Source organism: uncultured Draconibacterium sp. (assembly GCF_913060805.1).
In the GTDB taxonomy this organism is placed as follows: domain Bacteria; phylum Bacteroidota; class Bacteroidia; order Bacteroidales; family Prolixibacteraceae; genus Draconibacterium.
Genome location: NZ_CAJXTC010000029.1, coordinates 1 through 57,671 on the forward strand (window position 1 = coordinate 1; position 57,671 = coordinate 57,671).

At 38.8% G+C, this 57,671-nt stretch carries 61 protein-coding genes; 7 read left to right on the forward strand and 54 right to left on the reverse strand.

Annotated features, from left to right (window positions below; all coding sequences use genetic code 11):
- Positions 1–424: 424 nt before the first annotated feature.
- From QZ576_RS16170 to QZ576_RS16215, 10 genes are all read right to left on the reverse strand, one after another.
- Positions 425–1,801, reverse strand: a complete 1,377-nt coding sequence (locus tag QZ576_RS16170) for a PQQ-binding-like beta-propeller repeat protein (protein ID WP_297098846.1) — start codon at positions 1,799–1,801, stop codon at positions 425–427.
- Positions 1,802–1,923: 122 nt separating this feature from the next.
- The gene (locus QZ576_RS16175; protein WP_297098848.1) at positions 1,924–2,412 is read right to left on the reverse strand and encodes a cupin domain-containing protein; all 489 of its coding nucleotides are present in this window, start codon (positions 2,410–2,412) and stop codon (positions 1,924–1,926) included.
- Positions 2,413–2,439: 27 nt separating this feature from the next.
- Positions 2,440–3,171, reverse strand: coding sequence for a carboxymuconolactone decarboxylase family protein (locus tag QZ576_RS16180; RefSeq protein WP_297098850.1), 732 nt, complete (start codon positions 3,169–3,171; stop codon positions 2,440–2,442).
- A gap of 28 nt (positions 3,172–3,199) precedes the next feature.
- Complete coding sequence (locus QZ576_RS16185; protein ID WP_297098852.1) at positions 3,200–3,967, reverse strand: hypothetical protein; 768 nt, start codon at positions 3,965–3,967, stop codon at positions 3,200–3,202.
- Between the two features lie 58 nt (positions 3,968–4,025).
- Positions 4,026–5,663, reverse strand: coding sequence for a carboxylesterase family protein (locus QZ576_RS16190; protein ID WP_297098854.1), 1,638 nt, complete (start codon positions 5,661–5,663; stop codon positions 4,026–4,028).
- 44 nt (positions 5,664–5,707) lie between these two features.
- Complete coding sequence (locus QZ576_RS16195; RefSeq protein ID WP_297098856.1) at positions 5,708–6,181, reverse strand: nuclear transport factor 2 family protein; 474 nt, start codon at positions 6,179–6,181, stop codon at positions 5,708–5,710.
- Positions 6,182–6,224: 43 nt separating this feature from the next.
- Complete coding sequence (locus QZ576_RS16200) at positions 6,225–6,677, reverse strand: nuclear transport factor 2 family protein (RefSeq protein ID WP_297098858.1); 453 nt, start codon at positions 6,675–6,677, stop codon at positions 6,225–6,227.
- Positions 6,678–6,705: 28 nt separating this feature from the next.
- Positions 6,706–7,758, reverse strand: a complete 1,053-nt coding sequence (locus QZ576_RS16205) for an alpha/beta hydrolase (RefSeq protein ID WP_297098860.1) — start codon at positions 7,756–7,758, stop codon at positions 6,706–6,708.
- A 13-nt stretch (positions 7,759–7,771) separates the two neighbouring features.
- Positions 7,772–8,623, reverse strand: coding sequence for an aldo/keto reductase (locus QZ576_RS16210; protein WP_297098863.1), 852 nt, complete (start codon positions 8,621–8,623; stop codon positions 7,772–7,774).
- Positions 8,624–8,640: 17 nt separating this feature from the next.
- Positions 8,641–9,768, reverse strand: a complete 1,128-nt coding sequence (locus QZ576_RS16215) for an alpha/beta fold hydrolase (protein WP_297098865.1) — start codon at positions 9,766–9,768, stop codon at positions 8,641–8,643.
- A gap of 167 nt (positions 9,769–9,935) precedes the next feature.
- On the opposite strand from QZ576_RS16215, the gene QZ576_RS16220 reads away from it, so the two are divergent.
- Entirely contained in the window at positions 9,936–10,823 is an 888-nt protein-coding gene (locus QZ576_RS16220) for an AraC family transcriptional regulator (protein WP_297098867.1), read from the forward strand.
- 103 nt (positions 10,824–10,926) lie between these two features.
- Here the strand turns inward: QZ576_RS16220 and QZ576_RS16225 are convergent, their stop codons facing one another.
- The 4 genes from QZ576_RS16225 to QZ576_RS16240 all read right to left on the reverse strand — a co-directional run bounded on the left by QZ576_RS16225 (position 10,927) and on the right by QZ576_RS16240 (position 13,325).
- The gene (locus QZ576_RS16225) at positions 10,927–11,355 is read right to left on the reverse strand and encodes a DsrE family protein (protein WP_297098869.1); all 429 of its coding nucleotides are present in this window, start codon (positions 11,353–11,355) and stop codon (positions 10,927–10,929) included.
- Between the two features lie 51 nt (positions 11,356–11,406).
- The gene (locus tag QZ576_RS16230; RefSeq protein WP_297098871.1) at positions 11,407–12,228 is read right to left on the reverse strand and encodes an alpha/beta hydrolase; all 822 of its coding nucleotides are present in this window, start codon (positions 12,226–12,228) and stop codon (positions 11,407–11,409) included.
- 42 nt (positions 12,229–12,270) lie between these two features.
- Positions 12,271–12,774: a nuclear transport factor 2 family protein gene (locus tag QZ576_RS16235; RefSeq protein WP_297098873.1), complete on the reverse strand. Its 504-nt coding sequence runs from the start codon at positions 12,772–12,774 to the stop codon at positions 12,271–12,273.
- Positions 12,775–12,890: 116 nt separating this feature from the next.
- Entirely contained in the window at positions 12,891–13,325 is a 435-nt protein-coding gene (locus QZ576_RS16240; RefSeq protein ID WP_297098875.1) for a cupin domain-containing protein, read from the reverse strand.
- Between the two features lie 232 nt (positions 13,326–13,557).
- On the opposite strand from QZ576_RS16240, the gene QZ576_RS16245 reads away from it, so the two are divergent.
- Together QZ576_RS16245 and QZ576_RS16250 are read left to right on the forward strand one after the other, a co-directional pair.
- The gene (locus QZ576_RS16245; protein WP_297098877.1) at positions 13,558–13,893 is read left to right on the forward strand and encodes a helix-turn-helix domain-containing protein; all 336 of its coding nucleotides are present in this window, start codon (positions 13,558–13,560) and stop codon (positions 13,891–13,893) included.
- A gap of 99 nt (positions 13,894–13,992) precedes the next feature.
- Positions 13,993–14,418 (forward strand): hypothetical protein, encoded by a 426-nt coding sequence (locus QZ576_RS16250; protein ID WP_297098879.1) that lies wholly within the window; start codon positions 13,993–13,995, stop codon positions 14,416–14,418.
- 75 nt (positions 14,419–14,493) lie between these two features.
- On the opposite strand, the gene QZ576_RS16255 is transcribed toward QZ576_RS16250, so the two are convergent.
- From QZ576_RS16255 to QZ576_RS16295, 9 genes are all read right to left on the reverse strand, one after another.
- Positions 14,494–15,978: a VWA domain-containing protein gene (locus tag QZ576_RS16255; RefSeq protein ID WP_297098881.1), complete on the reverse strand. Its 1,485-nt coding sequence runs from the start codon at positions 15,976–15,978 to the stop codon at positions 14,494–14,496.
- Positions 15,979–16,025: 47 nt separating this feature from the next.
- The gene (locus tag QZ576_RS16260) at positions 16,026–16,775 is read right to left on the reverse strand and encodes a hypothetical protein (RefSeq protein WP_297098882.1); all 750 of its coding nucleotides are present in this window, start codon (positions 16,773–16,775) and stop codon (positions 16,026–16,028) included.
- Between the two features lie 10 nt (positions 16,776–16,785).
- The gene (locus QZ576_RS16265) at positions 16,786–18,069 is read right to left on the reverse strand and encodes a hypothetical protein (protein ID WP_297098884.1); all 1,284 of its coding nucleotides are present in this window, start codon (positions 18,067–18,069) and stop codon (positions 16,786–16,788) included.
- A 123-nt stretch (positions 18,070–18,192) separates the two neighbouring features.
- Positions 18,193–18,594, reverse strand: coding sequence for a GFA family protein (locus QZ576_RS16270; RefSeq protein WP_297098886.1), 402 nt, complete (start codon positions 18,592–18,594; stop codon positions 18,193–18,195).
- 162 nt (positions 18,595–18,756) lie between these two features.
- Complete coding sequence (locus QZ576_RS16275; protein ID WP_297098888.1) at positions 18,757–19,455, reverse strand: phospholipase D family protein; 699 nt, start codon at positions 19,453–19,455, stop codon at positions 18,757–18,759.
- Between the two features lie 75 nt (positions 19,456–19,530).
- Positions 19,531–22,725: a type ISP restriction/modification enzyme gene (locus tag QZ576_RS16280; RefSeq protein WP_297098890.1), complete on the reverse strand. Its 3,195-nt coding sequence runs from the start codon at positions 22,723–22,725 to the stop codon at positions 19,531–19,533.
- Between the two features lie 213 nt (positions 22,726–22,938).
- Positions 22,939–23,370, reverse strand: a complete 432-nt coding sequence (locus QZ576_RS16285; RefSeq protein WP_297098892.1) for a hypothetical protein — start codon at positions 23,368–23,370, stop codon at positions 22,939–22,941.
- Positions 23,371–23,383: 13 nt separating this feature from the next.
- Positions 23,384–23,848: a hypothetical protein gene (locus QZ576_RS16290; RefSeq protein ID WP_297098894.1), complete on the reverse strand. Its 465-nt coding sequence runs from the start codon at positions 23,846–23,848 to the stop codon at positions 23,384–23,386.
- A 237-nt stretch (positions 23,849–24,085) separates the two neighbouring features.
- Positions 24,086–24,619, reverse strand: coding sequence for a GNAT family N-acetyltransferase (locus tag QZ576_RS16295; RefSeq protein WP_297098896.1), 534 nt, complete (start codon positions 24,617–24,619; stop codon positions 24,086–24,088).
- A 322-nt stretch (positions 24,620–24,941) separates the two neighbouring features.
- Between QZ576_RS16295 and QZ576_RS16300 the strand changes: the two genes are divergently transcribed.
- Together QZ576_RS16300 and QZ576_RS16305 are read left to right on the forward strand one after the other, a co-directional pair.
- The gene (locus QZ576_RS16300) at positions 24,942–25,469 is read left to right on the forward strand and encodes a DUF3124 domain-containing protein (protein WP_297098898.1); all 528 of its coding nucleotides are present in this window, start codon (positions 24,942–24,944) and stop codon (positions 25,467–25,469) included.
- 20 nt (positions 25,470–25,489) lie between these two features.
- Positions 25,490–27,469, forward strand: coding sequence for a cation:proton antiporter (locus tag QZ576_RS16305; RefSeq protein ID WP_297098900.1), 1,980 nt, complete (start codon positions 25,490–25,492; stop codon positions 27,467–27,469).
- A 294-nt stretch (positions 27,470–27,763) separates the two neighbouring features.
- Here QZ576_RS16305 and QZ576_RS16310 read toward each other — a convergent pair whose 3' ends face one another.
- The 25 genes from QZ576_RS16310 to QZ576_RS16430 all read right to left on the reverse strand — a co-directional run bounded on the left by QZ576_RS16310 (position 27,764) and on the right by QZ576_RS16430 (position 47,682).
- Positions 27,764–27,985 (reverse strand): hypothetical protein, encoded by a 222-nt coding sequence (locus QZ576_RS16310; protein ID WP_297098902.1) that lies wholly within the window; start codon positions 27,983–27,985, stop codon positions 27,764–27,766.
- Positions 27,986–28,018: 33 nt separating this feature from the next.
- Positions 28,019–28,402: a hypothetical protein gene (locus QZ576_RS16315; protein WP_297098904.1), complete on the reverse strand. Its 384-nt coding sequence runs from the start codon at positions 28,400–28,402 to the stop codon at positions 28,019–28,021.
- Between the two features lie 82 nt (positions 28,403–28,484).
- Positions 28,485–29,423, reverse strand: coding sequence for a relaxase/mobilization nuclease domain-containing protein (locus QZ576_RS16320; RefSeq protein WP_297098906.1), 939 nt, complete (start codon positions 29,421–29,423; stop codon positions 28,485–28,487).
- A gap of 22 nt (positions 29,424–29,445) precedes the next feature.
- Positions 29,446–29,823, reverse strand: coding sequence for a plasmid mobilization relaxosome protein MobC (locus QZ576_RS16325; protein ID WP_297098908.1), 378 nt, complete (start codon positions 29,821–29,823; stop codon positions 29,446–29,448).
- 225 nt (positions 29,824–30,048) lie between these two features.
- The gene (locus QZ576_RS16330; RefSeq protein ID WP_297098910.1) at positions 30,049–30,729 is read right to left on the reverse strand and encodes a DUF3945 domain-containing protein; all 681 of its coding nucleotides are present in this window, start codon (positions 30,727–30,729) and stop codon (positions 30,049–30,051) included.
- Between the two features lie 36 nt (positions 30,730–30,765).
- Positions 30,766–32,697, reverse strand: a complete 1,932-nt coding sequence (locus tag QZ576_RS16335) for a type IV secretory system conjugative DNA transfer family protein (protein WP_297098912.1) — start codon at positions 32,695–32,697, stop codon at positions 30,766–30,768.
- Between the two features lie 44 nt (positions 32,698–32,741).
- Positions 32,742–33,542 (reverse strand): DUF4138 domain-containing protein, encoded by an 801-nt coding sequence (locus tag QZ576_RS16340; RefSeq protein ID WP_297098914.1) that lies wholly within the window; start codon positions 33,540–33,542, stop codon positions 32,742–32,744.
- A 5-nt stretch (positions 33,543–33,547) separates the two neighbouring features.
- Positions 33,548–34,705, reverse strand: coding sequence for a conjugative transposon protein TraM (gene traM / locus QZ576_RS16345; RefSeq protein WP_297098916.1), 1,158 nt, complete (start codon positions 34,703–34,705; stop codon positions 33,548–33,550).
- Positions 34,680–35,000, reverse strand: coding sequence for a hypothetical protein (locus tag QZ576_RS16350; protein ID WP_163321763.1), 321 nt, complete (start codon positions 34,998–35,000; stop codon positions 34,680–34,682). Before QZ576_RS16350 ends, traM begins: the two co-directional genes overlap by 26 nt.
- Positions 35,001–35,045: 45 nt before the next feature.
- A complete protein-coding gene (gene traK / locus QZ576_RS16355) occupies positions 35,046–35,672 on the reverse strand; it encodes a conjugative transposon protein TraK (RefSeq protein ID WP_163321764.1) in 627 nt (208 codons plus the stop codon).
- Positions 35,673–35,709: 37 nt separating this feature from the next.
- Positions 35,710–36,660, reverse strand: a complete 951-nt coding sequence (locus QZ576_RS16360) for a hypothetical protein (RefSeq protein ID WP_297098920.1) — start codon at positions 36,658–36,660, stop codon at positions 35,710–35,712.
- 27 nt (positions 36,661–36,687) lie between these two features.
- Positions 36,688–37,398 (reverse strand): hypothetical protein, encoded by a 711-nt coding sequence (locus QZ576_RS16365; protein ID WP_297098922.1) that lies wholly within the window; start codon positions 37,396–37,398, stop codon positions 36,688–36,690.
- 14 nt (positions 37,399–37,412) lie between these two features.
- The gene (locus QZ576_RS16370) at positions 37,413–38,057 is read right to left on the reverse strand and encodes a hypothetical protein (protein WP_163321767.1); all 645 of its coding nucleotides are present in this window, start codon (positions 38,055–38,057) and stop codon (positions 37,413–37,415) included.
- Between the two features lie 20 nt (positions 38,058–38,077).
- Positions 38,078–40,489, reverse strand: a complete 2,412-nt coding sequence (locus QZ576_RS16375; protein ID WP_297098925.1) for a TraG family conjugative transposon ATPase — start codon at positions 40,487–40,489, stop codon at positions 38,078–38,080.
- Between the two features lie 4 nt (positions 40,490–40,493).
- Complete coding sequence (locus QZ576_RS16380; protein WP_167619117.1) at positions 40,494–40,787, reverse strand: DUF4133 domain-containing protein; 294 nt, start codon at positions 40,785–40,787, stop codon at positions 40,494–40,496.
- Between the two features lie 104 nt (positions 40,788–40,891).
- Positions 40,892–41,170, reverse strand: a complete 279-nt coding sequence (locus tag QZ576_RS16385) for a DUF4134 domain-containing protein (RefSeq protein WP_297098982.1) — start codon at positions 41,168–41,170, stop codon at positions 40,892–40,894.
- Between the two features lie 58 nt (positions 41,171–41,228).
- Positions 41,229–41,588 carry a hypothetical protein gene (locus QZ576_RS16390; protein WP_297098928.1) on the reverse strand — a complete coding sequence of 120 codons (360 nt, stop codon included), beginning with the start codon at positions 41,586–41,588 and terminating at the stop codon, positions 41,229–41,231.
- 995 nt (positions 41,589–42,583) lie between these two features.
- The gene (locus QZ576_RS16395; protein WP_297098930.1) at positions 42,584–43,834 is read right to left on the reverse strand and encodes a type II toxin-antitoxin system HipA family toxin; all 1,251 of its coding nucleotides are present in this window, start codon (positions 43,832–43,834) and stop codon (positions 42,584–42,586) included.
- A gap of 45 nt (positions 43,835–43,879) precedes the next feature.
- Complete coding sequence (locus QZ576_RS16400) at positions 43,880–44,167, reverse strand: helix-turn-helix transcriptional regulator (RefSeq protein WP_297098932.1); 288 nt, start codon at positions 44,165–44,167, stop codon at positions 43,880–43,882.
- Between the two features lie 53 nt (positions 44,168–44,220).
- Complete coding sequence (locus tag QZ576_RS16405) at positions 44,221–44,937, reverse strand: ATPase (protein ID WP_297098934.1); 717 nt, start codon at positions 44,935–44,937, stop codon at positions 44,221–44,223.
- Positions 44,867–45,382, reverse strand: coding sequence for a hypothetical protein (locus tag QZ576_RS16410; RefSeq protein ID WP_297098936.1), 516 nt, complete (start codon positions 45,380–45,382; stop codon positions 44,867–44,869). The genes QZ576_RS16405 and QZ576_RS16410 overlap by 71 nt, the downstream gene beginning before the upstream one ends.
- Positions 45,379–45,675, reverse strand: coding sequence for a helix-turn-helix domain-containing protein (locus QZ576_RS16415; protein ID WP_297098938.1), 297 nt, complete (start codon positions 45,673–45,675; stop codon positions 45,379–45,381). Before QZ576_RS16415 ends, QZ576_RS16410 begins: the two co-directional genes overlap by 4 nt.
- Positions 45,676–45,785: 110 nt before the next feature.
- A complete protein-coding gene (locus QZ576_RS16420) occupies positions 45,786–46,022 on the reverse strand; it encodes a hypothetical protein (protein ID WP_297098940.1) in 237 nt (78 codons plus the stop codon).
- A gap of 294 nt (positions 46,023–46,316) precedes the next feature.
- Positions 46,317–47,153, reverse strand: a complete 837-nt coding sequence (locus QZ576_RS16425) for an RteC domain-containing protein (RefSeq protein WP_297098943.1) — start codon at positions 47,151–47,153, stop codon at positions 46,317–46,319.
- A gap of 355 nt (positions 47,154–47,508) precedes the next feature.
- Positions 47,509–47,682 (reverse strand): hypothetical protein, encoded by a 174-nt coding sequence (locus QZ576_RS16430; RefSeq protein WP_297098944.1) that lies wholly within the window; start codon positions 47,680–47,682, stop codon positions 47,509–47,511.
- Positions 47,683–48,857: 1,175 nt separating this feature from the next.
- Between QZ576_RS16430 and QZ576_RS16435 the strand changes: the two genes are divergently transcribed.
- Both QZ576_RS16435 and QZ576_RS16440 read left to right on the forward strand, forming a co-directional pair.
- Positions 48,858–49,439, forward strand: coding sequence for an AraC family transcriptional regulator (locus QZ576_RS16435; RefSeq protein ID WP_297098946.1), 582 nt, complete (start codon positions 48,858–48,860; stop codon positions 49,437–49,439).
- A 476-nt stretch (positions 49,440–49,915) separates the two neighbouring features.
- Complete coding sequence (locus QZ576_RS16440) at positions 49,916–50,557, forward strand: DUF6448 family protein (RefSeq protein ID WP_297098948.1); 642 nt, start codon at positions 49,916–49,918, stop codon at positions 50,555–50,557.
- Between the two features lie 128 nt (positions 50,558–50,685).
- Here QZ576_RS16440 and QZ576_RS16445 read toward each other — a convergent pair whose 3' ends face one another.
- From QZ576_RS16445 to QZ576_RS16470, 6 genes are read right to left on the reverse strand one after another with little or no spacing between them, the layout of a single operon-like run.
- Entirely contained in the window at positions 50,686–51,075 is a 390-nt protein-coding gene (locus QZ576_RS16445) for a TetR/AcrR family transcriptional regulator (protein ID WP_297098951.1), read from the reverse strand.
- 36 nt (positions 51,076–51,111) lie between these two features.
- Entirely contained in the window at positions 51,112–51,558 is a 447-nt protein-coding gene (locus QZ576_RS16450; protein WP_082063586.1) for a DUF2141 domain-containing protein, read from the reverse strand.
- The gene (locus QZ576_RS16455) at positions 51,555–54,650 is read right to left on the reverse strand and encodes an efflux RND transporter permease subunit (protein WP_297098953.1); all 3,096 of its coding nucleotides are present in this window, start codon (positions 54,648–54,650) and stop codon (positions 51,555–51,557) included. Before QZ576_RS16455 ends, QZ576_RS16450 begins: the two co-directional genes overlap by 4 nt.
- 7 nt (positions 54,651–54,657) lie before the next feature.
- A complete protein-coding gene (locus QZ576_RS16460; RefSeq protein ID WP_297098955.1) occupies positions 54,658–55,710 on the reverse strand; it encodes an efflux RND transporter periplasmic adaptor subunit in 1,053 nt (350 codons plus the stop codon).
- 6 nt (positions 55,711–55,716) lie between these two features.
- Entirely contained in the window at positions 55,717–57,075 is a 1,359-nt protein-coding gene (locus tag QZ576_RS16465) for a TolC family protein (RefSeq protein ID WP_297098957.1), read from the reverse strand.
- Entirely contained in the window at positions 57,065–57,631 is a 567-nt protein-coding gene (locus tag QZ576_RS16470; RefSeq protein WP_297098958.1) for a TetR/AcrR family transcriptional regulator C-terminal domain-containing protein, read from the reverse strand. Before QZ576_RS16470 ends, QZ576_RS16465 begins: the two co-directional genes overlap by 11 nt.
- Positions 57,632–57,671 lie beyond the last annotated feature (40 nt).

Consider the following 57,671-nt stretch of genomic DNA (forward strand, 5'->3'; position numbering starts at 1 on the left):
ACTGGCACGCCATTAAATTTTGGCGCATGCCATTTAGCCGGATGGATTCTAGTCAAGGGGCTATGTCAGTTTTTATGAAGTGAACGAAATAAAAACTGAACAGCTCCAAAGGACGGCTGGCAAATATGGGCAATTTCAGCCGCCATTGACTTTTCCGGACGGCGAAGTAACTTTGTCGGAATTTAAGGGATGACTTCCTTCCTTTAATTCCATCTGTCAACCAGATAAGATTTCAAACATAATGAATACAAATGTAGTCTTGAAAGATTTCGGGATTAATGAACGACATGAACCTAATGCAGGCATATAAGTTTTACGTTAAACGCAAAATAATTAATCAAATAGGTAGCCCCCACCCAATTTGAAGTAGTCATTGGGAATTAAAACAGAACTATATATGTCTGGCAAAATCTTTAAGTCTATTTTATTCAATTAACTTCAAACAAACCATCTGGCGCTGTCCCTTTATCAGCAGTTTTCCATCAGCAAGTGCAAGCGGTGCCCAGTTTTGGTTGGTACCGACAATTCCAATTACGCGTTCATTTCCAGTCATACCACTTTCTTTTAAAATGGTTGCAGATGCCAAAGGTTTGAAACCGCTTGGATCAGGCTCAATCAAATAAAGCATGGTTTCACCATCAGTTGCCAGAATAAGACCGTCTGCCACTATCATACTACCTTTATTAAAAGCAGGGTCTCTTTTTGTTTTCCACATAATGTTCCCCTCACCATCCATACAAACCAGTCCGTCTCGTGTTTCGTTGTTCGAAAATTGAGCATAGTAGTAGCCATTAACCGACAACGGAGGTTTGGTGTGTTCGCCAAATTCTGCTGTTTTAAACAGTTCATTAACCTTGTATTCGTCCCCATTTTTTTCAATCTGGATCATAGATGCACCTGCGCGGTATCCTCCGACAATCAGTATTTTGTTATCTCCTGCATCGTAAGCACTTGATGAAGGAATCCAGCAACTCCAGTTAGAATAGGTCCAAAGTGTATCGCCATTTTGCGGATTAATACCAACCACATTACTTGGCTTAGCTTCACCACCACCAAAACCACCACTGGATGCAGTAATCATCACTACCTGATCTTCGCCATCTATTTTTGCAATAGCGGGGCTGACATAGCCTAAAGTACCCAGCGAAGGCGTTTTCCATACTACATTGCCGTTTTCTTTATTATATGCAACAACTCCAACCTCTGGAGTTTGCGAAGCTACAATCAATAAATCACCAAAGATTAAGGGACATTGGGCAATTCCCCACATTGGGAAATGCGTGCCACCCGCTAAACCAGCAAAATGATCCTCCCCTACTTTTGCGGGTTCACCTCCAAAGTCGGTCCAAACATTCTTTTTCCAAACTGGCTGTTGTGTATTTACATCGATGCAATATAATTCGCCGTTTTGACCACAGGAATATACATAATTACCGTCGAGAGCCGGAACACTTCTTGAACCCGGAAATTCAACCTCTCCCGGAGATTCGTAGCTAAATTTCCACAACTCTTCACCGGTTTCCAGATCGAAACATCTGAGATGATCGCCAAATTTATCTTCACGGTCGAGCAAATAGACTTTCCCGTCCTTTACCACCGGTCCTCCATATCCGACGTTAACATCAGTCGTCCATAACACTTCAGGACCATTTTCAGGCCACTCACGAAGAAGATTTTTCTGTGGTGAAGTACTGTTCCCTTCAGGACCAAGAAACTGTGGCCAGTCCTGGGCTTGAATACTTGTAGTTCCGGCAAGCACAAAACAAAACACTTTCAATAGGTTAATCGGATTGATTTTCATAATATTTTAATTTAAAGGATTGATTTTGGTTTAATAAATTTAGAACAGATGGTTAATCAGAACAATTACGTGCGACGAATAGTCAGCTGATGCGGATGTTAAGGCATATATTCGGGAATCAATTAGTTGGTAGCCTGATCGTATTCCTCGTTTGTAACAGGTCTGATCCAAACCGCTCCCCCTTCATCAGAATTCAGACTAATGGCAATATGCGCAAATTTGCTGTCGGCAGCAGCTCCATGCCAATGAACAACATTTCTGGGAATCTCAACTACGTCTCCTTTATTCAATAGACGTGCAGGCTGACCTAAAGACTGGTAATACCCCTTTCCTTCAGTTATAAAAAGCACCTGACCTCCAGGGTGCGAGTGCCAGTTGGTTCTTGCTTTTGGTTCAAAAGTTACATTACCAAATCGTGCATGCAATGTACTATCGTTGGCACCCATCATCTGCAACCACACTGTTCCGGCAAAATTCTGACTGTCGATTTTCTCTCCTTTTGGAAAAACGGAAGCACTTTGACTCATCATATCTTTAGCACTTTTCTCCATATTACAACTTGACATTACTATTACAAGAAAAAGCAAACTGATTTTTACACTGTATTTCATAATTGAAGATTTAAATTTTCATTGTTACTACCTATTTTCAAGCACTTCATTCAAAACTGCCTGTGCAGCTTTGGCTTCTTTTTTACCGGCTGTAGTTTTTACAATACCTACAAATTCATATAACTGCTCGGGTGTATAACCCACGTTCAGACAAATAGTTAAATGACTGCGTAGCATTGGTTCCGCTTTGCCAATTGCACTAATCACCGAAACCGTTACCAGTTCTCGTTCTGCATAGGTTAAAACATCGCGGTCGAAAATATCGGCAAACAGATGTTCCTTCAGAAATATTTCGATAACCGGAGCAAAGGCAGCATAACCGGTTTGTGGTCCATCTAAAGACCTCCCGATAAGTGTTTCCAGATTTGCTTTTCCTCGGTCATATTTGCTACGATCATCGTTTAAGTCTGAAGCCTCAACTCCTTCGATATCACTTATTCCTTTAGCCTCCCTCTCCTCCATAACCTCAATAAAAGTTTGCAACCCACGGATACTCCTTGGGAATCCGCAATAGGCGTAGGTGTGAACCATAATCTCTTTGATTTGATTAACGGTAAGACCAGCATCCAATCCTTCATATAATGCGGATTTTAATTGTTCTAACTCGCCCTGGGCTGTTAGAGCAGCAATTGGAACTATGCTCTGCTGTTTTGCTGTCAATGTCATATTCGAACCTTCTTTGTTTTGTGCAAGCACACTTTCATAAAAGCACGTTACAACTATCAGAATCAGAAACATTCGTAAATTTATTTTCTTCATGTCTTCGTATTTTTTTATGAAACACAAGCTAATGAGCTTTGTTGTATTTCTGATTAAAAGCATAGCTAACGCCAACATTCCACAGGAATTCATAGTCTGAAGGAATGTTCGAGTCTATTGGTTGAGTAATTAATCCTGAAAGTGAAAACGGACTATTCTTATTACTAATTAAGAATCGGGTGCTAAAGAAAACTCCGTCTTCACCCATTTTCAGCAAGTAAATTTCCGGTCTTACCTTTGCGACAAAACTTTTAAAAAGTGGGATGTTTGAAATCGTAGGTTGGAACGAAGCCAGATAGGTATTTTTTATCATATATGGATCCATTCCACGTGCATAAAAAAGGTATGCGCCTAAACCAATGTATTTATTTAGCTGATAATTGGGTGTCAAGGCTCCTACCAAATATCTATTTGTTCGGTTCACCTCACGATCAGAACCGTCGGCATTGTATAAACCTATTGTTTTAAAAGAAAGCGAATAATTAGCATGGTAGGTAATCTTAAATCTTTCGCTAACAGATCCATAATATCTCCACCAAAGAACCATTGCCCATGGTTTGCCATCTTCCAATGAAAAACGGAATTGTGGTTCAAAGCTCAATTTTCGCCCCAACTTCATATCAAATATAACAGCAGGTTTTCCTAAAGTAAGGTTTGGAATAGTGGATATACCTTTGTTCTGAACAGTTACAACAGCAGTAAAATTATTTACTTTTGAGATGCTATCCTTCTCTGTTTGGGCAAATAGAAAACTTGAAAGAAAAAATACAAATGAGAAGATCATTAGTTTTTTCAATATGTAATCTTTGAAATATGCCATCCTTAAATTTTGCGAATTCTCTTGTTACACAATTTTAGATACCTCCTCTGGTTTGAATAACAGCTCTCTTTTTCATTGCCTTTTCAACAACATCCAGTCGTGCTTTTGTAGGGTCAGTTTTACCAACTGGTAAACCATCACGCTGGAATTCGAGGATCTGGTTTGTTTTGGAATTATTTAAAGGCCAGTTTGGCAAATCCTTTCCATTCGGATTACCTGTTTTTGCAAAGTTAACCCAGTAGGCATTCATTACCCTTGCGACCTCTTTGTCCGCTGCTGTAGGAGTAGGTGGTGGCCCAAAACCGCCTCCTTCCCCAAGAATATCGAATGCAAAAGAAATATCTGTTCCATGTCCGGGACCGTAAGGTGCTCTTTGTGCCATGTAAGATGGCACATAATCAAACAGGAAAATGTAGGCCGATTCGCCAATTGCTGTAAATTCACGTGCTGTAAAACGAGCAGGTTCTCCCCATACCCAGTCAGTATTAAACCGTGCCTGTACTTCTGCGAATTCTTTGTTTCCATCCGGATCATAGGCTGCTTTTGCCTCAGCCTCGAAATCACCGAACAGAGAGAAAAGTTCTTCTTTTGTTGTGCTTGAATTAACGAAACCTCCGCCGATTTCGGCACTGTTATTCCCCATCATAACCGGAACTTTTGCCTGTCTGCCTGCATTGTATGCACTTTCTGCTGTTTCAACTACAAATTTATAATCGAGAATCGGGCCTGGATAAATGCGTGGTCCACCCTGTCCGTCTGTTTCACCACCGCCTACAATATCAACAACAGGGAGGGCACGTAACTTAGCAAGCGCAGCTGCATCTGTGCCATCAATTCCACGCATTTTGGCAAAATTTATTCCGATCGTTTCAGCTGAAACCGGGTAAAGCGGATCAGCATTTTCTTTATTGATAGGTCTTCCGGTGAGAACTCCATCACGTCCACCGCTTGAATGACCGATTGCTTTGTGGAAAAGACCTTTAGCATTTGGGATAGTAAGAAGTGAGTGTACGGATACACCACCGGCAGAAAAACCGAAAATGGTTACATTATCCGGATCGCCACCAAAAGCTTCAATATTTTTCTGAACCCACTTTAATGCGGCTATCTGATCCATGAAGGCATAACTACCTTTTCCTTCCTCCGGATGCTCGGCACTCAATGCAGGGAAGGCAAAATGTCCCAAACGCCCCAAACGATAATTCATTGAAACAAGGATCACGCCTTGTTTGGCAAATCCAGCTCCGTTTGTATTACCACTACCCCCTGTAAAACCACCTCCATGAATCCATACCATAACAGGTAATTTTGCTCCTTGTTTGAAACTGGAAGGTGTCCACACATTCAGGTACAGACAATCTTCCGATGATCCCTGCTGGATGGTTCCAGGAGCAGCACCCCAACCTACTGCTGCGCAAGTAGGGCCAAATTCAGTAGCATCACGAACTCCATCCCAGGATTTTACCGGCTGTGGAGGACGCCAGCGAAACTCATCAACAGGCGGGGCAGCAAAGGGTATCCCCTTAAAACTGGAAACATCACCTTCGGTAACACCTCTTACAATGCCTGATTTGGTTTTAACCTCAGGGCCTGAATTCTGTTGAGCGTTTATTGAAAGTGTTATACCAAAGATTAACAATCCCGTAAACAATGATTTCATTATATTTTTCATTTTAGTTGTAAATTTATGTTTGTAGCTGTTGGTTTATGAAATAACTAACGATCTCCAGGAGTCATCAGACGAGTAAAAGAGAGTACACCTAATTTCCAGATTCCATCTTGCTTTATATACACTTCGGTAACTTCAAACGGATTGCTAACTTCATTCCCGCCAACCTCAGCCAGCAGATCAATTCGGTTTAAAAGGATAGCAGTATTATCAATGATATTCACCGACACTTCGTGTATGTCGGCCTTTTTGTACCAGATTCCACCACTTTTAATAATGCCAAGTCCCTGTTCGGTTCCCCAGTGCCCACCCATGTGAACAAATTCAGCTTTTTGGTGAAAGAGTTTACTTAACTCATCGACATTCTTATCCGACATCCACTGCCATTTCTCTTTCGATAGGTGAACTATTTCTTGTTCCTTATCCGTAAAGTTTTGAGGTGTACGGTTTGCACCCGGTTGGCTTTGAGAAAATTGTGTACTCATAATAATCAGAATTAAACCAATAATTATTGTTTTCATCTCTTTTATTTTTATTTGTTTACTACTCGTAATTTCCTTTTTATTAATGTTCCAATGTATGTGTATCGCGCACACTGCTGAATGTCAGATCCAACAATTTCCAGTTGTTATCTCGTTTTTGATAGACTTCAGTAACTGTAAATTCATTCGATACATCATTACCGCGAACATGTGCGACAAGAGTAATGCGGTTCCAAACAATAGCAGTGTTGTCAAATGTCTTTACCACCACATCGTGTACATCAGCCTGTTTATACCAGATGCTTCCGCTTTTAATAATTTCAAGTTCCCGTGTCTTTCCCCATGTACCACTCATGTGGATAAACCTTGAATCGTTATGGAAAAGTTCAGCAAGCTTGTCCACGTTTTTGTCGGCCATCCATTGCCACTTGTCTTTAGACAGCTGAATGATTTCCTTCTCTGTTGCAGTATTTTGTGCGAAAGACCATTGCGCACAAAGAAGAATTACAAATAGTCCGATAATGTTTGTTTTCATAATGTTTGTTGTTACTGATTAAATTTTTTTACAAATGTTTTCTATAAAACGCCTTGAGTTTACTTATTGCCTGTTCTACATATTCAGGAACATAGTAGGTTTGAATATGCGTTGCTCCCGGAATAAGGTATAGTTCCTTTTCTGCAGTCCCGGTAGCTTTTTCAAAAGCATCCTCGGTCATATAATAGGTATCCGCTTTGCTTCCGGCCATCATCAACAATGGCTGATTTATTAAGTCCATATTTGATGTCGCATCAAATTCCATCAAATCGAGTAAACTGCTCATTGTGTATCGAAAAGTAGAGTTTGGATGAACATGTGTTCTGTGGTAGTAATAATGTCCTTCACGATAAAGATCAAAGGGCATTTTATCAGCCACTTCATCGGTTGCAACAGTGTTGGCAGCATAGAGTACTTCACCTCCTGCTGCTTCCTGTGCACGGGCATCAGAGGCTTGTTTTAACCGTTCCTGAATCGTTTCTAACTGAGAGTCCCTGAAACCATTTTTTCTTACAACACCTGAATTAAACATGCTTAGTGTTGCCACTGCTTTAAACCGCTTATCAGTTTGTGCAGCAGCCAACGTATAACCACCGCCACCACATACTCCCAGAACACCCAGCTGCTCAGCATCTACTCCGTTGTATTGTGTAATATAATCTGCCATTCCGCGAATGTCATTAATCCGGTTAGCGGGTTTATCCACGTTACGCGGTTCACCACCACTTGCTCCCTGGTACGATGCATCAGCAGCAATGGTAATGTAACCCGATTCTGCCAAACGCTGTGCATACAATCCGGCAACCTGCTCCTTTACACCTCCGTTAGGGTGCGCAACAACTATAGCAGGGTAACTTTTTGAAGGATCATAGTTCGCGGGTGTGTAAACATTGGCAGCGATTTCAAGACCGTTTAGGTCATAGCTAACAGGATGTATATTTACTTCTCCTGATTTATTCTCAGTTATTGCATCTTGATATACAAGATCGAAAGGATTTTCAATCTCGTTTTGTCCGAAGGAAATGATGCTTGCAGTTACTAACATTATTGTCAGGATTTTATTTATGATTATTCGTTTCATCGTTTAAACTTAATTATAAATCAAGTTTTCTTTCTCCCATCCATGTTACCATTGCTGGATCTCGATGATCAAAAAAGCTGCTGGCTTTCATGTCCAGCGCTGCGATACGTTCAAAGTCTTCAGCACTTAATTCAAAATCAAAAATGTTGAAGTTCTCTTCCATTCTTTCTTTACGTACTGATTTTGGAATTGCAACTACACCTCTTTGAATCAACCAACGAAGCACTACCTGGGCAACAGATTTATTATACGTTGCACCAATTTCAGCTAATAATTCATTAGTAAAAAGATTGTTCCTTCCTTCGGCGAAAGGCCCCCACGATTGCATTTGAACACCGTTCTCAGTGAGGAACTTCTGTGTTTCAACTTGCTGATTGAAAGGATGTGTTTCAATCTGATTCACCATCGGAGCAATTTCATTGAATGTAATCATATCCATAACTCGGTCTGGTTGAAAATTGCTCACGCCAATGGCTCTAATTTTTCCTTCTTTATAGAGTTCCTGCATGGCTCTCCACGATCCATGAACATCGCCATAAGGTTGATGAATCAGGTAGAGATCGAGATAATCAAGTTGCAGTTTTTTCAATGAACTCTCGAAAGATATTTTTGTGTTTTCGTAACCGGTATGCTGAACCCATAATTTTGATGTGACAAACATATCTTCCCTTAAAACTCCACTTTCTTTTATCGCATTTCCTACTGCAATTTCATTCATATATGAAGAGGCTGTATCAATCAGGCGGTAACCTGTTTCGATAGCATTAAGAACACTATTTTCACATTCTTCCTGATTTGCAATTTGAAATACGCCAAATCCAAGGATTGGCATTTCGACTCCGTTGTTTAATGTTACTGTTTTCATTTTCTTTTTAACCAGTATTATTTATCAAGTCCCTTTTCGATCAACCAATCTTCCATCAGATCAGCTATTTCCACATTATTTAAATCCGAAAAGGGGAAGTGTGTGTTACCTTTAATTCCTATTTCCGGCAGATGAATAACTGTCACATCACCTCCATGTTTGTTTACCGTATCTCTCCAAATTCTGGCCATTTCAAGCCGTACACGCCAACCATCTGTTCCTGGGTTTGGGTCAGGACTTTCAGGAATAAAATCTCCATAGTAGATGATGATGGGTATCTCTGTGAGCTTCATAAAATCTTCCATAGAAATACTTACCGGTTCAAGCGATCCCGAAGAACTTTCAAGTGCAGTAGGAACCTCTCCTTCAGGAAAAACAAAACCGCTACCGGGTTCGTAGGAGACAACTGCTTTTATATTCTGATTTTTAATGGCAGTCAACCATCCCATACCACCTGAATGCGAGTGAGTAAGCAAAATACCATCACCAATCTTATCAAACAGTGCAGAAACAGCACTTACATTCACATCATAATCGATTGGTCCGATATTGGGAACCATTTGTCTGAAATACTGATTGAGTGTTTCTTCATCCTGAGCGAACTGAACTCCGGGGAAAAAGTTGGGCCACTCTCCTACACGAAAAGTATTAAACCAAAACTGTTCATCCGGAGTTGGAGTGATTGTACCTTCAGCCATACTTCGGGCTGCATTTCCCCTACGTGGCTGATCTAATAAATACACGCTATACTTTTTGCGCAAAAACAGGTTCTGAAATCCTTCTCTGCCATCTGGTGTAGTTTCAAAGGTTTTTGAGAACTGACCAATGCCATGCCACATTACCAACGGGTATTCGTGTGCTTCTGCCGGTATCTGATAAAATACATAAGCATGATCGCCATGAAAAGTTTGTCCTTCAGGTGTACGTGTAATGGTATTAAACGTACCGGGATTCTCTTTTACTGTTCCTCCAACGGCAAAACTTCCCTGATCCTTAATCAGCAACAAATCGTTATTTGTTGTTGTACAAGAAGAGAAGCTTATTACAACTATAAACAGGAAATATAAATTCCATTTTTTTGCACGCTCAACAAAGGCGGCTGATGACTTCCAAACTGAATCTAAGTTGTTATAAGAATTTTCCATTTTCATTTTGTTAAAATTTCACATTACAAATGTAAGGCGTTGTAGTATAGCAATTTGTATAGAAATTACGGTATTGTGTACCATTTTTACTGAATTAGCGTTAACGAGTTTCATTGCATGATGAGAATGCTTAAATTTGATTTATTAAATAAGATGAAATGGAAAAGATGAACAGATTTGAGACGGTAACTGAATACAATATTTTTAATAATCATGAGACCTTACATCCACTGGTAAGTGTAATTGATTTCTCGAAAGCTGATCCACGGAGATTAATACGAACTTATTTTGGATTTTACTTAGTATTACTCAAAGACGTGCATTGCGGAGATTTGAGGTATGGAAAAAATACTTACGACTACCAGGAAGGTACCTTAATATTTATTGCTCCGGGACAAATTCTGGATATGGAGCCAAGTGTAGAGTTATATCAACCCAAAGGACATGGTGTAATTTTTCACCCGGATTTAATAATGGGAACTGATTTAGGACGGCATATCGAGAAATATTCCTTCTTCGATTACAATACAAATGAAGCTCTACATATTTCAGAACGTGAGCGTCAGATGATAATGGACAGTTTTGGAAAGATTAAATATGAACTGGAACATGCGGTGGATAAACACAGTAAAGAAATTATATCGGCAAATATTGAGCTACTATTGAAGTACTGTGAACGTTTCTATGATCGACAGTTTATCACCAGGGATAATGAAAACAAAGGTATTCTTGAAAAGTTTGAGCTGTTACTGAATGACTATTATTCATCGGACAAACCACAGACGCTGGGATTGCCTTCGGTAGCCTACTTTGCTGATGAACTTAATTTGTCATCCAATTATTTTGGTGATTTAATGAAGAGAGAAACCGGGAAATCCGCAAAGGAATATGTACAGATCAAAATCATCGAAATTGCCAAGAAGAAGATTTTCGAATCAGACAAAACAGCACGTGAAGTTGCCTATGAATTAGGATTTAAATATTCACAGCATTTTAGCAGAATGTTTAAAAACGAAACTGGTTATACTCCTAATGAGTATAGGAACTTGAATTGATACAACAATGAATGAAATCCATTATTGCACCAATTCACTGTACTTAACTTAAATACAAATCTGCCCCAAGTTCATCAATTTGGGTTAAAAACAAGACTTGCAATTAAAATGTTAACACACTGGTATCCGTCGCCTTTATAGCATTGGTAAGCGGTGCCCCCATAATATCTACATTTATACCAAGCCCTTTTAGCTGGTCGGTTACCCCGTACATATTGGCACAGGTAACACAGGCATTCAACTCAACTCCTTTTTCCATCATGTCTTTCAGTTTAGCCTGAACATCTTTGTTTTCGGCAACCAGTTTTGCTGATGGCCCCCAGATTATCACAGAAACTTCTTCGAAAAGTCCGAATTGTTTGGCAACTCCGGTGTACATCAGAGCTACACGTTCAGCAACCATTGGGTCGTCGCTGGTCCAAAGCACCATTAGTTTGTTTACTTCGGTTGCGGGTTTTTCCTGTGCAATGCTTGCGTTGTTTGCAACAACCATAACTGTTATTGCGAGAAAGAATACTTTTACAAATTTCATAGTTTAAAATTTTAATAATTAATGATTTTTTATTTGATCTTCAATATTTTACTAGTCGTTTAAAAACGGAGCAATACTTTCCCATACCGCAGGGAAGTTTTGCATAAACACCACATGTCCGGTGTTCGGAATAATACTCAGTTGACTGTTGGGAATCATGTTATAAGCATTAATAACGTTTGGCAACGGAGCATTCAGGTCGCGTTCGCCTGCCATTACCAGAACAGGACATTCTATGGACATAAACAACTCTTTACTTGCCTCCATGGTATTGTAAAAGCTCTCCATGTCTTTCCAGAAATCTTCGATTCGGTCTGGTTCGGGCATCAATGCCAGTTTTTCCTTCCACATATCACCTTCCGGCTTCATATCAAAAACTACTTTTCGTAATCCGGGTATTTGTTCGCCTGCACCAATGGCAATTAGCTTTTTTACCCGGTCGGGGTACATGCTTGCAACCTTATAGCCAGTGTATGCACCATCACTAAAACCGAGCAGAGTAACACTGCCGCCGGTAACTGCATTAACCACTGCCATTACATCGTTGGCTTTTAACTCGTAGGTTATTTTAGCAGTACCTATTTCTGATTTGGTATGACCACGCGTAGCCATGGCAATTACCTGGTAATTCTGATTTAGTTTTTCAATAAAACCAGCCATTTCATCAATCGATCCCATTATTCCACCATGCAACAAAATAATAGGTTCGCCACTGCCATAAACTTCGTAATACAGTTTTGCATCGCCTGCCTGCACATAATGTCCGGCATCGGGATTGTTACCGTATGATGTTCTTTGGATTTGTTGTGCCTTACCAGATAAGGAAAGCATAACAACCAGATTTATAAGAAAGATTAATTTTTTAATTCTCATAGCTATATATTTTTTACTGATTTGAGATTGCGTAATCGAATTTTAAAATCCTTCCCTTTCTCCGTTTTTTGGCATGCCGGAATAATGTACATGGACAATTCTCCATTCTTCTCCAATCTTTTTCAATACCTGTGTTTCCCGACCTTTGCTTTGCATTGATTCCGGATTCTCTCCACTAAAGACAGCATCATAAATCCAGTAAAACTCAACTACTGCCATGTCGCCGTAAAGCTGAATAGTTTCATTATAACTTTTTAAATCGCGTTTGGAAAAACGGCTTCCAAACATTCCATAGATACCGGATTTGATTTCTTCCCAGCCTTTTTCATGCCCTTTTGGGTGTATAAAACTAACTTCCGTAGTTGTTAACCAAAAAGTTGCTGCCAGTGTTGTATCGGCCAGGTTAATGGACTTTTTGTACGCTTCAATTATGCTTTTTATGGCCGCTGTATCTTTTTGTTGTTTATCAATGGCACTTGCTTTATGCACATTAAAAACAGTAGCCACTAATATTGATACTACGAAAACAAACAATCCTTTTTTCATATTTATAAGTTTATGAGATTTTAAAACAGCTTTTACAGAAATCAGAAGAAGAACTTTTCCAAAGTTTGAAACTTTGGAAAAGTTCTTCTGTCGTTTTTAAAATGGTGTTCCTTCTACTACTTATCGTAAACACCATTCACTTCCCCACTAATCACCATTATTTTATTGAAATCGGGAAGATGAACTACTTCCGGAAGACTGGTTGTTCCAAAATCGATATAAACGAGTTTCTCGTTTTCCGATTTATTCAACACTACATGCGCTCCTTTTTCACCGGTTGGGAATCCAATAACATCGCCAGCTTTTACAGTTATTTCTCCATCGATTGTACGAACCACACCGGTTCCACTGATGAAGTAAAAAACTTCTTCGTTGCTTTCATGGTAATGATAACCGTAAGCGTAATTTCCGGGATCTACCTCCACAAAATTGGCTCTGCACTTTGAAGTCTCTTCGTCAGGAATAATGTTTTTCTGGGTAAACTGATTTCCGTCACGGTCGATAAGCTGACCTTCCAAAGTTTCTACATTTTTAACTATCAAATTTTTCATAACATCATTATTTTTTATTGTTTGAATACTTCAAAATTCGGCATCCGGCTACACATGTGCAAACAGGTTCGTTACCTAACCTAGAGGTTAGAATTGCAGATTATCAGACATTTACAACCTGAAAATATTTTTAAAAAAGTTAATCTTTTCACAAATGGTAACATTCATTTAGTCCTTTTACTCTCCAAAAGAGATTATTGGTTAGTTTTGTGATGAATTAAAAACAGTAATTATGCGTAAATTAGATCCGCTTTACCCAACCTGCCCCATCCGAAATGTTATAAACCGAATGAGTGATAAATGGTCGCTATTAATTTTAGGTACGCTTAATCAGAATGGTATTATGCGGTATAAGGAATTAAACAAATCCATTCCGGATATTTCTCAGAAAATGCTTTCGAGTACACTGAAACGTCTGGAGGAGGATAAATTAATCAACAGGAAAATGTATGCAGAAATTCCTCCACGTGTTGAATATTCGCTTACTAAAACCGGCAAGGAATTTATGCCAGCTGTTGATATGATGGTGAGCTGGGCGTTGAAGAATTTTGACGTGATTGTTAGTTGATAAGCTAATTAAATAACAATTTTCAGGAATATAATTGCTGTTATCTCAGATATAAAAAAATTAGCTTACTTTAATCCCAGTATTACCAATTAAGAAATAATGTTGTCTTCAAGTGAGAATCTTCATATCATTGAAAGTTTAGGATTAATAATTGTTTCCCACAATAATTTACTCGATCAGCAAAGTGTTGAAAGAGTAATTACTGATTTAAAAAGCAATCCACTTTTCCGAAAGGAATATTCCATCTTAATTGATATCAGAAAAGCAAATACAGGGTTAAACTTTGCAGAAATTGAAGATCTTAGCCACTTTGTATTTGATAAAATTGATGATACGGGATTAAATAAATTTGCCATCCTTACTTCCGAATCATTGCTCAATAAAGCGGTACAGTATGTTCGAAGCTATAAACATTCTTCAAAATACCAGGTCTTTTCCGCACTGGAACCAGCACTGCACTGGCTAAAGGTTCCGCAGGACAGAAAGTCACAAATTGATTTGAAATTAAGCTATTTAAATCAATAAAATGAGCAGAATTATAAAGAGAAATATATAGGATCAATTCACAAATTCGGACTAACCTCGTATAGGTGGACAATACTATTCCTGCCAGTCAGATACCAACCCTATAAACTCCTGTCGATATCCGAATGGATCGAAAGAAACCGAATTTTCGAGCAGGTCAAGAACCAATTTTTTCGAGGCGGTTCCTTTGTATTCTGATTGTTTCATTACAAGTCCCAATCCACCAACAGCAGCAGCAAATTTCATGTTCTCTGATGATGCAGCGATATCTTGTGCGGTGCCATTTACTTCGTGCATTATCAATTGGCTTTCGCTTGCGTTTGGCTTTTTATACCTAAAATCGAATTGTGCAAATTTTTCATTCATTGTTCCATCAGTAAGCACCAGTTCGTAAAGCGCTGTAATGGTTTGCGAAGAACCTATTTCTCCGGCATCGGTTGAATCGTTTTCAAAATCTTCATTTTCCAGACTTCGGTTCTCGTAACCAATAAGGCGGTAAGAGTCAACCCTGTTTTCATTAAATGTCAACTGTATTTTTGAATCTTTTGCGACCGTGAAGAATTTACCAAATTCGTGTGTAAACACTTTTTGTATCTGATTGGCATTGTCGATGTATTCGTAATTACCATTTCCTTTATTGGCAATTTGCTCCATCATATGGTCGTTCAGGTTTCCACTTCCAACACCCAGTACAGTTAAATAAATTCCCGATTCGCGTTTTTCTTCAATCAATTCAACCAACTCATCGGTTGACGACGGACCAACATTAAAATCTCCGTCAGAACCTAAAATCACCCGGTTGTTGCCATCCTGAATAAAGTTTTCTTCTGCAATATCGTAAGCCGTTAATATTCCGGCTGCACCTGCAGTAGAACCACCGGCACCAAGTTTATTTATTGCTTCTTTAATTTTATCCTTCTCATCTCCATATGTCGAAGGGAGTAATACACCGGCCTCTCCGGCATAGGTAACAATTGCAATTTTATCCTGGTCCTTTAAGTTATCTGTCATGGTTTTAAATCCCGACTTAAGAATACCTAGTTTCTCCGGGGAATTCATCGAGCCGGAGACATCGATTAAAAAAACATAGTTCGAATTTGGCAGTTCATTCTCAGGAATGGTTTTTCCCTTCATTCCTAAACGCATAAGATAATGATCCGTATTCCAAGGGCAACTTGCTATTTCAGAATTCAACGATACATTTTCACCACTTGTCGGTTCAGCGTAATCGAAAGTAAAATAATTGAGGTATTCTTCAATTCGTACCGAAGCTTTAGGTGGCGTTTGACCTAAATAGAAGAAGCGTCTCATATTCGCATACGATCCGCCATCGGCATCAACCGAGAATGTAGAAATCGGTTGATCACTAACTTTTATGAAAGGATTTTCTTCATAGTCATTGTAGTTTTCGCGATAGCTGTCCTCATAGTTGTCCTGACCTGAATCCATTAAAGCGGCAAGGTACATTTCATTGTATTTGACATCACTAGTTTCATCTTCAGTGCAAGCATTAAATAGGAACAAAAGTAAAACTGCGGCGGAGAATAGCTTTGTTTTCATAGTGTTTGTGTTTATTTATAATTGTTAATATAAATTCGAACAATATCTTACCGAAACATAATGGCGACACCAAACGAAAGCCGGTTGAGATCCTCTTTGTGCTCCCACTCATCAAACTGATTATTGCCGTAATCCTTTCGTGCTGTGGATTTTGTTTTCTGATGCCGGTATGCCGCCGTAAATAATAAATCGCTGTTTTCGTTTAACGGCACTTTTACTCCTACTTCGGGATTAAACATTAAGCCTCCATAATTCCGAAGTTCGCAATCGGTAATACTATAAGGAGACCAATCCAAATAGAGTTCATCGTAGTGTTTGGCTTTAAAACTCCCAAATGAATGTCCTCCTTTGAGTACGATAAACGGAGAAATTTTATCATCCCAGAATGTGTAACGTAATTCTGCAAAAAGCGGATAGAGATTGTGATCAAAAATTTCAAATCCAACTCCAACTCCGGCCGCCCAATGTTCGTTGAACATATAGCCATTGGTAATGGTGAATGAAGGAATAGCCGTAAGTTCGCTGTGGGTATTTGCCTGAGTAGATATATTGGCATAATCGATCAGCGGATACGCATCATAATCATAGGGTTGGTAATAAATTACCTGATCGGTTACCTGCTTGTTACCAAATAAAAGGCTGAATTGCATTAAATTATAATATCCTTTTGCTTTTCTGTTAGTAAGAATGCTTTGACTTGCATCATTTTTTAGATTGGTATTCAGCTCATTTACAGGTTGAGCAAAACTACTGAGTGCGAACATAAACGATAAAGTGATCAGACAAATCTTTTTCATAAGCAGTATTTTATGGGATTAGTTTTATATTTTCAAGATTACTAATATCATACAGAAATAATCCTTGTGCATTTGCTACGGCCAGCACATTTCCGTCCTTCGACCAACAGGTTCCGGAAATATCAGAGTAGTTGGTAACAAGCTGAAGTTCGTCTTCTGCTGGAATGTATACCGCTAGTTCGTTGCCAAGAGTAATTAAATGGTTTTCAACTCTGAATATTGATGTGGCATTTGTTGGTATTTCATAATCTACATATCTTTCCATGTAGGCTGATTCATTGCTTTTATATCCACCCCATATTGATTGACCTGACAAAACGTAGAAAACCTGCATACCAGGTAAATAAGTAATATCTATTGGTCTGAACGTGGGAAAATACAGATGATAACTTACCGGGTATCTTTCATCATAAACCATACAATCCGAATAACCTCTGGCGCCATTAGTTTCAACACCCAAAATAAAAACCAGACTGTCCTGAAAGAACATTCGTACCGGGTAAGCATTTGAATAGTAGTAAGGAGGAGCATAATTTCCCCATGGCTCGGTCCATAAATCTTCTTCCCTTGAACTAAAAGCTCCCGACCGATATGCACAGATAGCCCAACTATTGTAACTGCCGTAACTGCGTATTTCTTCCAAGCCCAGCTGTATCATTCCAATATATGGCTTGTCAAAAACAGGTTGTTCTGTAAACCAGAAATCAGGAATTTCTTTAGTTGTCAAACTATCGTAGAGCTTATCGTATTCTCCAAAATCAAGATTGGGATCCTTTTCTGTTACCACTCCAGTAAGTTCATGCCTCTCTGATCCAACAATAAGTCCTTTCCCCTCTTCATAGGGAATATTCCATCCAGTTTTATAGCTTGTGAAGTGGTTAAAATAATTCTCTTCCCGATGTAAAAGAGTTGCCTGAAGCGGTTCGCTTACATCAAGAATTACCAAGTCTACAAGATTGTTACAATAAAAAAGGTTCCCGGCAATTTCAAAGTCTTTTATATACTTGCACTCAATAAAACACTGATAACTTAAACTCTCCCCATTCTTTTCATAAACGTGAACTCCTTTGAGTAACTCACCTACGAAATAGTAGTTATCATTTGAAACAATTTTAAAAGGAGATTCCTGAGGTGATTCAGCTTTTACCTGTATTTTTCCAACTTCACCCATATCCAGATAAACCGGATAATCTTTCGATTGAGTAATTATTTTCGAGTATCGATAAATATCTTCATACTCATCCTCACATCCAACTAAAAAAACAATTAAGAACAAATACAAGAGCTGTTTCATAAGGTTACGTTATTAGTTGAGTTCTGATATTTAAAGAGATAGATGAATTTTAGTTCGAAAAGGTTGCGTACATAATGTTATTTTTTGAAAACAGGCCGACGAGATGCGGTATTTATTGCTGAATTAGTCGGGCAAACGTTCAAACCTTTTTATTTCCTCCAGCGCCTCATCCCAAGCCGCTTTACTGGAAATAAACAGATGGGCATCGGGTCGTTTATTCAATGCACTATCCAAACATCCGGCCGGAACCACCAAAAGTTTACCATTCATTTGTAGGTTGGGTAATGCCGAACCGCATGTTGCACAAAAAGCTTTGGCATGATTGGTTTCGGGCAGCTGAAAAACCCGGATTTTGGTTTCCGTTTTTATCCATTCCAACCTAGCACTTGTTGAAAATAAATTGGCGGCATGCGCCGATCCGGTATCTTTCCGGCAATAGCTGCAATGACACAAATAAAAACTTTCGAAATCGCCAACAACTTTAAATTGAACTGCTTTGCACAAACAAGATCCGTAGTATTCCATATTGTTATTAATCTTTGTTCCGATTTAGTTGTTCTTCCAATCTTACTATTTTCTTCCTATTTGTTTTCAACAGGACACGAAAGGATTCGCGCGACAGCGAGGATGATGGCGCCGCTGCTTTTTTAATCCGGGCTGGCACTATTCTTTTACTGATACCGCCCTCTATTTCTCAAATTTTCTGTAGCAATTATAACAAACTGGTTTTAGCATTGAGGTATTCTCAAATTCGCCGCAACTGTGGCAAACATTCTCTTCATACTCGGGATTCTCAAATTGAGCCCACGTTGAAAAACATTCCCAACAATATGGTCTTTCAATGTCGTAAGGGATTCGTGTCTCACAACGGATGCAATAACCTCTTTTGTTCTTTTTGTTTTCAGATTTATTCTCTGTTGAGTTTTTCTCATTAAAAAACTGGCGGTTTGTGCGAGCAAGTTGAATTACCTCTGATGACTGGATTATTGATTTGGTTTCGTTAACAGCCTTTTCATAAAGGTTTGAATCATCTTCTTTTGTAATGCGAACTCCCATCTCACGGTTATTCTTCTCCGAAAATTCATACATATTCATGGAAGTTATTACCATATCACTTTCGTTGTAATAACATTTTGCGTGCAAGTTCTCAAAGAAATATAACTCAACATTTAATTCGGCAAGCGAGTTGCGCTCATTTGGCTTTAAATCGTCTTTGCCATAAATTATTACAATTTTTACTTTTCTATTCGAAGCGTCTTTTAATCTTTCAAAAAAGGTTTTAGATAGTTGAAGGTAAGGAGAAACCAATGTAAGCTCCCTTTTCGACTCTATGATAATATTTTCTATCCAGTAAGAAATTCCGTTGGTTGTTAAAAATTCTGCCATGGTTAATTATTAGAAATTAGGTTTGAGTTTTAATCGTATGTATTTGTTTTCAGTTCTTAAATCTTTGGGAATTATTTATTCCACTCCAACCAAATCAATCTCTTTCATCAACCGGCCGGTTTCGGTGAGGGCTACTATTATTTTTTGGTAGTGTTCAATATCGTGGAATGTTAGTGTGCGGCCTTTGCGGTCTTTTAGCCATTTTTGTGCAGGCTGGTAGCCGCCAATATAAAATTCCCAGGCACTTTGCGGCACATTGGCAAAATATTGGGTGCTGTTAATGTATACATCGCCTAAATAATCGGGGTGTTCTTCGCCCGGAGGCGTGCAGTCATAATCATACATTTTAAACACGGGTTTATCTACCTCGTTGGTACCGGCCTCGGGGTAAGTGGTTATGGCTTGCTCTACCGTTGGGCTTTCGAGCAAATGGATTTGCCTTAATTCTCCACCCAGTTTTACCAATTGCCAAAAGGTTTCGGTGTTTTTGGGGTATGGTACGCGCGGAAAATCAATTTTTAAAAACTCTTTGTATTTGGCGCGGTAGGCAGGCGAATGCAGCACCGCATAAATATAATCGAGGATATCGATGGGCGCAAAAGTAAACTCGCCGTCTTCTACCTCGGGTGTAAACGTTAAGCCGGTGGCTTTGGCTATTTGCTGTACTATTTTGGCATTTAGGTTGGGGATGCGCTCTTGTTGCTGATCAAATATCTCTTGTTCACCATGTCTATTAAAATATCTATACAAAGGAGCAGTATAACCATTAGCAAATGCAGTGCCTAGTAAGTGTAAGTCAATCATTTTGTTTGAAATGAAAATAGTATTAAAACTATTACCAGGAAAAGACCTCTCAAATACTATTGCATAATTATCTTTGTTCACTATGTGTTCTGAAACCTTTTCTCTAGGATATGCATGAAATCCCTTAGACTTACCAGTATAATATGTGTATCTTTTGTCAAAGGGTCGATATGCAATCTCAATTAACTCAGGTGAATTATTTTTTAAATCATTTTGAGCATTAATAATTTTCCAATCCCTTCCATCTTTCTTTTCAGCGTACACCTTTCTAAAATTATCAGGCTCAAGATTTATTAAATCATCTTTAGTCCGTTGTATTATCTCTTTGTCAAAGCTTATTACTAAAGAATCCCTTTCGGTTTTAATACCAGTAGCGTAAGTTTCAAAAAGTTCATTAATCTTTATCCCCTTTGAATATTTTTTTTCGAGAGAAAAATCTTTAGGAGAAAAGAAATAGTTAGGTTTAATTGGATTCAGTTTTGTAAAATCAACTTGCGCTAAACTATGTGAATTAAGGAAATCATACTTAATTGATCTATCTCCCCATACGTCGTAATGATATACTTCACAATTATTTTTATTATTTGTTTTTTTGATCAGAAGGATAATAGCCACCCCCTGCTGAATATCAAATACGTTTTTATCTGGGTTCCCTTCTGGTGTAAGTTCTTTCCTTAGAGCACTACCGTGTAGATCCAATATATATATTAAATCAAAAGATTCCATTATTTGCTTTCTGAACTGACGATGAATTAAACCATCTATATATCCATTGTTAGAAATAAATGCCAAGACTCCTTCATTATTCTTTTGTAGCAAAAATTGGCTAAAACGGAAGAATTTTAGATAATCATCAGACAACGGATTTATATTCTTTTCATTTAGGTCCCTTTTATAGTCTACCATTAACTTTTCAATCCATTCTGACTTATTAGAACTACTGACACTGTATGGTGGATTACCAATAATGCACATTACTGGTGTATCGCGTTTAATGTGGTTGGCTTCGTTGGCTTCGTTGCTTAGCCAGTTGGCCCACAGGGTTCCGGTGTCGGGGTGGTGTTTTTCGAGGCTGTTGGTAAGGTAAATGTTAAAACGTTTGGTACCACCCCGCCCTGCCTGAGGGGAAATTTTGTAGCCGGTATCGTGCAACAACATATCGAGTTTTAGGTGTGCCATGGCGTAGGATGCCATTAGCAGCTCGAAACCATTAAGGCGCGGAATAAGGTGCTCGTCGACGTAAGCACTCCAGGCTCCCTGCATGCTTTTAAATTTGGTGTGGTAAATGTGTTTTACTACTTCGGCCAAAAAGGTTCCGGTTCCGGTGGCGGGGTCGAGCACCTGTACTTTGTGCACCTCCAACTCCTGCATTTTTTTACTGCCCTGCACGGGCACTTTTATTTTTGTTTTTGCGGTGTCGGCCAAACCCTGTGGCAGGTCGAACTCGGTTTTTAGTATATCGTCTACGGCGCGTACAATAAAATTCACCACCGGCTCGGGGGTGTACCACACACCGCGCGCTTTACGCAGTTTGGCATCGTACTCGGCCAAAAAGGTTTCGTAAAAATGAATAATGGGATCTTGTGTTTGTGTGCTTCGGCCAAAGTTATGCAGCAGGGCATCAAGGTTTACCGCCCTAAAAACCAGTGCCAGGTTATCAACCGTGCGTTTTATCCGTTCGTCGATATCGGGACCGGCAATGTAGGTAAACAGTTTTTTCAGAAAAGGATTGGTTTTGGGTATCAACTCGGCAGCCTCGTAGCGGCTAAAGTCTTCGGGTGTTTGGTCGTGGTAACGCGCGGCAAACATTCCGTAGGCCAGCGTTTGTGCATAAATGTCGGCAAATCCTTTTGGTGTGAGGTCGTGTATCAGTATGTTTTTAAACGATTCGTACTGATCGTTTAGCGTTGAGTTTTCGTCGTTTTCGTTGTCGGCAGTAAGTGCGCGTTCAACAATATTTTGCAGCAGGCGTGCTTTGGCCGCCATCATACCGGCCAGTTTTTTCCCCGAGCGTATGGTCTGCCCTACGTAGGTACAAAAATCGCGCACCAGGTTTTCGAAGTTCGTAAAGTTATCAGGTAGGGGCTTAATGCTGTCTCCGTCAATTTCGCCAATGCGTATTTCGTGTACAAGCTCGCCCTCTTTAAAAAACTGAAACCAGAGGTAATCGGTAATTATCAGGTTGTCGAGTGCGTTTTTATAGCGGGTAAACTGCTCCGTGTATTGTTTGCCGTTCAGGTCTTTGCCAATGTCTTTGGCCTCGATGTAGCCAACGGGTATTTTCCCCTTTGTAATTACATAATCGGGGTTTCCGCAATCGGTAACTTTCGATGGTTCGTTGGTAATTTCCACTTCGGTAACCAATGTGCGGATAAGGCTTTCCAAATCGCCACGATAGGTATGTTCGCTTGATATGCCCGATTGATAACGATTATTAAGAACAGCTAAATATTCGGAGACAGTCATAATTATGGGTTCTGATTTTTTACGAATGCCCAATTTAGCAATTATTTCGTGATTATGGATTTATGTAAAGTGGAATATTAAGGGGTATTCTTTTTAACCTTTCTTATCAGATCCGGATATGCAACAAAAAGCTACCGGTCACAAATTGCCATCTATATGGAGAAAACAATTTTATTCCTTTTTAAGGATGGGAATATGTTAACAGGACTGCTATTATTGTTTTTTAAATTGATACCTATAAAATCCAATTCCCTTATGGGCAGAAATTATGATTTCGGAATTAGCTGCTTTGATATCATATTCTCCGTCTAAAACTAAGTTACTGTCAAAGTCAGCATACCATCCATTCTCATCAATAAAAATGATTTTATTTCCCTTTATCTCAAAATTTCCAGTACCTCCTGCAGGTAGGTGGTTATCGCCACTTGAACACGAATAATTTCCATTTTCAAATTCGATGGTTACTTCATTCGAAAGCTCCATTTCGTCATAGAAAATAGGATCTTCGGAATACTCAACAGTAAAGGTGCCTATATAAACACCTTGTAAGTTTGAAATGGAAAGTTCTTCGTCTTTGCTGCAGCTTACAAAACACATAATAATAAGTGCTAAGGTGATATTCTTTATTTTTAAACGGTATCTCATTCTTGTCTGGTTTTTATTCAACCAATATTTGATATACTCCACTGTGTTCATTCTGTTCAAAATCCAAACCGTCTATTCCTATTTCATTGTACCTTGTATAAGCACAGCAATTTTCATTGATTACTTCGGCATCGACATACAATGTAAAGAGATGTTCCGTTGAACTTTCAATAGAATAATTAGCGATCTGGGTTTCCCAACCGATGGTATGAATTCGAATAATATTCGCATCGTTTTCATCAATAAAATCAAAATCAACATTGCTTTGGTCATCAAGATTTATAACCTTAATGTCATCAGCGTTTAAAACCCCTGTAGTAAAAAGATTTTCTCCTGATGTTTTATCAACCAATTCAAAATAAAATGGCGACGGAGGAGTAAAACAATCGATACCATCACAATTGTTGTTATCATTGTTTTCGCACGACCAAGCTGTAATTGCAAAAATGAAAACTAGATAGATTAGTGGTATTCTCATAATTATTTTTTTGGGTAAGGTTTTATATTATGATTGTTTTGTTGAGATTAAGGTTGCGTGGCTTTTACAATTAAATAAAGCTTTCTTAACTATTACACCGCTACCGTACGATTGTTTCGTATGGTTTTTGGATTAAAGCGGAACGCGATGGAATCGCGCACCAGCGAGGGGAAGAAAGGAGCAGAGAAAATGCACACCACTGCACCCGCAATGCAATTTGCAAATTGTTATCACACCTTATTTTTCAATTTCATATAGCACACACTTTTCCAATGCTTTAAATTCAGAAAGTAAAGGATGAATAAAACTTTTAGTTTTTTTCATTCCAATTTTTATCATCACTTTTTCTGATTTATTATTTATCTCTGGACAGAATGATTTAATGTTTTTCAATCCAATTTCGTTAAATGCAAATTCTAGGCATTTTTTCGCTCCTTCTGTTGCAAATCCATTTCCCCATTCAGCTTGAGCTAATCTCCATCCAATATCTACGCAGGGAGTAAAATCAGATTCAAAAGTTTGTTCGGCAATTCCTATAAAACCTATAAATTCATTATTATCCAATTTGTCAACGGCAAAGTAGCAGAATCCATTTTTAGAAAATTGTTTTATCATTCTTTCAACGAATTCATCGGTTTGTTCCTGTGTTGGAATAGTCGGGAAATGTTCCATCACTTTAACATCCGAGTTAATCAATCCCATTTTAGATTTGTCCTTCTCAGTCCAAGTTCTAAATCCTAGTCTATCAGATTTGAAAATATAATTATTCATTCGGTCTCTTCTAACTGTATGGTAACGGTTGGTGTGTGTGTGTGGCGTTGGGCATTTCAGCGCACTTCACTGCCAAACTACTAATGTGTTGATTAAGTGAACTCATGTTTTTATTTGCCACCTGCTGCCCAATGACATATGACACATTGTTTGTGCTGGGCTTTTTTATTCCGGATATTAAATGTCATTTATTAATAATAAATTTATTGCTTTTTATTTCGATTCTAAGTATTTCTTTAGAGTAAGCAGGACTGATTAATAAACTCATTGATAAATTAAAAAAAGTTCTTCATATTTCGTTATTTTGTAAAAAAGAATAAACATGAAATATATTTCAATTCTGTTGATGTCTTTACTTTTTGTTTGTTGTAAGAACGAAAGCAAACAGGGTGAAATTGCAAAAAAAAGAATTTTCCCAAGTCATAACTACAACTATGTTAGTATCGACAATAACAAAGTGAAATATTCTGAAACCATTTATCTTCCGGTTTATTCTGATATTTACCAACAAGATGGAACAAAACGATACCCGATAACAATAACCGTAAGTATAAGAAACACATCACTCACAGATTCAGCTTATATACAGTCAACTTCTTACTATGATTCATATGGAAAGATACTCCAATCTTATGTAGATTCCACTATTTTAATTTCACCGCTGGAATCAATTGAATTTGTTGTAGAAGAAAAAGAAGACTTAGGAGGCGCTGGTGCAAATTTTATTATAGAATGGGCTGCTACTAAATATGCTGACCAAATATTAATTCAAGCTGTTATGGTTAATGCTTTTAATGGTTTTTCTTTTCAAACAAATTCTAAAATTATAAAGAAAGAAATTAGAGAGTAGTTATTACTTAATAACCCTTTATGGAATTTTCAATACTAACTGATATTGTTATAATATTTGCATTATCAACTTTAGTAAATTTAATTTTTACAAGATTAAAAATACCAACAGTTGTAGGGTATTTACTCACCGGTATCCTTGCCGGTCCTCATTTGCTATCATTGGTACATGGAAAACATGAAATTGAGGTTTTAGCCGAAATTGGTGTTATTTTATTGCTTTTTACTATAGGCCTGGAATTTTCTTTAAAACATCTGCTAAAAATCAGAAAAATTGTATTTTTTGGTGGCTTGCTGCAAGTCTCAATAACCGCCGGAATATTTTATATCACATCGGGTTTTTATGGGCTAAGTTGGCAAACAAGTATATTTATTGGTTTTCTTGCAGCTCTAAGTAGTTCAGCACTTGTGCTGAAACTATTGCAAGAACGTTCTGAACTTTCTTCTAACTATGGTCGAACCGTTTTGGGTATTCTTATATTTCAAGATTTATTATTAGTTCCATTATTATTGTTGGTAAATCTACTTGGGAAAAATGATGTTGATATTGCCAATGAATTATTATTTCTTACCCTAAAAGCATTTTTCATTATAGGATTGGTTTATGCGGGGAATAAGTGGCTTTTACCAAAGCTTTTACAATTGATAGCCATGACAAAAAACCAGGAGCTATTTATGATGAGTATTTTTCTCATTTGCCTTGCAATAGCACTTTTAACATCTCAGTTGGGGATGTCTCTGGCATTTGGTGCTTTTTTAGCGGGACTAATGATTTCTGAATCACAATACAGCCACAACGCATTTTCAAATCTAATTCCATTTAAAGATACATTTACAAGCTTCTTTTTTGTATCCATTGGTATGCTATTGGACATGAATTTTGTGATAGATAATTATCAACTGGTTATTTTTAGCGTAGTTCTGGTCATTATAATAAAAACAATAATTGCAGGTGGTACAGGATTTATTTTAGGTCATACCTTGCGCGGTACTATATTAGTTGGACTTGCACTAAGCCAAGTCGGAGAATTCTCATTTATCCTGGCCAAAATTGGACTAGACAACGCCATAATTAATTATTATTATTATCAGTTGTTTTTAGCTGTTGCAGTAATTACAATGGCTTTAACTCCCTTTTTAATGAGAATTTCAAAGCCACTGGCAAATGTTTTCTTGAAATTACCACTGCCAAAATTTTTGATAAATGGAATATTTCCGTTAAAAGAAATCGAAATACCGGATTTTAAAAATCATCTTGTAATTATTGGAACAGACACAAGCGCCCTAAAACTTTCTTTAATGGCCAAATTAAATAATATACACCATGTGTCAATTATTTTTGACCCACTAATTGCAAAAGAAAAAATTCAAAAAGGAGATTTCGTTATATATGGTGATGCTGTTAATGAACCAATATTATTAAAAGCTCATGCAGATACCGCAGAGATTATTTTAATTTCTGTTGGAAGATTAATCCCTTCCATGGCAATAATAGAAAAAGTTAGAAATCTAAATAAACAAGCATATATTATAGCTCGGGCAAAACATATTCAAAATGTGGAACAATTATACAGACTAGGGGCAGACCAGGTTTTACCTGAAAAACTTGAAATTGCAATAGATTTATTTAATAGAATTCTGGTTAGGAAATTATATCCACAAAAGGAGGTTAATCGCATTTTAACTCATATAAGAAATTTGAATTTGGGGAAATTCTCAGAGAAAGATATTATTAACCAACCAACAATATTTGATGACTTGTGGAATATGAATATTTCTGCAATTAATATAGAACCAAATTCTCTTGCTGATATGAAATCTCTTTCTGAGATTCAGTTGAGAAGTAAAACGGGAGTTACTCTTTTGGCAGTAAAAAGGGGTGCATCAATAATTGAACATCCAAATCCGAGTATCATTTTTCAGCCTAATGATATTGTTTATCTACTTGGTAATCCGGAACAAATTAATTTGGCTATTGAATTGTTTAACAAAGAATTTTAAACAGACTATGATTATTTACTTTAGCCCCTGCCTTACCACACGCGGCTTCCCGAAAACAGCACAATATGCAGATCGCTGTAACTCACTGATTACAGGCTTCCTGCAGCCGCATAATCGGCCAGCAAAAATCTTAAAAAGCGTGATTCGAATCGAAAATTACATTCGATAGATTTCTTAGATTGTATTTACACCTAAAAATAATTATACTTATAATAGATGATCGTTCTGATCATCTGTGTGTTTGGGGGTTAACATTGAAAGAGCCATTATTGAATGGCTCTTTTTAATTTATACTTAAACATCCATCCAGTCAATAATAGTACCATCGCACGCGGGAGCATTCGGGCAATAAATATATTCATCACCCTTCTCGTCTGCATATACTTTATAGTTCCCCACTACGATTATTTCACCGCAATGAAGACACCTTTTTCTGTCCGACACCTCTGGGATATCCTCAAAAATGTAATTCTCGTTCAGGTATTTTTGTTTGTCTTTAATTTCTATTTTTTTCATTGGTTTAGCACTTATTAATTTATCATCTATTCATTACATATATTTCCAGATATTATTTCGTTTTAATTCCGAAAGCCGTTGCAGCTTATTAAAATACTTTTGCCACAAATCCTCTCTTCGTTCCGCATGGTTAACCGGATTTGTTCCATCGTCATACAGAAACAAGCGGATTATTTCACCGTTTTTATCACGCTGAACAGCATGGTCTTCGTCAGCTAATTCCAATAATAAATGATCCGGCACATTTTCATATCCGGTATAAACAGGAAGATCAAGATAGCTTAATCCCGGAAGACCTTTAATATCCTCACTATTATAACCTAGTGGCAAATATTCCCGGTTAAAGGCCATCCACTCGTTGTTTTTGTTTTTTGCAATACCGTAAGGTAAGTTAATTCTAAAAAAATCTGATAACATAATCTGTCGTTTTTAATATTAGATATTCAGTTGTTCGTATCGTAAAAATCGAGAATAGCCTTCGGGCATCCCGAAATTTCTGTCAGAAGCGTTTTCCTCTTTTCTTTTTTCGGGTCTTATATTTTGTCTTCGGATTTTCCTTCTGCCATTTACTGCGTTCCACCAAGCGGTTCAGATCTCTGGCCACTACTCCAACTGATCTTAAATCAACTTCCGAGATGTCTGGCTTCTTCTGCTGTTGTGATTGTTGTTTTTCAACCGTTTCTTGTTCGGCCAACCTGTTTTCTTTGGAATAAAACTTCGGTTTATTTTTAAACTTCGACAGGCGAATCGGATAGCGAGCCGGTTTGCCATCGTCGTCCAGAACCACAACAATATGGCCTCTTCCCGATTTTTGAACCTCTACTTTAAAAGATAACAAAGCCTGATCATACAATTCTTTCGTAGTGAGTTCATCCTTTTCATTCAGGTGCTTAAACAAGTTCTCCAGGTTCTCTTTTATGTTTCTGCTGCGAGCTGAAAAACGAAAGTTGATCTCCTGTGGTTTTTCTTTCAATGGCAACTGGTATTTCTCTTCCAGTTGATGTAAAAAACGTTGCATCTTCAGCCGCTCAAAATTGTCTTTGATCTTTTGATGTGTTACACAATCAATCCGCGTTGATACCACATGAAAATGCACTCGCTCCAGATCTTCATGGCGGTACACAAAATAAGGCTGATGTCCATAGCCCATATGGTCCATCATATTTTCAATTTCCTGTTTAATCGTGGCATCGTCAAGAATCTTATAATCTTCGGTTGACGGATTAACCGAAACATGAAAACACTTATTCCACGCCCGGGGATTTTCATCTTCAATATCCAGCAAGATCTTCATGCGATGATGCTCATCGTAGTTAAACGGATTGGCCGACTTCGTATTTCTAAAATGAAAAAACGTGGCAACTCCTTCGTTTACCTTCTTTTCGTTATACACCATTACATTATCGGTATAAGCACTCTTATGCATCACAATTACCATAGGCTAAGATTTGAATAATAAATTATCGGATCAGGTCCATGTATTTTTGGAGGGAGGAAAAACACTTTTTAAGTTCTAGTTGCACCCTGTCCAGTGTATGGCGATCGGTAGATGTGAGCTCATTGTTCTTTTTCGCATTTATCTGTTTTGCCACCTGGTTCAGATTCACCCCAATTTTGTTCAGGTTAAAATCCAGGCTTTTGATAAGAGTAGTAAATTCGGGGGAGACTTCTATCTTTTTAATTTCACGATGACGCATAACCTTTGCCCGAAAAAAATTACTCAGGTTTTGATATCCTTCCTTTTCACAGCGGTCGCGGAGTAATTTCTTTTCCAGGGGAGTAAATCGAACACGAACAGCTTCTGTCTTTTTTACTCTGGGATTTCGGTATCGTGACATGGCTTATAAATTTTAATTGTTAAGACCTTAATTCGAAGAATTAATCAAGCTTTTAATCGTCAGATTAAAAGTCCCTGCCGGACAGGCGCAAGCGATTTTGTGAAACAAAATCACATCTTGCCAACCCCTCCCCCACCAGCTACAGCAAGGGTTTCGGGCTTGAGAAAAGAAAGAGAAACAGGCTTGGCTGTTTCCCTTTCAAAATTCAAATCAACCGGATTGAGGCTAACCAACTTTTTGTTTAGCCCCTTTTGTTTTTGTCTGTTTTTCGTTTTGTTCTTCGGTGAGTTTTTTCTCCTGTTTAAAACCGGAGAAATTGATACTTCGGTTGGCCGCATCGACCTGAAGAGTAGCACCAAATTTTTGTCCGTTTCGGCCGGTCATCTTATCCAAGAATACTTTTTTCCCGGCAGCCAGTTTTTGCTTTTGCTCTTCCGATAAAGTAGCTCCTTTTATTTTCCCGGGCACTTTAATATTGCTGGACCGAAGCGGAATCAGTTCATTGGTTTTAGGATCAACGGCCATATAGTACTTGTCTTTCTTTCCATCAATTCCTTTTAGTTCAATGGTTTTTCCCAGATTCTTATCCTTGAGCAAAGCATTGCGTTCTTCTTCGGTAAATTTGTGCCCCATAAACTTTTCAGGGATGTGCAGGCGCTGAATCGGATGTACTTTAACATTTACCGATCCATCTTCGCCTTTCTGCAGTCTTAGTTTTGCCGGAATCCGAAACTCCTGATCGTTGATTTTTGCATTTACCGTGTACAGTTTTTCCGAGCGGTAACCATTTAAAAAGGAATTTAGTTCCTGCGGTTCCATACGGTTTACAAACTCTTTGTCTACGCCCACTTTTTCCAGTTTGTCAAATGGGATCTCTTCTTTTTTAATTCTTGTACTTTGTTCCATACTTTTTAATTTTTATAAATGAATAAATGGTGATGACTATTTTGAGTCCTTATTGATTTCCAGGAGGATTTTTGTGATATCGTTACATATCCGGGTGCGATTGTTTTCCAATAGTTCCTGTAGATTATCGATGTGGTACACAGCGGGGATTTGCTTATAATTCTTTTCCTCCTTTTCAATCCGGTCTGTATCCACATCAATCAGGCAGTTAAAATTGCGCTGACCAACCTGCTGACCAAAATTATCAGCCACCTGCCCCACCATATAACCTTGTGGCAGTGTTGCTATCTTTCCTTCCGGTACCAGAAAATCCATTTGAGTTGAGAAGGTAGATGATTGGGTATTTCGGTTAATATTAATGGATTGGCGCTCCTGCAGGATCTTCCCCATACGGCTCTGAATAAACCGGGCTGTTTCTCCCACCGATTGTCCGGCAAAAGCATTTCCAATGTTGGTCAAAATAGCATTGGCCTGTTCCTTCCCATAATCACGGATCAACTGATCAATGGTTTGTATTCCCAGCAGCGTTGAAATTTTATTGCTTCGTGCTGTGGCAATCAGGGTATCCAGTCCCCGAAAATAAATGGTTGGCAGCTCATCAAAAATCAATGAAGTTTTTTGCTGGTCTTTTCGGTTGATCACTTTCAGCATCCGGGTAATAAACAGCGATAACACTGCCCCGTACATTTCTATGCGCAATGGATTATTGGCCAGACAGACCACCTTCGGATGTTCGGGATTATTAATATCCAGTGAAAAATCATTACCCGAACATATCCAGTAGATTTCTTTGCTAATGATTTTGGAGATGGCGATTTTTAAACTCCCAAGCTGTCCTTCCAGTTGTTCATTGGCTCCTCGCTTATGTGCATTGATAAAAGGATTGATAATATTCACCACATCCTTTTCCTGAGATAGCACTTCAAATAAATCATCGTATTCCAGCTGCAGTAATTCTATTGCATGAGGAAGTGTACAATACTCCCCGTCTTTATACTTTTTCAAAAACCAGATCACTGCAGCAAAAAAGGTAACTGCCGATTCCGAAAAGAATTCTCCTTGCTTGCGTATCCACTCCCGGTTCAGGTTATAAAGCACCGTTCGGGAAGATTCAAAAGCATCGATGGGACTTTCCATCAGTTCCGGTGCCAGCGGATTACATCGGTACGATCTTCTGATATCATCAAAATTGATGACATAAAAGCGGGATTGTTTTGGTAGCTTGTTTTGCTTTCTGGCCTTCAGAAAATGATTGTAAGCGACTCCGGACAGATCTGGAAACTTAAAATCATACACACACATACAGAATCCCTTTTCCAGGTGCTGTTTGATAAAAGGAAGGACTACGGAATAAGATTTCCCCGATCCCGGTGTTCCTATTACAATGGTTCCCCGAAAAGGATTGATCACATTGATCCAGCCTTCATGTTGTTTGTTCCGGTATTGATAAATGGTTTCCAGGTTGATGGAATACTCATTTTCTTCATAGGCCTGTTCCTGCGGAAAACTTTCATTTTCGAGGTTAAAACGATCTTTCATCAGGTTCACATTAATCAGCTTGGAGATATTGTCAAATCCGATATTCAGTAACACAAATCCAAAGAAGGACAACAGCAGATAGGCTAAGGGAACAGTAACGATAATCAGCAGACTTCCCCAATACATCAGCAGTCCGGTAAGTACCTGCAATACGATGGCTGAAACTTTCAGGTCCCGGTCTTTTTTGGCTTTGGTACCAATACATGTAATGGCCAGAAAAGCAATGCAGACTGTCTTTGCCCAAAGCGTGTTGGCCAGAAACTCAATCTGTAGTATCTTTTCCAAAACCATTGAAAATTCGGGGATATATAGTCCCTGTTCCATGAACCAGACCAATTGGTCGATGTACAAGGTCAGGAAAAGGATCAGGTAAGAAAAGAACCTGAACCCCTCGTGCAGGCGTTGTAATTCCCTGGATTCGTTTAACATTCTTCTGGAAGATTAGAGTATTAGAATTTTGGAATACCTGAATATTAGAATGATTGGGCTTTTAGGATGGCTTTGTTTTTCACTTCAAGCGTTAGTTTGCGTCCGGTGTTTCCCAATGCTTTTTCCAGCAGTTCGATTTTTAGGATGCGTTTATCGGGAACGATAAACTTGGGTAATACTACAACCTCCCGGAGCGTAGTTTTTGCGGGGATGCGCTCCCAATTGTAATGCCTGTAGAGTTCTTCCACCTGGTATTCCTGAACATTGATGGCTTTTACCCGCTTTTTGTCATCTATCCACCAGTGAATGGCTTCCATATCCAATACAATATTTGTGGAGTTAGTAATTTCGAGTTCAAAGAACAGCAGGTCCTGTTTCAGGTAAAGATTCTTCAGACGAAAAATAATACCGTCCTTTTTAGTTCTTAAGCGAACCGGTTTTTGGGTGCCGTCATTCAGAATCTGGATGCAAAATTCTTTTAACAGGTATTCCGGGACCGGACCAATATTTAGATCCCCGGCCTTCTCTCCATGAAATTCTTCCAGCTTATAAGAGATCTTATTGCCATCAGAATACCTTACAAACAGGGAATAGGAACGGTTGGCACTGACCACTGTCAGGGACGATTCGCCTTCAAAATCATCCACAGCTTTTACCCGCACCATATTGGGTTGCTCAGGTACCACTTCAGCAATCAACTTGTCCGGATCCCCCACCTGCAGATAGGTAATTTTTTCTTCGGCGATCAGGTGAGTGGTTTTGTTTTGGCAGATCTCTATTTGATTTTGAGCATTTAATGCCAGTGAAAAAAGAAAGAATGCGATAATAAATATTGTTTGTTTCATGACGTTTATTTTTGATTAATGATATAAACCAGTGTGTTCTTTTTGACGGTTACTTTTTTGAGACGTACCCGTTTAAGCATGGTCTGAGCAGCTCTGTCGGCAGCGCGAATACCGGTATAGGTCAGCGGATTGTTGGTGACACCCATCAGAGAAGAAGTATTGGTAGAAGCCCCCACCTCCTGGTAGACTTTGCGTGCGGCATTATCCGGCACATACAAACCTTCCAGTCCATCCAGATCACAGATCGTGAGTTTTACCGGGACAAAAGAATTTTCAACGGGTAATTGGGTGATCTCAATCAGCATCCGTTCATTTTTGATCTGGCAAACTCCGTAGATAAAGCTGTTTTTAGGTATCGACTGTCCATTGATCCGGGTGTCTTCCAGCAAGCGTAGTTTTACCCGGTTGCCGTTGAGCACCGTTGTTGTTTCGTAGATCTCAGCTTTTATATGCGGAGTATTTATTGGCTCTTCCCTTTTGAATCCTGATGATTGTTTTTTCTCCAGGGTAAAGGACAGGTTTTGAATGGCCTCAATCTGTTGCAATCTCTCCTGTGCCTGTTGCAGATAAAAATTTAGAGAATCGTTTTTACGACTGAGCAGGACGTTTTTATCGATGATTTCATCCAGTTCTTCAATACCCGTTGTTGGCGAGGTCGTCGTTACTGCTTTCTTTGTTTCCGCCTGCTTTTTCACTACCGTTTCCTTTGGATTACTTTGGGATTGCGGAGATGCAGTTTTTCCACTGTTTCGAACTATTGGCTCCCCTTTTAATTCCTGCTGCACCTGCTTTTCTTTATTTCGGATATGGGCAAGAATTTGTCCCTGATCAGCATTTGGATCAAGTAGCGTATTCTCACGAGCTATTGTATCCTGAACGCTCAGCTCATCTAACTGAGTTGTATCATTTACATCAACCTCAGCGATTTCCGCCACCTGCTGATCATCTTTCTGATAGGCTTCCATCTTGTCATAGATCTTAATGGACTTTTCCGCTTCCGGGAGATCATAGTTAGCACCAATACCAGATGTATTTGGTTGCGTTTCTTTTACCGTTTCGGCCTCCGTGCCGCCACCCAACACCCAAAAGATCAGAATTACAAAAGGAATCAGAACCAGCGGAAGTAAAAACAGGGCCTTATTTTTTATCAGAAGTTCCTTCATTGATATATGTTTTTAATTGGTTTTCAAATGAATCCACAGGCAATTCAAAAGCTGAACGGCCTGTGCTTGTTGGAGCACTGGTCAGCGGTCCGGCCAGTGGTGCATCTACCTTCCTGGATTTTACTTTTCCGGATGGGATCCAGATAAAGGAGATAGCAAACAGGGCAAACAAAAAAGCGGTGATCAATATCCATTTGCTTTTTCGTTTTAAGGGATCCAGTGATTTGTCTTTATCGTCCAGTTCGTTTACCCAGCGGGTAAAACGACTGACATCTTTCAAATTATTTGCTGTCATATTTTTAATGTATTGTCGTTAATGTGTATCTCAGCCATTGGGCTGTTAGAATGATTTTCTTCGGATGCTTTCCAGGTCTTTGTTCTCATCGATCCGCCAGCTTTCCATCAGAAAACCATGCGGATTATTATCTGTCCGGGAGATATTTCTCAGGTAGCCGGAAGTTTTCAGGCTGCGAATGGTAATGTTGGATTTACGCACGATCTTCTGCTTGCCGGTATAGGTAAAGTAATAGGGATAGGCCGAAAAATCCAGTTTTATGGAATCGGTCTGCAGGGTCATACTGATATCTGAAGCGATCACCTGGTTATACAGGTTATTCTCCTTAAAGGCCTGGTATTGCTCCATTGCACTCCGGTCGGCCAGATACAGGGCTTCCCTTACATTGTTTTCAATGTAGGTTTTGTCCGGTTCCAGCGTAAAAAAGAGCTCATGAAAACGTTTAACATGATCCCGGGCTTCTGCATCGCGGTTCTCACTGATATCTTCCCGAAGGGCTACTAATAGCGATTTACCGTTATCCAGTACATAGATTTTCTCTTTGGAAAGTTCCACCAGTTGTACCGACTCATAGTAGATATAACTGCTTACTCCCATAAGCGAGACGCTGATCAGCACCAGCACATAAACGATAAAGCGAAACTTGCGTTGTATATCAAATTGTTTTTGCATTTCTTACTTGTATAATTTTAGATGAAATATTGGCCTGCTATTTCATGGCACCTTTGGTAATGGCCATTACAGCCGCTGTTCGCACCAGTCTTCCTCCTCCGGAGTTGGTTCCTGAGGCATGTATAATCCAGGATGAGATTTTGGGTACCATTGCCATTCCGATAATTCCGCAAACGGGAACGATCAGGTTGGAAACAAAAAACAGTTTGGGCTCATAGATCAGCATAGCATTGATCTGCGCAATTTCCATTTCCAGCACATAAATCAGGATCTCCTGCACGATGGACAGGATCAATAAGGCAATGGGTAGGTACAAATTGACATTGATAAAACGGGCAATCCACTGCAGGTAGTTATCCTGAAAACCATCAAAGATGGACAGCGCAAACACCAGCGGACCAAAGATTACCAGCAGCACACAGAATACCGTTCGCAGAAAAGCAATCAGGTAGACCAGCACTTCAAAAAAGGACTCCAGCAATTGCCGCGTGGCATCCATCATATAAAAGTTAATCTGGTTATGAATTGCCCGACCACTAATGATATTGTAAGAAGTCAGGATCAGATTTACCCCTTTATCCCATAGATCAGCTTCCTTTTCTTCGTTCTCATAGAATAGGGGCAGATCCGTGGATAGAATAGCCTGTTGTTTGTCCTCCAGCCGCTCTTTTACAATGTGCTTTTTATCGGCATAAACGGCCTCCGATAAATGGGTCAGTCCTTTTGTGGGTGCCAATAGCAGATTCACAAACGGTCCCCAGAAGGTGATCACGAGTACCAGTGCAAAAGGTCGCAACAAGGGCAGTATCGATACCGGGTTGTCTGCAATCAGCTGCTCATAAATCCGTTTGGAGATGTAAAAAAAAGCAGCGATCCCGCCAATAGCTCTTGCCATATCCACCAGGATACGCGCATGGTTTACACCGGAATCCACCAGTGTATCGGTAAAAGCAAAAAAATCATTGGTTGTCAGTACTTGTAATAGCATACTTTTTTCTGTTAATCGGTTAAATGCTTATTTGCTTAAAAAGGAATAGCTCAGCGGCTGACTTTCGAAGCTGTTAAAAAAGAGCAGTTTGCCATGGGTATAATCCAGTTCTCCCAGTAGTTTCCAAAGCTCCTTACTGAGCACAGTGAAGGCATCCAGCTTGCGGCCGTGATCGGTCTGAAACAGGTTCACCATTAGAAACTGCATCAAAAGCTGATCTGCTTCTTTCTCATAAATCGAATGAATTTTCCCGGAGTTACTCAGCCCTCCCAATTTGTTTACCTTCTGATAGAGTTTGATAAACTGTGCTGCCAGGTTGTAGATGTCACCCAGTTCATCCGAACGGGCACTAAACAATTGATCACTGATCTGGTGAGTAAAGTCGGTATTGACTTTTATTCCATCCGTTTCTTCCTGCCTGCCTTTCATCTGGCTGCGCTCTATGGCTTTGGCGACTATGCGCAAAAGGCCGGTTTTTAGCTCTCCGGCAATCTCTCCTCCATCGGTAACAGGCAGTGCTCCCACTTCAACATAATAGTGTGTTGGCCAGGTACGCACAAAAACATGAGGAATAGGAATCAACCAGCCGGTAAAAGCGATAAACGTAAGCGGATAAGTTCCTTCCATTTCCGGGTAGTAACCATGCCAGGGTTTGATCTCAATAAGCTGTGCTTTTGACTGTTCTGTTGCAGTAAAAAGCAGCAAAACCATTATAAGGATTTGAAATAATCGTTTCATCGTTTTTCGTTGAGTTAGTTGTACAGGCTGTAATACATGGCAAATCCTTCCAGCGTACCACTGTCATGGCTTTTCAGGTAGGAAGCATAGAGGAGTTTATTGTGTAGGTAGCAGATTGTTCCGTAATGTTGTTTGACACTCAGGTAAATTCCATTGATGGCATCATAACGCTGTTTATCATCCATCATAAACAGGTTGTCCTTAACGATGATATTTAGTATTGAACTAACCAGCGCTTTGCTGTCATCCAGTATCAGGTCAAAACTTTGCACAATGGCGGCTGCCTGTTGGGTGGTAAAGTTTCCATCCTGCACCAGCAAGGGAACTTTTTCGGTATAGATGGCAATGATCTGCTGCAGGATATCTTTGGTTTCCTGTATACGTTTGTAGTCTTTAATCAACAGGGAAACTTTCTCCAGGCTTTCCAGCATCTTTTGGTCGATGCCCAGGATCTCTCCCGTCAGTCCTTTGATGTCACCGTTCAGTGCTTTTATCAGAATATTGTACAGGTTGATTTTCGAAAGAATTCCTTCCTCCTGTGTCCAGAGTGCTTCACGTTGTATTCCGGCTCCAACATCTGTTACCGGGGTTTGGGCAGTAGATCTACCTGCATTTGCTGCAAGTAGAATTGTAAGGATGAGTACGATTAAATTTTTCATGATTGTACTTTTTTAGGATTTTACATTTGTTTTAAGATCTCAAGGATAGACCGGTCCGCGATCAGCTGTTCCAGTATCTTTTCCTTTTCCTTTTGTTCGGTGGTATAGCAGTAGTATTCTACCCGGCTGACTTCCAGGGCAAACACCCGGGAATACTCCCCCAGTGCGATAAATACTTCCTTAAAACTGCGATCTGAAGGCAGGTTTTTATTAATCGAAAGGATCTGTTGTTGCTGAAAAGCGGTTAGTCCCAAAAAGCTGCTGATCTGTTCAAATTTGTTTTTGAATTTGCCCATGTCCAGCAGGATGCGGGTATCGGCGTTATTGATTATCGCATCACGGATGATAGGGGATGAAATCACATCATCCACTTCCTGTGTTACCACCATGGCCTCACCAAAAAACTTACGAATGGTTTTAAAAAAGTATTTCATATACCCGGCCATCTGGGGTGTGGCTATGGCTTTCCATGCCTCTTCAATACAGATCACCTTTCGTGTGTTTTTCAACCGTCGCATCTTTTTTAGGAAAATGTCCATGATAATCAGCGTGGCCACCGGAAAAATCACCGGATGATCTTTGATGTTATCCAGCTCGAAAACAAGGAAAGGGCAGCTGAAAAATTCATCGGTCTTCATGGGTTTGTTTAGCAGGTAATCATATTCTCCTCCCCGGTAGTATTTTCCAAGGATGAAGAAAAATTCATGGGTATTAAATTCCAGTGACTGCTCCTCCACCAGCTGCGGGATATAGTCCCGGCAGAACTCATAAAAACCATTAAAGGACCGTTCAACATCTTCGGTTTTGAAAAACTGTTTTAATGCATGGGCAATCACATCCTTTTCCATTTCGGAGAGATCCGGTTTATATACCGTGTAGATTACTGAAAGAATAGTTTGCCGGTGTTCCAGATCCGCGTCACCCTCCACCACAAAGGGATTAAAGGAAATGGGATTGTCTTCGGTAAATTCAATCATCCGGGCACCTCCCATTTCCTGCAGCCGTTCATCCAGGTAACGTGTCAGAATCTCGTAACTTCTTCCCACATCCAGCAACACCACATGGCAGTTGTCATTTTCCACGTACTGTCGCAGCAGGTGGTTGGTAAAAAAGGATTTTCCGGATCCTGATCCACCGATAATGATTTTGTTGCGGTTATGAATCAGGTGCTGGTGCATGGGTTCATCCGACAAATCGATCTTTACCGGGCAACCTTCCATCCGATCCGAAAGGTGAAGTGTAAAATCGGATTCAGAGTTTCTGACTTCCCCTTCAAAATTGGTCAGGCAGCAGGCCTGTGGCACCTGTGTCAGAAACAGTTCTGTTTCGGGCAGCTGGGTGCTGAATGGCAATCCGGCAAAAAACAAAAAAGGCAGGTCAAAAGTATGCTGATAAGGAAAACAGTTCATCAGCGAAAAGGCAGTGGCTGCTTCACTTTTGATCTTTTTAAGTTTCGGGATTGAGGTATCCAGCAGGGTTACATTAAAGTGAGTTTTTACGATTTTCTCTCCTGATGCTTGTACGGTGTCCAGAAAGTTCTCGATCAACCCCGCATTGATTTTGTTCTCTGAGGAAAATTTTGACAGGCTGTAGATCTTTTTGTAATCCCCTTCCAGTCCTGCTTTTACCTCCTGTTGTCCGGGCACATAAATAAACTGGTTGGTGATATGTGAATACGGAAGGTGCCAGCTCAGCGGATAAACCATCGAAACAGGTAGCCCTGTCCGGGGATGGCCGCTTGTGGGACGAATTTCCGAAGGCAGATGTGAATAATCACTCAGACTCAGTATTTCCACAAAACGATCCATCACCCGTAAGCGGTCCCTAAAATCAATTCCTCCCAGCACGGGCTGTCCTTCTCTGAAATTAAGTGTCAGATAACGTTCAATCAGCCCGATTTCGGAGGCTGTTCCCATGGCTTGTTCTCTGGTTACCGGTATACTTTCTATTCCACTTTGCCGGAATATCGAAGAAAGGTTGGTCTGCAGTTCCCGGATCTTTTCCTGCAACCGGGCTTCTTCCAGCCTTGCTTTGCGTGAAAAGATCAGCGAAGATCCCAGGTAGTTTTTCAATAAACCGGTATTCAACAGGCTTACATAGAGGTAGCATTCATGTTTCAAATAGTTTCTTCCCTGAAAATGATCCAGATAGTTTCCACTTAAACTGCGTACCTGTTTCAATGTAGTATTGCGGTCGGTGCAAAATCCTTCGGTAAAGAAGAAGTCCTGTTTGTGTAGCAGGGAATTTTCCGGAAGGATGTTTATAGCCCGTTGAAAGGTATCGTGCAGCAGGTATAATTTTTCTGTACTGCAGGACAGCAGCTCCGGCAGAAAAAGTCGCATTCCAAATCCCATATCCAGATTGTTGGAGATCAGGATATCTCCGTCAAAACCCAGAACAGGCAGACTGATTTGTATTGGTTTTACTCTCATGTTACTACTGATAAATGCGTTGTTTGATGGTAATAAATTCCGGGAGTTGACGGGCAATTCGTTTTTTATGCCAGCCCCGGTGTCCATAGTTTTTCTGGATCCGGTTTAAGCGATACAGCCAGGCAAAAAAGGCCGGTACACAAACAGCAACCGAGATAAAAGTTCCGGCTGCGATGTAGAGCACTACAAATACAATCAACGTAATCAGTATACCGTAAAGCGCCAGGTAAACCAGCTGACCAGAGAATCCTTTGATGTAAAGGTTGGTATCGATCTTTTGAATGGTGTAAGTTTTCATTGTTATCCGTTGATTTAAAAGGTTAGGGAAGATTGAGGAACGATACAGGATCGTCCCTCAATACCTACTTAGTCACACTGTCCGGTCTCCCCACCGATAATTTTTTATGCAAAGAATGAGCGGATTACTACGCCAACCAGAATCAGGAAGAGACAGGCGCCAAACCATCCCATTATGGCCTTTTGGGTATCCTGGTCCCCACTCTGCCATTTGATGTACACACGCACTCCACCGATTAGTCCCACTACTGCCCCGATAGCAATTATAAGGTTAGCAACCGGATCCACGTATGAATTTACTTCTGTGGTTGCCTGATCAATCCCGGCCGAGCTTTGCGCCATTACGTTATACACTCCCAAAACCAGCATAGCCATAACTGCCATGCCCCTGCGATAAATCGCCTGCAATTGTTTTCTCATAATTTTTTTTGATTAAATGTTATTATTGATATTGAATCTCTGGAAGCAATTTTTCAAGTCTTCCTGTTAACTCGTTAAGCAGGTAATCAATATGAATTCCGTCATCCGAGCCGGTCTCTTCGTAGACACTTACTTCCAGCGGAATGGAATTTTCGGAGATTGTGGAAATCAGCTTTGAGGGAAAGTTCGAGGAAGCAACATGAATAGGTTCAATCCCTTCCGAAACGGACATTTTTGTTGGATGTCCTTCTTCGAACAGGCTATTTTGTTTTTCCCGGCTTTTAATCCAGGCTACCAAGAGTACCAGAGTATACCAGGCAATTAATAGAAAAACTAAAAACTGAATAAATTCTTTCCAGGTGATTTCATCTAAGCCAAACATGATTTGTATTTTTTCTGTTGAAACTGTTGGCAAAATTCAACAGAGCGGCTGGAGAAAAAAAACACCTAAATACACGTGTATTTTTTATATGGTTAAATAAACTTCCTCGATATCATTAAATTTAGGCGTAGGTGTATGGTTTAGATTAGTAACGATCCTGAATAAGCTAGATTTCGATATAAAACAGGCTGTTTTAATTTTATTTGGTAAAATAAAATAATCCCCAAAAGAAGAGAAAAAAAGAAAAAAAAGAGAAGAAAGCCCGGGGACTGCCAGCCGTGGATAAACGGCAAGGCTGTCCCGTAACTGTTAAAATTATAGATTTAGCTTTTCAATAAATAAAACGGGACATTTATTTAGCCTTGCGGTTTACCGGGAGTGGGCTTTGGCGGAGGCTGGCGATCTTTGGGCGTCTTTTTTTTGTTTTCAACCTTTTAAAAACGAATAATCATTAAATTACATATGTGGGTAGGCTACAGGAAAGTGCAGGACTGTAGTGAAACAAAAGGATGGCTCTTTCCGTGCGGTGCCTGTAGGCTCTTTTCACTGTAAGGGCAAAACCAGCGACCGTTTCCCGTGAGTGAGCGAACGGGTTTAGGGAGCGTTGAAGCCCGTCAGGGGAATGGGCCGGGGCACAGGAGAAATACCTTTGATATACCTTTAAAATAATAAACAAGCGCTGGCCAAAGGTAAGTGCAGGAATGTAGGGATGCTTTGCGAAAAGAGAAGGACTGACTGGAACCTGACTCCGGGTTTTCGCATAGGGACGGATAATGGGCGGACGAAAATACGGGGCGGGTAAAAGGAAGATTTGGGAGGAATTGAGTAAAGCTGACCGGAATTTCCTGCTCTTGCCGTGGGGTGCATAAGGCTCTTCTTTCCGGTATATCGCATGGAAAACGACTACCTGAGAATCATAAACAGAGCTGTTTCAGCATGCCGGAATGATGGGCCAATGCATTGGAGAACTACTTAATAAGATAATAACCGGCAAATTATACACGAAATGCTTTGGCCATTAATTCCTGATCGTTATTGGAAATTCCTATTTTCTTCGCCAGTTTACGCCATTCTTTTACCGGGGTTGTAACTTCTTCGATAATCCGATCCATTTGTTTGTTTTCCAGGCGGAAAAACTGACCTACACTTTTTGCCAGATCAAAATCCAAAGCGTTGTTGTCCATGTCGATATTCAAGGCCAGACCATCTTTATCTATCGAGGGATTTATATCATAAGCAGGTGACAAAACCCACCCTTTATCCGTTAAAATAAAACCATGGTTTCGCAAGTGATCATCCGTGTTCGAAATAGCAATATTGAATACAATCCTTCGCCATAATTGCTCCAGATTCTCATTGATACAAGTACCATAGTTTTGAATAAATTCAGCCAATTCCAGATAACTGGCAGGATTATCCCTGATTGTATCTTCATTATTTCCAGTCATGGTCATTGCAGATGCAAAGTGAATACGTTGATCTTGATCCCGGTCAAAACGTTTGGTGAAAAAGGTGTTGTATTTTCCAGCAACTTTATTAATCCTGCATTGAGACATAACAATCCCGGCCTTTAAGGCCAATTGCCAGGCCAGGTATTCCCATGCAGCTTTATCTGTTGTATCATTTTTGGCCGGGAACTTGGCAATCCAGAGATTATTCTCTTTATCAAGAATGTTGGCTTTTGGTCTGGCCCCACCCAGTGAAGATCCCGGAGCAATCAAGATGGCCAGCCATTTCTTCACGGCACCATTATCCGTTTCGTTTTCAATATTACTCGCAGCCTCCTGAAGCTCACCAACTGAAGACCAGGGAGGCGTAGGAGACTCTCTATTGTCATCCAGAAAAGCTCCATTCGGGTCTGTTTTAAAACGCAAAGCCCCCATCCGGCTTCCATCCAATACACCAAGCAAATAATCTACTTCGTACAACGTTTTTGCCCTCTCCCCTCGTTCTGCAGCGTCTTGAGCTGCCCGCCGCTTCATAAGGGTTCTTCCCCAGGTATCCGGCATACTGTCCAGGAACAAACCAAAGTTTTCCTTGTTATTTGGAAATTGAGGGCCACTATAAAACTGGATATCCGGATCCAGCAAATGGTGAGTGCCGGATTTTAGCCAGGCAGCGTCATATTCAAAGCTGAATGCCTTTCTTCCTTTTGCAGCGTGAGCTGAAAGAATACCAATCAACTGAGGATCAGAAAGTCCTTTCCAGTGTGCATAAACATATATGTCAGTTTTCCCTGTTGCCATATTTTTTATATCGATGGTTACCTCTTTATATATGTAACCGTGATTCTACAACAAATCCAAATCTTGTAACTTTCTGCCCAGCGTATCATCGGCAGCCAGTTTTAGGAAATCATCCTGCAGGCCTAAAACTCTCAGGACGTTAAAATAAGCACCCATCGATACTTTAGGATTCCCTTTCTCTATCTGATACAACGTTGTCCTGTCGATATCTGCACGCTCAGCTACCTGAACCGTTGTTAGCTTTCTTCTTTTTCGTGCCAGTTTAATATTTTCTCCCAAACGTTCCAATATCTGCAGGTGTTTGGGAAATATAATATTTTTCTTCGTCTTCATAATGTCGAATATTTTCTACAAATATACTTATTTTGTTGATAATACTCAACATTTTATATTCTCTTGTCTACACTTGTCTTTTTAAAAGCAAAGAGGTTAAACATGGCACGCATCCGGCTACGGACACGATTTCCATAGCGCTGTTCGATTTCAGATGCTGATAGATTGGTGGTAATGTGTGTCATTACCCGATCCGTGATAAACAAATCATAACGGCTGAGCAGGATCTCTCCCATCACATCGCATTCATTGCCAAAATGTTTTTGCACCTGTTCAATTCCCAGATCATCAAAACAGTAATCAGGTGATCGCAGGTTGGAATTTTTGACTTCACTATCAGCCGCATAACGTTTGATCACTTTAAATCCGTCATTCTCAAACTCAAAGCTGATTTTTCGTGTGGATCGTATACGATATCTTTTTCCCGGAGGAAAGAAATACCGAATCAGCATCATTATGGATGTCTTTCCACATCCAACGGGTCCGGAAAGCATAATTCCTTTATTCAGATCCAGGTTCCTTCTTCTTGCTGTCTCTTTATCGCCGATGGCATAGATCAGCAAATCATGGATCAACGGATGATCCAGCGGATCAATAAAAAAGTGTTTACCGAAAATCTGTTTCCCCTGGTCTTCCAGCCAATTTCGACTCTCGGTAAAATTAAAACGAAACATCCCGTCTTTAAACTGAGCAATTTCTTTATAAGGGTTCCGAATAGTCTTTGTCGTTGTTGACATGGAATCGCCCACCGGATATTTTTTCCTTTCCATTTTTAAAATTTTTCTGGTGATCCTGTTTATTATTGTTTGTTCTGTTTGTATTGTTTACTTCCTTATATACCGTCGCACTTCCGGTCGCACTTCCTGTCGTACTTCCTGTATCGGTTCTTGTCGCAGTTCCTGTATCACTTCCGGTCGCACTTCCGGTATCAAATCTGATACAGGAAACTTTCCAGCCGGTATGTCTGTTTCCTGAAGCGATATAATCAATATAGTGCCAGTCGCGCAGCTCTCGCATACTTCTTGCATAGGTATTGGTAGATCCAATATGCGCCAGGTACATTACCTCTTCCCTGTAGATAGGAAAAGGATTTCTGAAACGGTTTTTATTCCATAGCTGAAACAAGGCAAAATATAAACTGATATGATAAGGTGTAATTCTGGTGTCATCAGCAAACCGTTCAAACAAAGCGGTTTGATGTTTGATGTAGTTCATTTCCTCCGGCCAAGTGAAATTCCATTTTGGACGCTATTGTTCTGCAAAGCTTTCTGTATTTTTTCGCTTTCATAGAAAATTACTCCTCCAAGTTTAGTATATGGAAGCGTTCCTCTTACACGAAGGTTTTGTAATGTGCTTGAAGAAATTCCAAGAAGCCTTTTTACTTCATCGGATTTTAACCATTTTTTTGTTGGTAGGCCGTGGTATTCATCAAGTATTTTCTTAATTTCATCCACCAGATCGAGTTTGAATTCCCGAAGATCATCGGTGGTTACAATTTCTGTTGGCATAACTAATTGTTTTTAAATGATACAATTTGAGTTTTGCCAAATATTGAAATTCCTATGCGGAAAATTAAACACCTAAATACAGGTGTATTTATTATATGGTTAAGTAAATGTTAGCTATTTACAATTGCTTCCCCTTTTTCGATCTTCCATTCCTGACAGGTTTTATGGTGCTCTCGCAAGGATATAAGTTTTTCATCTGGAAGTTGATCAATGAGTTTTAGGATTTCCTCCAAACCTTTGAGATTCCCAAAATCGGTGAAAGGACAATCGACTTCTACCTTTTCGAAAGGACAAGCCGTAAACGGTACAATCAGATCTGCAAATTCTTTGTTTTTTTCAGTTGCCATGTTATCTCCTTTTTAATACAGCTGTAATTGGGAGATAAGAAGAGCGCGGGCTACGAACTGCATTTGCAAAAGAGGTATCGCCAAACACCCACACAACAAATAAGTTGAGCCCACGCTGAATCGTGGGCGTCATACCTATATTCTCGTCGTGTAAAAAAATTGGCGATTTTCTTTTGCAAGAATAAAAGCTAACGCTCTAATATCTTTATAGTAGTTCTCTCACGTTAGAGAGATTTATTTGCATTGTTCGATGCAAAGATAACCCAATCTATAATTACAAAAAATATATTATTCCTATTTATATTTTTCATTGATTTTAATTAGCATTGCTTCACGCATTTTCTCAATATATATCAGTGGTTCCTTTTTACGCGAATATACCGATCGATAAGCATTGTAAATATCATCAGATGGAAGGTTAAAGATCTTGCTAAATAATTTGATCAATTTGTTTACAGAAATATTACCATTATTAACTACACCTGTCGCCACTATACCGTAGATCAATTCTGCCAGCCATGTTAGTTTTCCTGTCCACACAAATTCATTATTACTTAGTTTCAGATCATCTTCTTCGCCTTGCAGTTTATGGATTTCATTTGCAAGATATTTTTCTAAACTTTCATAAGCCAGAATATCAGCAAGTGTGCCATCATAGACAGTTGAAAACTGAGGATCCAGTAAATAATTATGATTATAGCTCCCCATTAATGGAGCTGTAATATTACGTGTAAAGTATTTATCATCCAGAATTGTTTCTCCTCCTCTGTAATACTTAATAAAATCACTGTGATCATCGAGGAAAATTTGAAGTTTAGTGATTTCTTTTATTAAATGTTCAATTATTAATGTGGGTGTAGATTTAGGACGTTGTGATTCAATAATATGCTGCTTTCGATAAAAACTGATTTTGCTGCATACACGCGGTTTAATGTACTTGAAGAAATAAATTTCTTCTTCTTCTGATTCAAATCCGTTTTTCAAAACACTCGTTTGTAATTCGGAATAGGCTATTAAACACAAGCCAACTGCTCTTTTGGCCAGGAACACAACATTGTGGCCTTCTTCTTTTAACCGACCCAAATCGCTTTCGAGTGTCTCTACAATGTTTAAGTAGGCAGTTTTATCCATTTTTATGCTGTTTTAGTTCATAAAAAAAATTACGCTACTGCCAGTAGCGTACAACTTAAAATAAAACTGTCCCTTAAACCCGATTTACAACACTAAAATAAATATAAGAATAATCGAGAAAAAACACTCAATTATTCGAATGATATTTTCTAATGTTCAAATAAAAACGACAACCAGTTATTTATGTTACGTAATATCTGGTTTAATTAGGTTCCTCGCCCACAATAGGAGGAACATTATATTTAGCTGTTCTTTTATCATTAATCACACCCGACCAATTCAGACCTAATTCAAAGTCGTAGGCATTCCCTTCGTTATCAACATGGCAATCCATGTCTCTGGGCACATCTTCGAACTACACCTCCATGGTTTCCATGTTTGCAGGCATTTGAAGTGGTAGTAGGCCTGATAGTTCAACCTGACCGCTAATAATTTCAAGAAGGGCTTTATCGAGTACATTGGCTGCTCTGTTACCACCGTATCCTATTAAAATTTCATCCACTTCGCTTTCAAATTCATTATATACCATTGAATTTGATATGTCTATCACGACAATTGCCTTCTTCGATGCAGATGCAGTTTTCAGCAACAGATAAAGATGGCTTTCATTAGTAATCTATGCAAAACAGAAATGCTTAAAGCAGATGATAAGGTTTTGCTACTGGTACCTGAAAGTATACGTTTTTCATATGGAACGGTTTTGTTCACAGTACAATAGACCAACTAATTTTTTGCAAATCATCAATTCAGCTACATTTATTGCTGAATTTGGTCTCCATGTTTTATTTCTGGATATATATAGAAGTAAGCTATTTGTAATATCAATATTTGTAAAGTTTTCGAGCTACACTTTTGGCTGAAATAAAAGAGAATACTCATCCAATTGTCTAAATTGATTGAACAGAATACTTATATCCGTTTTGTTAAGAAATTATTTAGCCATTACTCTACAAAGAACCATTAAAAAAATTACCATTTTTCAAAATGCGAAATTAAAAGAATAATGTATTCACAAATCCACATTTTTTGATAACTCTACTAATGTATACAAATAACATAGCGTAGGGATGATATATACATATTCGTTATAATGCTAAAAGCAATACCTGCAATTTACCACATAGAATAATTAGCTATTTTAGTAGCATATTTATGGGATACATTTTCTACATCGCGATTTTTAATGCTTTCTTTTTCTCCCTATTGCTCTTTCAAAAGAAATCGAGGGCGACACATGACAATATTCTTATTGTTTGGTTAGTTTTCCTCGGTTGTTTTATTGGTAGCTATACCCTATACGCAGAGGAACTATTTACTCAATTAAATTTACTTTCGGCTAATCTTATTTCATTATTTCTGTTACATGGGATTTTTCTCTATTTGTACGCGTCTCGCATTATTTCAAAACAAATTAAGTTTAATAAGAAAAAGTTATTACATCTACTTCCTTTTGTAGCCTTTAATTTGTATATAGTTGGAGCTTCGTTCTTTCCTTACACTGCTAATAAAATCAGAATACATAATGTACATGCAAATGTGCAACCGCCATATCTATTTTTGTTTTTTTTAATTCTCACATTGCTATCTGGTCCCTTTTATTTTATTCTTACACTAAATCGATTAAAAAGACACAACATAAATATCTTTAACAATTTTTCTTCAACTGAAGATATTAATCTCGAGTGGTTGCGAAAGTTGGTAATAGTGTTTGGAATAATTTGGACTTCATTAATTATTATCACGGTAATTCATCATGTATTCAACCTTTTTTCAATGGGTTTCTGCACCGATGGCTTATTCTTGGCTTTATCAGTATTTGTTATTTTAATTGGTTATTTTGGATTAAAACAAAAGATAATTTTTGGAAGTGAATATGAACAACAAGCAATCTCCATTGAAGGAAAAATTAAATATTCAGGTTCTACATTAAAAGAAGATGAAGCCGTTAAATACATTAAACAATTAAACCAATATATTCAGTTGGAGAAGCCTTATTTAAATCCAGGTCTGACGTTGACTCAACTGGCATCCGATTTAAACATTTCTCCTCATCATTTATCGCAAATAATAAATGAGCATTTTAATATGAACTTCTTTGAATACACCAACCAGTTTAGGGTGGAAGAAGTTAAGTCACGAATTAACAACCCCAAGTTTGAAAGTTTTTCATTACTCGGTATCGCGCTTGATTCAGGTTTTAATTCCAAATCAGCATTTAACCGGATATTTAAAAAGTATACAAACCAAACGCCTTCCCAATACAGATCAGGAAGCACAAAAAAATAAATTCATTTCTTTTTTAAGTCTCCTTTTCAATCTGTCACGAACAGACATCCATTAATGCGTCCCACTTTATAAGGTGAAGCGATCTGTCCTTGACAGTAAGCTATATTGGCTCCTGATAATTATTTAGAACAAATTATTTATGGAAGAATATGAAGAAAATTATGAACTAAGAACTTCATCAAGATAAACACAATAAATTATAAAATAATTGGAAAGGCTTTCTAAATGAAAAGTGCCTTTTCTAAATCGACATATTTGGGTGGTATAAATTGAATTTTCTTAAAATAAAAATTCTGAATCCAGTGCATTTCATCGAATACCTGTAATGAGCAATGCGTAACCAATTTCATGAAAGACGTTTTAATTAGTGGCAGGTCATATAAATATTTATGGAGTTAAAAACATATGAGCCATTAAAAGACGTAACGAAATAAAACAAAATGAACTGAAATAAATAATCTTTAAAATTAATTATTATGCAAAAAAAAAGTAGATCACTAACAATTAACTTAGCAAGAGGTAGAAAACAAACAAGAACAATTAACGTAAAGTTTGTTTCACTTGTCCTCTTTGCAATTTTCTTATTTGGCGCTCAGAACACAAATGCCCATTGTGATTCTTATGATGGACCTGTAATTCAAGAAGCAAAGGAAGCTCTTGCTTCAAACAACGTGAGTCTGGTACTAAAATGGGTAGGAAAAGCAGATGAACCTATGATTACCACTTTGTTTAATAAAACCTATAAGTTAAAAAGTGGAGATAATGAGGTTTATGAAATTGTAGAAAGATATTTTTTCGAGACACTTGTTAGATTGCACCGAGCCACAGAGGGTGTGGGATATACCGGATTAAAACCCGCGGGAAGTGCCTCGCCGATTGTAATAATGGCTGATAAGTCAATTGAAAGCCATAATGTAGATGAACTGCTAACAAAATTTACTGATCACATTGACAATATAGTGCGGGAAAAATTTGAGAAAGTGCAGAAATTAAGTCTTATCAAAAATCAATCTATCGAAAAAGGACGGGATTACGTAGCCGCTTATGTTGGTTATACGCATACATTGGAAGGGATTCATCGAATTATTGAACAAGATTCAGAAGTCCATCAACATTAATAGACAAATAATTCATATAAATGAAGAACTGCAGTTTATGTATCTATTTTTAAAATCAGAAGAAAATCTTAGATTGAAGCAAATGCAGTAAGCAGTAATAAACATGAATATTGAGAATTAAATTCCAATTAAGTTTTTGTCCCAAGATATGTTATAATCTTACTCAATTTTGCTTCCCATTTATTCAGATATAATTCCTGTAAAGATTTACATAAAAGATCCTGGTTATTGTACAGTTCTGTTTGGAGAAACCATTTTTGTCTAGTGTACTCCCCCCTATTTCCAATTCCCTCCTGCTCGTTGTCAAATATGTCGTTAATAACTTGATAAATGATTTTTACATATAGTTTCTCTTTTGATCGAAAATAATAATGCACTGCAGCAGGCAACACTTTTGCCTCTTTTGCGATATACCTTATTCTTGTTCCGTGATACCCGAACAATAGAAATTGATTATAGGCTGCATTAAAAATCTTTATCTCAGTTTCAAACCGTATATCATTTCCTTGATTAGCCATTTTTAGTAGATTTCTAATTTTATCTTTTGTTTCGGGTTAAAAATAAATGATCTCAATTTCAATATCTTTCTGACCTTCAACAACAAAAGACGCTTTTTCATAATTAGGCTTGTTTAAGGGTCCAATCTTTTCAAAGTTGGAAAAGCCAATCCCCTCTTTAGGCAAAATCACACCTTTTTTAATTTTTTGATTTTCGTCTTCGTCGTGTAAGACATTAACAGCATACTTCCCGGCCGACAGGTTTTTGAATGTAAATTTTGAAGAATGGTTTGCAATTTCAGCAGACTGCAGTCGATAAAAATTTTTATAATGCTCGTCGGGCAAAGATCCATCAGTATTGTACAAAGCAAACATTACAAAACCTTTGTTATTTCGTAACCCTGTAACATTTACTGTCAGCGAACACGTATCGCCTTTTATTTGAAAAGTATCAACTACATGCCATCCTATGTGCAAGAATAAAATCAATAAAAAAGTTTTCATTTTAGTTTTCGTTTAACAATTTTTTCTTTCATTGCATCAACAACATAATACACCATTGGAACCAAAAACACGGTAAGAATTAGCGACGACATCAGTCCGCCGATAATCACCCAGGCCAGGCCGTTTTTCCATTCGCTCGCCGTACCCTGTGCCATAGCAATGGGTAACATACCAATTGCCATAGAAAGAGTTGTCATTAAAATCGGGCGCAACCGTTCTTTTCCGGCAATTACCAGCGCCTCCTTAAAATATTTCCCCTGGGCTTTAAGTTGGTTGGTAAAATCAACAATCAGGATGGCATTTTTTGTTACCAATCCCATCAGCATAATTAGTCCGAGTAAAGCAAATAAAGTAATATCTTTTGCCGATAAATTAAGTGCCAGAAAGGCTCCAATTGCAGCTACGGGAATTCCAAACAAAGCCACAAACGGATAGATGTAGCTGTCGTACAAAGCCACCATAATCAAATATATAAGAACGAAGGAAATAAGTAATACTCCGCTAAGAGCTCCAAAACTTTCGTTCTGTCGTTTAATGTCAGAGCCCCAGGTTAACTGAATATTTTCAGGCAACGGATTTTTATCGAGATGAGCCAGCACATCGTCGGCAAGTGTTCCCGAAGGACGGCCAAAGGATTCGGCGGTTAATGTAACTGACGGCTGGCGATCGAGTCGCTCAAGCATCGAAGGTGACTTATCCTGATAAACCGTCGCAAATTGCGAAACTTCAACCGGCTGATTCATCAGATTAATAAGCATTATATTTTGTACATCTTCATAATTCTGCCGGTTAAAATCATCTAGCCAAATACGTACCGGATACTCGGTGCCGTCTTCGGTAAGCGTGGCATCTTCATTTCCTGTAAAAGCTGTTCGTAAATTTTGCCCTACATATGCAGTATTTAAGCCCAAACGCTGCATTTTATCTTTATCGGGCCGTACTTGGTACTCCGGATTTCCATCAACAACCGAAAGCTGTACATTGTCGGCTCCCGGAATTTGTTTGATAACAGCCTGCAATTCTTCCGAGTTTTTTCGCACATCGGCCAGTTTTGCACCGCTAAGAGTAATTTGTATGGGTGCTGATTTTGGAATCAAACCTAGCACCGCCATTGAAAAATTAATACCTGCATATTCGGCTTCCAACTCGCGGCGTAGCTGTTTCATAAAAGCCTCGGTCTTTATGCCTCGCTCATCTTCTGGTTTTAACTGAATAGTAAACTCCGATTTATTAGCCTCTCCAATTCCCAAACTGCCAATTCCGGAGCTGGGGCCGGCAATGTTACTAAACAGCATATCAACCTCGTTGTGTTGAAGGATAAAATTCTCGACCTGCTGAGAAACAATATTATTTTGCTGAACGGTAGTCGTTTTATCGAATTCGAGGTTTAAACGAAATTTCCCTTGATCGCCGGTAGCCATCATTTCTTTACCGATGATCCCCTGTTTCATTATTCCGGCGGTAAAAACCATTAGTAGCACAACCAATACTGTAAAAATAAGTTTATGGTCAAGTACCCAAACCAACTGCGTTTCGTACCAATTGCTAAAGTTTTCGAGCTGTTTTTCGAACCACAGCAAAAAGCGGTTAAAAATGTTTGTAGGCTGCAAATCATCTTTTTTACCAATGCGTGAAGCCAACCATGGTGTTAAAGTAAATCCCACCAGTAAACTGGTAAGTGTTGATGTTACCACTACCACCGAAAACTGTTTCAGCATATCTGAAATAAAAACCTGCAAAAATAAAATTGGTAGGAAAACCACCACATCAACTAGGGTTATCGAAACGGCCGAGAATCCAATTTCCATGCGTCCATCCATTGATGCCGAACGTTTTTCTTTTCCCATATCGAGGTGGCGCTGAATATTTTCAAGAACCACGGTAGCATCATCAACCAGAATCCCAATAATCAGCGACATGGCCAGCAACGTCATCAGATTGAGCGTATAGTTAAGTAGCCACATAATGGCAAATGCCGTTACCAGCGATGTAGGAATAGCCACCAGTACAATTAACGAATTGCGATAGCTGCGCAAGAAAAGTAGCATCACCACCGAGACCAGAATTACCGCCAAAATTAAATCGTGTACCACCGAGTTGACAGCTGCAATGGTATTGTCGGTTGAATCGTCGGCAATAATAAATTCTACACCGGAACTGATATTTTTCGTTTCAATTTCATGCAGCTTTTCGCGAACTAATTTCGAAACTTCAACGGCGTTGGCATCGCCTTGTTTTTTTAGCAGCAAGCCGATTCCGTTTTTTCCGTTGTAGCGGCTCACCGAAGTTATTTCTTTAACGCCATCGATTACTGTGGCTAAATCTTTCACGTAAACCGGACTTCCGGGAACCGGCATGGCAACCTGCACATTCATTACTTCGCTTACCGTTGAAAATTTTCCCATCAACCGTACCGCGTTATTTTCTTTGGCTGACTGAACTTTCCCGGCTGGCAAATTAAGTCCTGAACGATTTATAGCTTCGACTACTTGGGTAAGCGAAAGCTTGTAAAGTTTTAGTTTATTCTGATCTACTTTTACCTGAATCTCGCGCTCTTCGCCACCCAACAAAGTTATTTCGGCCACCCCCTGAAGTTGCTGAATCTGTGGAAGAAAGTCATCCTGCATTTTCTGATAAAACTGCGTAGCAGGCAAATTACTTGTGGCACTAATCGACATCATCGGTAAATCGTTGGGCGATACCTTACTCATCGATGGGCTTTCAATATCATCCGGAAGATCTTGAATAATATTGTCGATATAACGCTGTGCATCCTGCATGGCATTGTCGATATCAGTGCCGTATTTTAGGTTGGCAATAATAACCGACGCATTTGACATTGATTTTGTTTCGAGGTAATCCACACCTTCTAAATTCGAAAGAGCATCCTCTATTTCGCGTGAAACAGAAGTCTCAACTTCCTGTGGTTCAGCACCAGGATACATCGTTTTTATTACTACCACGGGTTGATTAAAATCGGGGAGCAATTCGTAGCTCAGATTTTTATATCCAATTATTCCGAGTAGTGTAAACACGCTAAAAAGAACAATAATGAGTGACGGTCGTTTCATCGATATTTCAGTAATATTCATAGTGTGACTATTTTGGGTTTACATTGGCATTGTTAAACAAGTTGATAAAACCATTACTTACAATTTCGTCTCCTGGTTTAAGACCGGCGGCAATAACAATTCTATTTTCAATTCGTTCAGCAACAATAATGTCGCGTAGTTGCGCCCTACCGTTTTCTATCAGATAAACCTGTGGTTTTATAGTAGTTCCAACAAGTGCCGAAGCCGGAATTGTAATTTGTGATGTGTCGATATCATCTTGCAATATTACTTTCCCAAACATACCCGACTTAATTTCGTGGCTATCAGTATTCTTAACCAATAATTGAACCGGAAAACTGTTGCCTATATTGGCCTTACTACCAAGCATTGTTGTTTGGCCTGAAAGTTGAATATCTGGAAAAGCATCAGCAGAAACTGTATAATTTTTATTCAGCTCAAACTTCGACAAGCTGTTCTCTGGTACATTTACAGTAAATTTCAGTATTGAAATATCAGTGATTTGTAACAACGGAATACCAGGTGCAGCAAAAGCTCCTTCTTCGGTCATTTTTCCTGTAACTACAGCGTTAAAAGGTGCCCTAATAGTGGTTTTATTGATCTGCTCCAGTAAGGTAGCTTTTTGAATTAAGGTTGATTTTAAAGCCAATTCTGTTTTTTCAAGCTGGATTCCCTGGATAGCATCGGCCTCAGTCAATACTTTATAACGTTTTACATCCTTCGTTAGCTCTTCAATTTTTACCTCAACTGATTGCAGCTGAAGATTTAGTAGCGAATTATCGAGCTGAATTAGAGCCTGGTTTTCTTCAACCATACTTCCTTGATCAACATATATCTCAAGAACTTTTCCCTGCACATCGGTACTCAATTTACTCTCACGTAAGGCTTGAAAATTCCCTGCAAAAACAGTACTGGTTGCTGCGTTTTCAGGTTTTAATATTATGGATTTTACGGTAATTGGTTTATCAATATCGTATTTGTAAACCCTTTTTTCCGCCACTTCTTTATTCGTTTTGAGTTTGAAAGCAGTAACGGCAAGTATGGCTATGGCTACTGCAATTAAAATAATTTTTTTTATCATGGTGGTCTAGTTTTTTTGTTGTGAGATGTTGCCTGTTAATTTTTTGAGTTCTAAATCAACTTTCAGGTAATCAACAATTGCAGATAAATTGCTTTGTTGGGCTTCTCTTAAAGCATTGTCTGCCATTAGTACTTCGGTTAAACTTGATGTTCCTTCTTTTTGCTGAAGCAACATATCGTGATAAACTGTTTCGGCCAAATCAATTTGGTTCAATGTATTATCAATAGTTTGTTTGGTAACCAGTCTTTTTCGCCGAGCATTTTCAACCAACATATTATTCTGTTCTGCTATATTCTGGAGTTGCAATCTGCTATTCTCAATTTCAATCTTCTTCTGTTTTATTTTACGTTGAGTAACAGTTCTGCTAAATATGGGCACCGTAAGTTGTAGTCCGGCAAAACTACTGGGGAAGAATTCTAAAAATTCGTTCGGTTCCTCGTTGTAGCCGAATCCATTCTGACCGTAACTACCGAACAAGGAAACTGTTGGCAGTCGTGAGTTTTTCAAGGTCTGTAATTCGCTTTTCAGTAATTCTTTTTGCGTTAAGGCCAACTCTAAATCAACAATTGACAGATGCGTATAAGCGGCTGGTACATCAAATTTAATTTCTCTTTCAATTAGCATGTCGTCCTGAAACGAAATTCCCACTAAAAACTTTAGGGCATTAAGTACTTGCTTGTAATTGCTGTTAACCAGCTCAAGCTGAGTTTCAAGCTGCTCTTCCTGTAATACTACTTTTGTTACATCGCTTCTTTTTATCATTTGCTGAGTATAAAGTAGATCCAGATTTTTCCGTAGCTTCTGCGTATTGGCTAAATTTCCCTCAATTAAATGCTGCTGATGCAATAAAATCTGGGCGTTGTAATAAATGTTTGAAATCTCAAAAAGTATTTCTTCTTCTGATTTTTCGTACTGCAGTTCGTTTAATTCAACAGCAATTTGTGTGCTTTTAATTCCCCCATAAATTTGCGGATTATAAAGCGGTAGCGTAAGTTGAATGCTGGTACTAATATTGTGCGGAACCCCCATTTGCATTTCTTTAAACTGCCCTTCGTTGCCACCAAAAGCCGACTGCGGCATAAGCTGGTAAGGCAAATCGAAGAAATATTTGTAATCGGCACTTAAATTAATTTTCGGCAACAAATTTGCTTTTGCTTCTCCCTGCCTTTCTGTGCTAAGTTCTATGTTGTTACGACTTATTTGTAGATTTTTGTTATTCACCAATGCCGTATCAATACATTGTTGTAACGACCAGGTTTGGCCTTTTGCAGAAAACGATAAAATTATTAGCCCAAATAACACGAAACACAAACACTGTCTGTGAATACTCACTAACTTCGTATTGAAAAATTTTTTAAACTTCATTCTTTATATTCTGATTTTCTATGTTTTTTAATTCTATAATCATTTCTTTCATTCGTTGTTCATCGTTCATTATACTTCGGAAACTAGCTAGAATACTGTGTGCTAAAAACCTGGAAGACAATGGTGTTTTAAATGTATTTGTATCTTTTCCTTCCTCAATTAAATCAGTAAGGTATTTTACTGATAGACTTTTAATTCTTCGTATAGCCTTTTTAATTTCATTATCACGTTGACGCAAATTTTTATCGAATAGAATTGATAAATAATGTGTTTTTTGGAGGAAGAGAGAATAGAGACCTTTAAAGAATAATTTTAATTCTGCTTCAGGTGTAGTGTGCCTATTCTTAATTTTTCGTATCAAAAGAATCAAATCATTTTCAAGTGCTAACAGAATAATAAGAATTATATCATTATCTTCTTCTAAAAAGAGAGAATCAAGTTCCTTCCTATTTACACCTAACTTCTCGGCCAGTTTTTGAATGGAAAGGGCAGCTAAGCCGGAATCTTTTATTATTCCGGCCGCTATACCTAAAATTTGTGTATTATTTGTTTTCATGATATCATAAATAAAAGTGAACATTCACTTACTTAGTATT

Excerpts from the sequence above, each read along its gene's own strand:
- QZ576_RS16170 (WP_297098846.1), bottom strand. The coding sequence starts at position 1,801 with ATGAAAATCAATCCGATTAACCTATTGAAAGTGTTTTGTTTTGTGCTT.
- QZ576_RS16175 (WP_297098848.1), bottom strand. The coding sequence starts at position 2,412 with ATGAAATACAGTGTAAAAATCAGTTTGCTTTTTCTTGTAATAGTAATG.
- QZ576_RS16180 (WP_297098850.1), bottom strand. The coding sequence starts at position 3,171 with ATGAAGAAAATAAATTTACGAATGTTTCTGATTCTGATAGTTGTAACG.
- QZ576_RS16190 (WP_297098854.1), bottom strand. The coding sequence starts at position 5,663 with ATGAAAAATATAATGAAATCATTGTTTACGGGATTGTTAATCTTTGGT.
- QZ576_RS16195 (WP_297098856.1), bottom strand. The coding sequence starts at position 6,181 with ATGAAAACAATAATTATTGGTTTAATTCTGATTATTATGAGTACACAA.
- QZ576_RS16200 (WP_297098858.1), bottom strand. The coding sequence starts at position 6,677 with ATGAAAACAAACATTATCGGACTATTTGTAATTCTTCTTTGTGCGCAA.
- QZ576_RS16205 (WP_297098860.1), bottom strand. The coding sequence starts at position 7,758 with ATGAAACGAATAATCATAAATAAAATCCTGACAATAATGTTAGTAACT.
- QZ576_RS16210 (WP_297098863.1), bottom strand. The coding sequence starts at position 8,623 with ATGAAAACAGTAACATTAAACAACGGAGTCGAAATGCCAATCCTTGGA.
- QZ576_RS16215 (WP_297098865.1), bottom strand. The coding sequence starts at position 9,768 with ATGGAAAATTCTTATAACAACTTAGATTCAGTTTGGAAGTCATCAGCC.
- QZ576_RS16220 (WP_297098867.1), top strand. The coding sequence starts at position 9,936 with ATGAACAGATTTGAGACGGTAACTGAATACAATATTTTTAATAATCAT.
- QZ576_RS16225 (WP_297098869.1), bottom strand. The coding sequence starts at position 11,355 with ATGAAATTTGTAAAAGTATTCTTTCTCGCAATAACAGTTATGGTTGTT.
- QZ576_RS16230 (WP_297098871.1), bottom strand. The coding sequence starts at position 12,228 with ATGAGAATTAAAAAATTAATCTTTCTTATAAATCTGGTTGTTATGCTT.
- QZ576_RS16235 (WP_297098873.1), bottom strand. The coding sequence starts at position 12,774 with ATGAAAAAAGGATTGTTTGTTTTCGTAGTATCAATATTAGTGGCTACT.
- QZ576_RS16240 (WP_297098875.1), bottom strand. The coding sequence starts at position 13,325 with ATGAAAAATTTGATAGTTAAAAATGTAGAAACTTTGGAAGGTCAGCTT.
- QZ576_RS16245 (WP_297098877.1), top strand. The coding sequence starts at position 13,558 with ATGCGTAAATTAGATCCGCTTTACCCAACCTGCCCCATCCGAAATGTT.
- QZ576_RS16250 (WP_297098879.1), top strand. The coding sequence starts at position 13,993 with ATGTTGTCTTCAAGTGAGAATCTTCATATCATTGAAAGTTTAGGATTA.
- QZ576_RS16255 (WP_297098881.1), bottom strand. The coding sequence starts at position 15,978 with ATGAAAACAAAGCTATTCTCCGCCGCAGTTTTACTTTTGTTCCTATTT.
- QZ576_RS16260 (WP_297098882.1), bottom strand. The coding sequence starts at position 16,775 with ATGAAAAAGATTTGTCTGATCACTTTATCGTTTATGTTCGCACTCAGT.
- QZ576_RS16265 (WP_297098884.1), bottom strand. The coding sequence starts at position 18,069 with ATGAAACAGCTCTTGTATTTGTTCTTAATTGTTTTTTTAGTTGGATGT.
- QZ576_RS16270 (WP_297098886.1), bottom strand. The coding sequence starts at position 18,594 with ATGGAATACTACGGATCTTGTTTGTGCAAAGCAGTTCAATTTAAAGTT.
- QZ576_RS16275 (WP_297098888.1), bottom strand. The coding sequence starts at position 19,455 with ATGGCAGAATTTTTAACAACCAACGGAATTTCTTACTGGATAGAAAAT.
- QZ576_RS16280 (WP_297098890.1), bottom strand. The coding sequence starts at position 22,725 with ATGACTGTCTCCGAATATTTAGCTGTTCTTAATAATCGTTATCAATCG.
- QZ576_RS16285 (WP_297098892.1), bottom strand. The coding sequence starts at position 23,370 with ATGAGATACCGTTTAAAAATAAAGAATATCACCTTAGCACTTATTATT.
- QZ576_RS16290 (WP_297098894.1), bottom strand. The coding sequence starts at position 23,848 with ATGAGAATACCACTAATCTATCTAGTTTTCATTTTTGCAATTACAGCT.
- QZ576_RS16295 (WP_297098896.1), bottom strand. The coding sequence starts at position 24,619 with ATGAATAATTATATTTTCAAATCTGATAGACTAGGATTTAGAACTTGG.
- QZ576_RS16300 (WP_297098898.1), top strand. The coding sequence starts at position 24,942 with ATGAAATATATTTCAATTCTGTTGATGTCTTTACTTTTTGTTTGTTGT.
- QZ576_RS16305 (WP_297098900.1), top strand. The coding sequence starts at position 25,490 with ATGGAATTTTCAATACTAACTGATATTGTTATAATATTTGCATTATCA.
- QZ576_RS16310 (WP_297098902.1), bottom strand. The coding sequence starts at position 27,985 with ATGAAAAAAATAGAAATTAAAGACAAACAAAAATACCTGAACGAGAAT.
- QZ576_RS16315 (WP_297098904.1), bottom strand. The coding sequence starts at position 28,402 with ATGTTATCAGATTTTTTTAGAATTAACTTACCTTACGGTATTGCAAAA.
- QZ576_RS16320 (WP_297098906.1), bottom strand. The coding sequence starts at position 29,423 with ATGGTAATTGTGATGCATAAGAGTGCTTATACCGATAATGTAATGGTG.
- QZ576_RS16325 (WP_297098908.1), bottom strand. The coding sequence starts at position 29,823 with ATGTCACGATACCGAAATCCCAGAGTAAAAAAGACAGAAGCTGTTCGT.
- QZ576_RS16330 (WP_297098910.1), bottom strand. The coding sequence starts at position 30,729 with ATGGAACAAAGTACAAGAATTAAAAAAGAAGAGATCCCATTTGACAAA.
- QZ576_RS16335 (WP_297098912.1), bottom strand. The coding sequence starts at position 32,697 with ATGTTAAACGAATCCAGGGAATTACAACGCCTGCACGAGGGGTTCAGG.
- QZ576_RS16340 (WP_297098914.1), bottom strand. The coding sequence starts at position 33,542 with ATGAAACAAACAATATTTATTATCGCATTCTTTCTTTTTTCACTGGCA.
- traM (WP_297098916.1), bottom strand. The coding sequence starts at position 34,705 with ATGAAGGAACTTCTGATAAAAAATAAGGCCCTGTTTTTACTTCCGCTG.
- QZ576_RS16350 (WP_163321763.1), bottom strand. The coding sequence starts at position 35,000 with ATGACAGCAAATAATTTGAAAGATGTCAGTCGTTTTACCCGCTGGGTA.
- traK (WP_163321764.1), bottom strand. The coding sequence starts at position 35,672 with ATGCAAAAACAATTTGATATACAACGCAAGTTTCGCTTTATCGTTTAT.
- QZ576_RS16360 (WP_297098920.1), bottom strand. The coding sequence starts at position 36,660 with ATGCTATTACAAGTACTGACAACCAATGATTTTTTTGCTTTTACCGAT.
- QZ576_RS16365 (WP_297098922.1), bottom strand. The coding sequence starts at position 37,398 with ATGAAACGATTATTTCAAATCCTTATAATGGTTTTGCTGCTTTTTACT.
- QZ576_RS16370 (WP_163321767.1), bottom strand. The coding sequence starts at position 38,057 with ATGAAAAATTTAATCGTACTCATCCTTACAATTCTACTTGCAGCAAAT.
- QZ576_RS16375 (WP_297098925.1), bottom strand. The coding sequence starts at position 40,489 with ATGAGAGTAAAACCAATACAAATCAGTCTGCCTGTTCTGGGTTTTGAC.
- QZ576_RS16380 (WP_167619117.1), bottom strand. The coding sequence starts at position 40,787 with ATGAAAACTTACACCATTCAAAAGATCGATACCAACCTTTACATCAAA.
- QZ576_RS16385 (WP_297098982.1), bottom strand. The coding sequence starts at position 41,170 with ATGGCAGTTATGGCTATGCTGGTTTTGGGAGTGTATAACGTAATGGCG.
- QZ576_RS16390 (WP_297098928.1), bottom strand. The coding sequence starts at position 41,588 with ATGTTTGGCTTAGATGAAATCACCTGGAAAGAATTTATTCAGTTTTTA.
- QZ576_RS16395 (WP_297098930.1), bottom strand. The coding sequence starts at position 43,834 with ATGGCAACAGGGAAAACTGACATATATGTTTATGCACACTGGAAAGGA.
- QZ576_RS16400 (WP_297098932.1), bottom strand. The coding sequence starts at position 44,167 with ATGAAGACGAAGAAAAATATTATATTTCCCAAACACCTGCAGATATTG.
- QZ576_RS16405 (WP_297098934.1), bottom strand. The coding sequence starts at position 44,937 with ATGGAAAGGAAAAAATATCCGGTGGGCGATTCCATGTCAACAACGACA.
- QZ576_RS16410 (WP_297098936.1), bottom strand. The coding sequence starts at position 45,382 with ATGAACTACATCAAACATCAAACCGCTTTGTTTGAACGGTTTGCTGAT.
- QZ576_RS16415 (WP_297098938.1), bottom strand. The coding sequence starts at position 45,675 with ATGCCAACAGAAATTGTAACCACCGATGATCTTCGGGAATTCAAACTC.
- QZ576_RS16420 (WP_297098940.1), bottom strand. The coding sequence starts at position 46,022 with ATGGCAACTGAAAAAAACAAAGAATTTGCAGATCTGATTGTACCGTTT.
- QZ576_RS16425 (WP_297098943.1), bottom strand. The coding sequence starts at position 47,153 with ATGGATAAAACTGCCTACTTAAACATTGTAGAGACACTCGAAAGCGAT.
- QZ576_RS16430 (WP_297098944.1), bottom strand. The coding sequence starts at position 47,682 with ATGGTATATAATGAATTTGAAAGCGAAGTGGATGAAATTTTAATAGGA.
- QZ576_RS16440 (WP_297098948.1), top strand. The coding sequence starts at position 49,916 with ATGCAAAAAAAAAGTAGATCACTAACAATTAACTTAGCAAGAGGTAGA.
- QZ576_RS16445 (WP_297098951.1), bottom strand. The coding sequence starts at position 51,075 with ATGGCTAATCAAGGAAATGATATACGGTTTGAAACTGAGATAAAGATT.
- QZ576_RS16450 (WP_082063586.1), bottom strand. The coding sequence starts at position 51,558 with ATGAAAACTTTTTTATTGATTTTATTCTTGCACATAGGATGGCATGTA.
- QZ576_RS16455 (WP_297098953.1), bottom strand. The coding sequence starts at position 54,650 with ATGAATATTACTGAAATATCGATGAAACGACCGTCACTCATTATTGTT.
- QZ576_RS16460 (WP_297098955.1), bottom strand. The coding sequence starts at position 55,710 with ATGATAAAAAAAATTATTTTAATTGCAGTAGCCATAGCCATACTTGCC.
- QZ576_RS16465 (WP_297098957.1), bottom strand. The coding sequence starts at position 57,075 with ATGAAGTTTAAAAAATTTTTCAATACGAAGTTAGTGAGTATTCACAGA.
- QZ576_RS16470 (WP_297098958.1), bottom strand. The coding sequence starts at position 57,631 with ATGAAAACAAATAATACACAAATTTTAGGTATAGCGGCCGGAATAATA.